The following is a 57,671-nucleotide window of genomic DNA, read 5'->3' on the forward strand; positions in this document are numbered from 1 at the left end:
GGGCAGTCCGGTGATCGCCGCCAATTGGGGATCATGGGTCTGTGGTTGGCGCCGAGCAGGTGTCGGGCGGCGGCTATGATGTCGCCTGGAAGTACGCACCGGACGGACATTTCTCGATCTGGAGCACGGACAGCAACGGCAACTTTGTGGCCACGCTCGCCGCTGCGCCGGAGGTGTCAGCCACCGACGCGTCGCTGAAGGCGCTGGAGACGACATTCCATCAGGATCTCAACGGCGACGGCACGATCGGTATCCCGGTCGCTGTGACCAGCGACGTCACGATCGAGTCGGTCGGATCGACCAGCCTGGTGCTGTCCGGTGGCAATTATCACCTGAACAGCATCAGCACGGGCACTGGACCTGTTCTGAAGTATCTGGGCAATCCGGTGATCGCCGCCAATTGGGGATCATGGTCTGTGGTTGGCGCCGAGCAGGTGTCGGGCGGCGGCTATGATGTCGCCTGGAAGTACGGACCGGACGGACATTTTTCGATCTGGAGCACGGACAGCAACGGCAACTTTGTGGCCACACTCGCCGCTGCGCCGGAGGTGTCAGCCACCGACCCGTCGCTGAAGGCGCTGGAGACGACGTTCCACCAGGATCTCAACGGCGACGGCACGATCGGTCTTCCGGTCGCTGTGACCGGCGACGTCACGATCGAGTCGGCCGGATCGACCAGCCTGGTGCTGTCCGGGGACAATTATCACCTGAACAGCATCAGCACGGGCACCGGACCTGTTCTGAAGTATCTGGGCAATCCGGTGATCGCCGCCAATTGGGGGTCATGGTCTGTGGTTGGCGCCGAGCAGGTGTCGGGCGGCGGCTATGATGTCGCCTGGAAGTACGGACCGGACGGACATTTTTCGATCTGGAGCACGGACAGCAACGGCAACTTCCTGACCACACTCGCCGCTGCGCCGGAGGTGTCAGCCACCGACGCGTCGCTGAAGGCGCTGGAGACGACATTCCATCAGGATCTCAACGGCGACGGCGCCGTCGGCGCGAACCACGACACGGCCGTGACCGACGGTCTGGCTGAGTTTCTACACAACCTGCACGGTGCCGGCTTCTTGCTGGCCTGACGGTACTGCCTCGTCGCGTCGAATCGACGCAGCACGGACGATCATCGCCGTCACAGCTTGCGTGCAGTGTCGTGAATTGCGGGACATGCATGAAGCGCCTGCAATCCGCCTGCCGCGACGGCCTCCGTGGAATATATTCTGGGACGTCGGGGAGGTTTTCATACACAAAAAATGCACGTTAAATTGAACCTTGCCTGATCCTGCGCGACCACTAGAAGGCCCGCAGCCAATCGCGCAACAGTTGCGCGATTTGAAATGCCAAAGAAGCCTGTTTCCATTTTCCCTGTAGCCTTGCGTATCCAAGAATTTCAACACTAAGGCCATATTTGCGAGCGCCGAAAGCGGCGGGGAATCTTCAACGAAATGTGGAGAGTGATGCCGTAGTGCCGCGCGCCGCGCTGGCTACGGCAGCGAATACTTGTGCATGGCAACAAGCTGGGAATCTCAGCTTCATCTCGGGAGGAAGAAATGCGTCGAATTGCACTTTGGACCCTGGTTGCGGGATTGTTCGTCCCATTGATTGCCTCGCAGCCGGCTCACGCCCAAGCGACGAGAACCTGGGTTTCGGGCGTCGGCGACGATGCCAACCCGTGTAGTCGCACTGCGCCGTGCAAGACCTTCCCCGGCGCGATCTCGAAGACGGCGGCTGGCGGCGAGATCAACTGTCTCGACTCCGCGGGATTCGGCGCCGTGACCATCACCAAGGCGATCTCGATCTACTGCGAAGGTGTCGTTGGCGGGATACTGGCGTCCCTGACCACGGGAGTCATCATCAATGCAGCCGCGACCGATCACATCGTGCTGCGCGGTCTGGACATCGACGGCGCCGGCACCGGGATCAAGGGGATCAACGTTTTGCAGGCGGCCTCGGTGGTCATCGAGCATTGCTTCATCAGGAACTTCAACAGCGCGGGCGGCGTCGGCATTTTCGTCAACCCGTCGAACTTCAACTCGATGCTCATGATCCGCGACAGCGTGATCTCGCATAACGGCACCGCGGCCGATGGCGCCGGGATTCAGATCAACACCAACGGCGGGAGTTCGCGGAGCCTGATCAACAACACCGCCATCCACAAGAACTTCATCGGCTTGAACGTGCTGGGATCGTCCAACGTCCAAGTCAACAACAGCAGCATCTCGGAGAACCTGAGCACGGGCTTCGCGCTCAGCGGCACTGCGGGGGCGCGGATCGGCCGCTCGATGATCGTCAACAATCTGGGATCGGCGACCACCGGCAGCGTGCTGTCGTATCTGGACAACCAGATCAACGGCAACAACCCGGACACCACGCCGGGAACAGCTGGCGGGTATCACTAGTCCTGTGCGTCTCGAGAAGCTTCTGACATGACAACAGCTTGAAATTTTTCAGTTCAATTTAGGAGGTTCAAAATGCGTCGCATTGCTCTATGGGCTCTCATGGCGGGATTGCTCTTACCGTTCGTCACGTCGCAATCGGCTCACGCCCAGGCCACCCGAACCTGGGTTTCAGGTGTGGGCGATGACGTCAACCCGTGCAGCCGCACGGCGCCGTGCAAGACCTTTGCCGGCGCGATCTCGAAGACCGCGGCTGGCGGCGAGATCAATTGCCTCGATTCCGCGGGCTTCGGCACCCTGACCATCACCAAGGCGATCTCGGTCTACTGCGAGGGTGTCGTGGGTGGTGTGCTGGCGGCCGGAACCAATGGCATCAACGTCAATGCAGCTGCGACCGACCACATCGTGCTGCGCGGTCTGGACATCGACGGCGCCGGAACCGGGCTCAAGGGCGTCAACGTCCTGCAGGCGGCCTCGGTGCTCATCGAGCATTGCTTCATCAGGAACTTCAACAGTGCGGCCGGCGTCGGCGTCTTCGTCAACCCGTCGAACTTCAACTCGATGCTGATGATCCGCGACAGCGTGATCTCGCACAACGGCACCGCGGCTGACGGCGCCGGGGTTAGCATCAACACGAACGGTGGCAGTTCGCGGAGCCTGATCAACAACACGGCCATCCACAAGAACTTCGTCGGTCTGAGCGTGCAGGGATCGTCTAACGCTCAGGTCAACAACAGCAGCATCTCGGAGAATTTGAGCACGGGCTTCTTCCTCGGCGGCACTGCTGGGGCGCGGATCGGACGCTCGATGATCGTCAACAATCTGGGCGCGGCGACCGTCGGCAGCGTGCTGTCGTATCTGGACAACCAGATCAACGGCAACAACCCGGACACGACGCCGGGTACCGCCGGCGGATATCACTAGGCCTGGTCCAATTGATGAGCTCCGGGCGCGGTGCGCCCGGAGCTTTTTTGTGGCCGGCGTGCACTATGGATTTCGAGCTACCCACGGACTAATCTGGCTGCGCAAGCAAGGGGAGCGGGTGGGATGGTGACCCTCGACAGCCACGATCCGGGGTTTTGCCGTGTAGCCCCGCAGGGATGGGTGCGCGGCTTTTCGCGACGGGCGGGATGGGGCTGCGCCGCCATTCTCCTGATGCTCGCGCTGGTGATCCCGGCCCATGCCCAGTCCCTCCGCCAGGGCGTCTCCGCCTTTCATCGTCAGGACTATGTGACGGCCTCCCGCGTCTTCATTCCGCTGGCCGAGCGGGGCAATGCGGCGGCGCAGTCCTATCTCGGCTTCCTGTTCGAGACCGGGCGCGGCGTGCCGCAGAACTACACGGAAGCCGCGATGTGGTACCGGCGGGCGGCGGAGCAGGGCGACAGCCTCGCCCAGTATTCGCTGGGGCTGCTCTACGACCGCGGCTTTGGCGTGCCGCAGGACATCGTCGAAGCCTCCAAATGGCTCAATCTGTCGACGGCCGCCGCGCCGCCGCGGTCGCGCGAGGCAAGGGCCCGGATCCGCGATGCCGTCACCACCAAGATGACGCGCGGGGAGATCGCCCAGGCCCGCCTGCGGGCGCTGGAATGGGCGCCGAGCCGCGAGCACTGATCGCCGGCCCGAGAAAAATACAGTCGCCGCCGTTGCGGCGGCTGCCACCTTGGGCTGTTGGGACCGCATTTCCGCGCAAACGCGTTCCGCGTTTGTCGCGAGGGAAAACCGCTGCGCACTTTGCGCTAACGCGGCCCTGCGGGTCCGGATCATGCTTTGGTTTAGCCCGGCCAGCCGCTCAGCCAGTTCGCGTACCAGGTCTCGCCCAGCCAGCCGATCCAGATCGCCGGCGCCAGGAACAGCCCGAACGGCAGGAAGGCCGTGGGGCGCAGCCGCTGTCTTCGCAGGGCAGCATGGATGAGATAGGCCCCGATCGCGAGCAGCGCCGCAAGCTCGATCACCGCGGCCACGGTTGTGAGATCGAGCCATGCGCCGCAGACCGCGGCGAGCTTGACGTCGCCAAGCCCGAGCCCGTCGCGGCCGCGCCAGCGCCGGTACAGAGCCATCAGAACCAGGAGCGGGAGCGCCACAGCGGCCGCGCGGGCCACCGGCCAGAGCAGCGCCTCGACGCCGATGTCGGGCACGTACGCACCGGCGCGGATCAGGGCGAGCGCGAAGGCCGCGCCTGTCAGCTCATTCGGAATGAGATAGTGGCGCGCGTCGTTCGCCGCGATGGCGAGCATCAGGGCGGCCAGGAACGCGCCATACAGGCCTTCGGCGCCCGGCGCCGTGACGAGGCTCGCAAAGACGCCCACCAGCAGCGCGAGGCTCAGCACCAGCGGCAGGCCGATGTCGTCCTCAGCCTGATCCGTCACGCCCTTAGCGCGCCGCCCCGGGCGGGCTCACGGTGACCACGGGATTGCTGGTGCCGACCAGGCGGCTGTTCATCTTGCTGCGCATTTCCTCGGCAATGACATGTGCATCGACGCCGTCCTTGATGACGGTCGGGCGGATGAACAGGATCAACTCGGTGCGGGCGCGCGCGGTGGTCTGGTGCGAGAAGGCATCGCCCATGCCGGGAATGGAATCGAGGATCGGAATGCCCTGGCGCTGCCTGTTCTCGGTCTCGCTGATCAGGCCGGCGAGCAGCACGGTCTGCCCGCTCGTCACCGCGATCGAGCTCTTGACCCGGCGCTGCGAGATCGTCGGCGTCAGCGAGTTGGCGCTGCCGGCGGCCACGCTCGATATCTCCTGCTCGATGTCGAGCACGACATTGCCGTTGGCGTTGGCGCGCGGCAGCACGCGCAGGATGATGCCAGTGTTCTTGTAGTCGATGGTGTTGACGACGGTGTTGTTGGCGGTCAGCACCGTCGCGGTGCCGGTTGAGAACGGCACCTGGTCGCCGACCTGCAGGGTCGCCGCCTGGTTGTCCAGCACCACCAGCGACGGGTTCGACAGCACCTTGACGTTGGTGACGCCGTGCAGCGCGTCGAGAATGACGCGCGGCGAGTTTTCGGAGCCAATCAGGAAGTTGAAGCCCGGCAGCACGCGTCCGAGCAGCGCGCCGGCCGCGGCGTTTACCGCGGTGCTTGTTCCCTCGATATTGCTGCCGATCGTGGCCGAATTGCTGACGCCCGAGATGGTGTTGGAGATCGAGCCCTGCCTGCTGGCGAGGAAGAATTGCACGCCGTAGTTCAACTGGTCGTTCAGCGTGACCTCGGCGATCGTCGCCTCGATCCCGATCTGGCGCTGCGGCCGGTCGATCTGCCGGATCGTCTGCTCGACGACGCGTTGCGATTCCGCGTTGGCATAGACCAGCACTGCATTGTTGGTGACGTCGGCGGTGATCCGCACGTTCTGTAGGATCGCAGCGTTGGCGGGTTTCGAGCCCGAGCCAAGCAGCGAGCCGGCGCCGTTGTCCTGGCCGGGCGTGCCGGTGGCGGCCGGAGGCGCCGGACGCGCACCGAACGAAGAGCCGGGAGCACCGGTGACCGGAGTAGCGGCGCCCGCGGCCGCGGTCGGAAGCGCGCTGAGCGAGGCCACGGGGTTGGTTCCGGACGAGGACGTCGCGACGCCCGAGCCCGGTGAAATCTGGCTCGAGGCATTGTCGGGCGAGGACGTGCCGGTCGCGCTCTGGCTGAACAGGATCTCGTTCAACAGCGCCACCACCGATTTGGAATTGCCGTAGCGCAGCGGATAGGATTTCAGGTTCACGCCATCGGTGTCGGAGCGGTCGAGCCGCGCGATCCACACCTGCGCGCGCTTGAGGTATTCCGGCTTCTGGCTGACGACCATGATCGAGTTGAGGCGGCCGATCGGCTGGAACTTGACCACGCCCTGGCCCAGGCCGCCTTCGCCTGAATCCATGATCTTTTCCATCTCGGCGATGAGCGGCTCGGGCGTGGAGTTGCGCACCGGGAAGATGCCGACCGATTGCCCGCGCATCCAGTCCGCGTCGAACGACAGGATGGTGTCGATCGCGGTCGCCCGGTCGGTACCGCTGCCGCTGACGATCAGCGTGTTGCGGGCACCGTCGGGACGCATGGTCGAGGCCTTCACCCCGAAGGCATCGAGCAGCTTGAAGATGTTCTGGGCCGAGACATAGCGCAGCGGCACCACCGTGATGCCCTGGCCCGCCGCGGCGTTCGCCGAACGGTCGATGCCGCCGGGACCGGCTTCCGGTGCCGGCAGCAGGCGATAGCCGGTGCGGTCGCGCACCACCGCCACGCCGGACATGCGCAGCGCATTCTCCAGCACGTAGAGCGCGTCCGCCTTGGGCACCGGGCGCACGGAGGCAAGCGTCACGGTCCCCTGCACGCGCGGGTCGATCGTGTAGCCGACGTTGAGTACGTCACCAAGGATGACCTTTGCGACGGTCGCGACCGGCGCGTTCTCGAAATTGAGGTCGTAGCCGCTGCCGCCGGCATCGTCGCGTTCGGCGAGCGCGCCACCTTGCGGCGCTGCACCATCGCTGAGATAGATCGCGGGTTTCGACGATTTCGACTGGGCGATGCCGCTGGCCCCCGCATCCGCAGGTTGCCGTGGCTGAAGATCGATGGAGCGGACCTTGTCGGCGATGTCCTGCGCGCGGGGATCCCTGGGGTCCGCCTCCACCGATTGGTCGGCGGTGACGATGCAGGCCGTGAGCAGGAAGGCGGACGACAACAGAACGAGCGTTCCAGTCAACGCTGAGCGGCGGCGCAAAAGCGGCTGGACCACTTCAAACAAAATACGCCTGCCAACGCTGAGAGTGACTGAAGAATGCATCCGATCCCCCTTGGCTCGGACGCGCAATAATTTGCGCCACGATTATGTTTTTGCTAAGAAATAAGTCAAGGGCAAAGACTTTCCGTCACCCGTAGAAGCTGTTGCATTCAAGTAACAAGGTCAACGCTGTGAATGCGATGCGAGACCGCTCCGCAGATAGCTTCCGACAGCATCTCCTGGAAAAGTATGCACTGCCGCCACGGGCGCATGTCCGCGTGGAAAAGCCGGCCAATCCGGCGCTGACCCGACCTTTGCGCGAATTCTGGGAGGCCACCGATCTCTCCGCGGCCGACTTCGCCGACGAAGTGGCCGATTATTTTGCTCTGCTCCGGCTGAGCCTGCCGCAACTGCTCGCGACCACGCCTCGCCTCGACGGCTTTTCGCGCCGTTTCCTGCGCGAGTCCACGATCTTTCCCTTCAGCGCGCAAAATGGCGATTTTCGGTTGGCTGTCGCCGACCCCTCCGACACGGCTGCCATTCGCGCCGCCGAAATCGTGTTCGGTGCGCCGGTCGATGTCGTCGTGGCGTCATATGAGGACATTACGACGGTGCTCGACCAGAGGGCCGACGTCGGTGATGCGAAGACCGACGACGGCGTGCGGAGCGGTGCCCAATCCGACGACGACATCGAGAGCCTGCGCGATCTCGCCAGCGGCGCGCCGGTGGTGCGCGCGCTGAACGATCTTTTGGAGCGCGCGGTCGATCTGCGCGCCAGCGATATTCACGTCGAGCCGTTCCGCGCCGGTCTCGTGGTGCGCATGCGTGTCGACGGCCTTCTGCGCGCGCTGCCGTCGCCGCACGGCATCCCGCCGCAGGCGCTGATCTCGCGCATCAAGATTCTCGCCAGCCTCAATATCGCCGAGCGGCGCCTGCCGCAGGACGGCGCGGCGCGCGTGCGGGTCGGGCGCAGCGAGCTCGACGTCCGCGTCGCGACCATGCCGACGCAGCATGGCGAGAGCGCCGTCATCCGCCTGCTGCCGCGCGACCGCGGCCTGCTCGAGATGAGCAAGCTCGGACTCGGCGCGCGCGACGAGGGCGCGATGACGCGGCTGCTCGCAATGCCGCATGGCATGATCGTGATCACCGGCCCCACCGGCAGCGGCAAGACCACGACGCTTGCGACCATGCTGTCGATCCTGAACGAGCCGACGCGAAAGATCCTCACCATCGAGGATCCCGTCGAGTACGAGATCCCCGGCATCAACCAGTCCCAGGTCAAGCCGTCGATCGGGCTGACGTTTGCCTCCGCCATGCGCGCCTTCGTGCGTCAGGACCCCGATGTGATCATGGTCGGCGAGGTCCGCGACGCCGAGACCGCGCACATCGCGATCCACGCCGCACTCACCGGCCACCTCGTGCTGACGACGCTGCATACCGAGACCGCGGCCGCCGCCGTGCCGCGCCTGATCGATCTCGGCATCGAGGGTTTCCTGCTCAAGTCGACGCTGCGTGCGGTGGTCGCACAGCGCCTGGTGCGCATGCTCTGCGACCGCTGCAAGGTGCCGCACACGCTGACCGAGGCCGATCTCGCCAAGGATCCGCGCTTTGCGGTGATTGGCTTCAAGGCCGGCGAGGTCGTGCACGAGGCCGGCGGCTGCGAGCGCTGCGGCGGCACCGGCTATCGCGGCCGCAACGGCGTGTTCGAGATCCTCGAAATGTCCGACGAGGTGCGCGCGCTGATCGGGCCCCAGACCGACTCTCACAGCATCGATGCCGCCGCGATGCACGGTGGCATGACGACGATGCTGGAGGATGCGGTCGCAAAATGCCGGGGCGGGATGACGACGGTGCCCGAGGTCTTCCGCGTCACGACGGTGCGCTAGAAACCCAGGTGCGCTAGATATCATGCCGAACTATCGCTACCGCGCGCTCAATGCCAACGGCGAACTGGTCTCCGGCGCCATCGCCGCGCCCGGGCCCGGCGACGTCGCGCAGCGGATCGAGCGGCTCGGCCTCGTGCTGGTCGACAACGTCACGCCGGAGGAGGGCGGTGCGGACGGCAGTGTGTTCAGCCTGTTCAACAGGCCAAAGCCCGAAGACGTGACCATCCTGACCCGCGATCTCGCGCTCCTGCTGCGTGCCGGCGCCCGCATCAATGACGGCCTGGAACTGCTCGCGGCCGATCCTGATCTCGGCAGGTTACGCCCGGTCGTTGCCGACATTCGTTCGCGCGTCGTTTCGGGCGAGAGTTTTGCCGAGGCGCTGGCGCGCCATGAGGGACTGTTTCCGCCGATGTATATCGCGCTGGTGCGGGTCGGCGAGGCGTCGGGATCGCTGGATCAGGTGCTGGAAGTGCTGGCCGGCGAGCGCACGCGCAGCGAGGCCTTGAGGCGCCGGCTGTCGGATGCGATCCGCTATCCGCTGTTCGTGCTGGGCGCGGCGGGTTGTGTGCTGTTGTTCTTCCTCACCTTCGTGCTGCCACAGTTTGCCAGCGTCTTGCAGGACTTCGGCGCCAAGGTCGATCCGATCGTCGGCGTCTTCCTGAACATCTCGACCTTCCTGCGCGGCAATTCCGACGCGGTGCTGGCCGGACTTGCCGCCACGATCGCGGCGGTCTGGCTGTTGCTGCGGCAAGAGCGCGTCCGCCGCGGCCTTACCAATGCGATCACGCGGCTGCCGGCGATCCGCAACCTGATGAGCTCATACCGCACGGCGCTGTTCTGCCGCAATCTCGGCCTGCTGCTCGGCAGCGGCGTCAACCTCACAACCACGCTGCGGATCCTGATCGACATGATGGCGACGACCGGTCCGTCCGCGGTCTGGAGCGATGCCGCCGATCGCGTTCGCCACGGCTCGAAGCTTTCCGACGCGTTGGCCGAGACCCAAGCGCTGCCGGCGATGGCGGTGCGCATGCTGAGACTCGGCGACGAGACCGGGCAGTTGCCGATGTTGTCCGGCCGGATCGCCGAATTCTACGAGGCCAAGCTGCAACGCATGCTCGACCGCGCGGTCGGCATTGCGGGGCCTGCGGCGATCATCGCGATCTCCCTGGTCGTCGGCGGCCTGATCACGTCGGTGATGACGGCGCTGATGTCGGTCAGTCAGATTGTCGGCTAGATTTGGCAATAGGAAGGGACTCATGTGACCAAACATCGATCCATAAGGCGCGGCCGGCGGCGCGCAGGGCGAGGGGAGGCGGGCTTCACCCTCGTCGAGATGCTCGTCGTCATCACCATCATCGGGATGATCATGGCGCTGGTTGGCCCGCGGGTGCTGAACTATCTTAGCGAGTCCAAGGCGAAGGCGGCGAAGATCCAGATCGAGAGCTTTTCCAGCGCGCTCGATCTGTTTTATCTCGACCTCGGCCGCTATCCGACGTCCAATGAAGGCCTCGCGTCGCTGACGCGCAGCAACAATCAGGCCGGCTGGAACGGGCCTTATTTGCGCGGCGGTGTCGTCCCCAACGATCCCTGGGGCCACATCTATGTCTATCGCTCACCGGGCACGAACGCACCGTTTGAGATCATCTCGCTCGGATCCGACGGTCAGGAAGGCGGCAGTGGAACGGCGGCAGACATTGTCAGCGGCGCGCGCTGAGGCAATCTGCGATGCGCGCGGCTTCGCGCTGATTGAGATCCTGTGCGTGCTCGCGATCATCGGCCTGCTCGCGGCGATCGTTCTGCCGGCGATCCCGCGCTCGACGACGCGGGCGAAGCTGGAAAGCTACGCGGTCGAGACCGCGGCGCTGCTGAAGGCCGACCGCAACTCGGCGCTGCGCCGGCAAGTCAGAGTGACGACGCAGGTGGATGCCGAGGCGCGCGCGATCCGCTCCGGCGTCACCGGGCGGATCATCCGCCTGCCGAACGACGTGACCGTGCAGGCGACGCTGGCCTCGCGCTGCGCCGATCGCGCGGCGGGACGGTCGATCGATTTCTTTCCGTCGGGCATGTCGTGCGGCGGGGTGATCGCGCTGGCGCGGCCGGGCATGGGCTACGAGGTGCGCGTCAACTGGTTGACCGGAGGCGTCGAGATTGTCGCGAACAAGCTGCTCTAACAGCGCCGCCGGCTTCACCCTGATCGAGGCGCTGGTCGCGCTTGCGATCATCGCGATCGTGCTCGGAACCATCGGCTCGGTCATCGCCACCACGGCGAAGGGCACGCGCTCGATCGACCAGCGTCTGGTGCTGGCCGGCACGGCGGAGACGCTGCTTGCGGACCTGCCAGCGCGCAGATTGCTGAAGCCCGGCCGGCAGAGCGGCGGGCTGGCCGGCAGCCGCTGGCGCGTCGACGTCGCGCCGATGAATGTGCCCGGCGGCAATCCTGACACCGATCGCTTCGTGCCGTTGGCGGTCAATCTGCGCCTCCAGCGCGCCGACGGCAGCGCGCTCCAGATCACGACGGTGAAGCTGGTGCCGAGGGCCGTGCAATGAAACGCCTGCGCCGCGCGATCGCCTCCGAAGCGGGCTTCACCCTGCTCGAGGTGCTGCTGGCGACGTTGTTGATGACGGTCATCCTGGCGGCGCTGGCGACGGTGACGGCGCAGTGGCTGCCGAACTGGAATCGCGGCATCGCCCGTGTGCAGCGCGCCGAACGTCTTGCCACCGGGCTCGACCGTATCGTCGCCGATCTGTCCGTCGCCGAGCAGATGGCCGTGAACAGCGACGCCAGGGTGCCGCTGTTCGACGGCGGCGAATTGTCGGTGACCTTCGTGCGGACCGCAATCGGCCCGAGCGCGCGTCCGGGGCTCGAATTCATCCGCCTGATCGAGAAGGCCGACGCCCAGGGGCTCGCGCTGGTGCGCGAGCGCGCGCCGTTCCAGCCGATGCCGACCGACGGACAGATCCGCTTCGTCGACCAGGTCGTGCTGATCCGCGCGCCGTTCCGCGTGAGCTTCTCCTATGCCGGGTCGGACGGGCAATGGCAGCCGGTCTGGCGCGGCCAGGCGCAACTGCCGGAGCGCATTCGCATCCGGGTGCGCGACGGCGCCACAGGCCAGGTGCTGGCGGTCTCGGCAGCGGCGATGCCGCATATCACCGCGCCGGCCGAATGCGCGCGGGCCAAGAATCCGGCGACCTGCGTGACGGCGCGTGAGCGGCCGCAACAGCCGGAGAAACAGGAGCAGCAGCTTTGAGCGGCACGCCGGACGATCGTGGGACGCTTCGCGAAAGCCGTGGCTTCATCGTCATCGCGGTGCTCTGGATGCTGGCTGCGCTGGCGGCGCTCGCGCTGATCTATCTGAGCTATGTCACCAACACCGCGGTCACGGTCGCGGTCAACACCGACCGGTTGCAGGCCGACGCACTGGTGAATGCCGGCCTCGAGCTTGCGGCCTACCGGCTGACGGCGCAGAACGAGGCGACGCGTCCGACCAGCGGCACCTTCAATGCCCGCGTCGGGGCGGGCCGGGTGACCGTGACGTTCCGTTCGGAAGCCGCCCGCATCGATCTCAACATGGCGCCGAAACCGGTCCTCACAGGCCTGATGACGACGCTCGGCGTCTCCGCGACGGATGCACCCACCTATGCCGATCGGATCCTGGCCTGGCGATCGTCGACGGAGCCCGGCCAGGACAATCCCGAGGATTCCTTTTACCGCACGCTCGGCGCGTCCTATCTGCCGCGTCATGCGCCGTTTCCGCACAGCGACGAGCTGTGGCTGGTGCGCGGCATTCCGCCCGCGGTGGTCGAGCGCGTGCTGCCCTTCGTCACCGTGTTCAGCAACATGCGGACGGTGAACGTGCTCGACGCCGCGCCGCAGGTGGTGGCGGCGCTGCCCGGCATGACGCCGCAGACGCTGCAACAGGTGCTGCGCGACCGCGCCGATCCCAATGTCGATCCGCGATCCCTGATCGGGCTCGCCGGCAACACCAATGCGACGATCGAAGGCTCGAAGGCCTACCGGCTGACGGTCGCCGTCGAGGCGCCCTCGCGCCGCCAGAGCTCGACAGAGATCGTCATCCTGCTTCTCGAAAGCGGCGATGAGCCCTATCGTGTATTGTCGTGGCATAATGCCTTCGACGGCTCCGCCGGAAAGCCTTTGTGAGATGAGCTCGCTCAATTCCCTTCGCGCCATTGTCGATGCCTGGACCGGCACCGTGGCGGCGGCAGTCGTCTCCGGGCTGGAGCGGATGGTGTCGCCGCGCGTGGTGCGGCTGGTCGAGGACGAGAAGGGCGCGTTCGCGCTGGAAGCTGCAAAATCGGAGAATACGCCCAAGGAGATCGCGTTCGTGGACGGCGCGTTCGCCAGCGCCAATCTCGCGCAGATCGTTCGCGGCAGCCGTGTCGAGATCGTGCTGCGGCCGGCGCGCTTCCTGTTCCGTCCGCTCGAGCTGCCCGCCCGTGCGGCCGATTTTCTCGACGGCATCGTGCGGGCACAGATCGACCGCCTGACGCCGTGGAGCGCGAGCGAAGCCGTGTTCGGCTGCAGCGCGCCGGCCGCGCATGGCAGCGAGAGCATCACGACATTGATCGCGGCGGCACCGCGCAAGCTGGCCATGGGCTATGTCGAGGCGGTGTCCGGCTTCCATCCCTCCGCGATCGCGGTCGCGGCGGAGACCGCCGAGGGCGTGCGCATCAAGGTGTTCGAGCAGAAATCGCGCGGCGCGGTCGACCCGGCGCGGCTGAGCCGGACGCTGCAAGCCGTGCTGGCTGTCGTTGCCGCCGCCGCGGTCGTCGGATCGATTGCCGCGGGCTATCTGGCCGACAGTCTCAGCGCGCAGGAGAGCGAGCTCGACCGGCAGATCACCCAGCGCCGCGCCGCGATCCGCTCCGGCGGCGACGGCGGTGACCGCTCGCCGCTGGCGCTTCTCGAGCGGCGGAAATACGAGACGCCGGCGAGCGTGATCGTGCTGGAGTCGCTGAGCCGCCTGTTGCCGGACCACACCTATGTCACCGAGCTGCATCTGGCCGGCAACAAGGTCCAGATCGCCGGCATCACGCGCGACGCGCCTTCGCTGATTCCGCTGATCGAGCAGTCCCGGCATTTCACCCGCGCGACCTTCTACGCCCCGACCACGCGGGCCTCCTCCGACCCCGGCGAGCGCTTCCACATCGAGGCGCAGATCGAACCGAGGAACGCACCATGAGCAGCGTCGGGATTGGAAGCGGAAACGCGGTTGCGCGGGCGCTCGCTGGATCGCGGCTGATCTCGGTCACGCTCTATTTTGCGATTGCCGGCGGGCTGTTGCTGATGGCGGGCCTGTCGGTCGCCGACGTCATCGCCCACCGCCAGGCCCTGGCGCAGACCTCGGACCTGCTCGACCAGTTGCGCGGCCGCAAGGCAGGTCCCGGCAATGCCGCATCCTCGGCGGCGGAGCATCCCGGCACGCCGTTCCTGGAAGGACCGACGGTGACGGTCGCCGGCGCCAACCTGTTGCAGCGGGTTGCGGCCGCGGTCGGCAATGTCGGCGGCTCGGTGCAGTCTTCGCAGGTCGACGTCTCCGGTGCGCAGACCAAGGACGGTTTCGTCGGTCTCGTCGTGAGCTGCGAGCTGGAGCAGTCCGCGCTCCAGAAGCTGCTCTACGATCTCGAGGCCGGCATGCCGTTCCTGTTCGTCGATCAGCTCGACGTCCAGGTGCCGCAGACCACCGCGCTGAACGAGGCCGGCACCGGCCGCGTCAGGGTTATCCTGGGCGTCTCCGGCCAGTGGCAGGCGGGGAAGTAGGAGCGTGCACGGCGCTCACCAGCTGTATTTGAACACGCCCTTGCCGGAATAGCTCGTCACGTTGCCGGAGAACTCGCCGTCGAACGTACCGGCGACCGAGAAGCCGCTCAGCCACTTCATCTCGGCGCTGCCGCTGACCAGCGCGGAATCGGCGTCGACCCTGGCGCCGTTGACGACGAAGCTGCTGCCCGGCAGGGTTTGGAACAACGCGGTGACGGCGCGGCTCGGATTGTAATCATGCGCCCAGGCGGCGCGGCCGCGCAGCGTCAGCACGCCGTTCTGCATCGCGTAGGATTTGTCGGTGCGCAGGCCGAGCTCGGAGCGGGTGTCGGTCAGGGATTGCGCGGCATAGTTCAACGCGAACAGCCCGCCGCCATTGAGGCTGACTTCGGAATAATTGGGCAGGTTGAAGTTTGTCACCTGGGCCGCCGCATAGGGCGTGATGCCGACCATCGGCGTCGCGAAACGGTAGCCGCCCTCGAAGCGGGCCGAGAATGTGTCGGCCTTGAAGCGGCCCTGGAGCTGGTCGGCGCCTGCGAGCGCGACGGTGCGGTTGGTGGTGACGTCGTGCCAGCCATAGGCGAGGGCGGCTGAGACATAGGCCGGCCCGAAATTGTGCCGGCCATAGACGCCGGCCTGGAACAAATCGGCGGAGCCCGAGCCCATCGCATTGGCGAGCGAATAATTCAGCCCGCCGCCGCCGAGCGCAAAGCCGACAAGCGTGTCCAGCGAGATCCTGTAGTCGGCACCGGCCGCGCCGCCCCAGACCCGTGCGGTCAGGTCCTGCGAGCCGACCAGCGCATTGCCGCCGACCTCGGCTGCGCCGCCATAGCCGGCGGCCCAGACGCTCCAGCGGTTGGCCGGCCGCGACGAGAGCAGCGGCGCCTTGGTCGCCATCGCATAGGCCTCGCGCTCGCGCGCGTTGGCCGGACGCATCGACGCATAGGCGGCCGCGTCATCGCTTTCGGCGAATTGCGCGACGCTGCCTGCCTTGGCAAAGCCGCCGCTGCGGCCGATGACGGTCGGGTCGAGCATCAGGTTCAGGAACTGGCCGTCGGCGTTGATCGCGGACTGGATGATGCCGGTGCCCAGCTCGCCCGAAGCGGTCGTCAGCCCCGCCGGCGCCAGCGCAGCGAAGGCCGCGGGGATGCCGCCGGTCGAGTTGAAGAAATTGGTCAGCGTGCTCGCGACGTTCTGCTGGTTGACATTGAGGCCGCCAGCCTGCGCGAAGTTGACGTTGACGTTGAGGAACACGTTGCTGGTGTCGTAGCTCAGTGTCGCGTTGAGCGTCGGCATGTTGGAGACGACGTTCGAATTGAAGCTGGTGCCGGCGAGGGTGAAGGCCGCGTTCAGGATCGTGTACTGCTTCTTGACCGTACCCGAGGTGAAGTTGACTCTCACCGTCGCGCCGCCGAGGTCGGCTGCGCCCGTGACGTTGGTGAGGCTGGCATTGGTCGAGGAGACCTGCACCAGATAGGTTGAGGCCGCCGTGAAGATGAGCGATCCGTTCACCGTCAGCGGGCCGAACGGGCTCGCCGCGCTGCCCGGGGCGAGCGTGCCGCCGTTGACCTGGACGCCTGCGACCGTGCCGCTGCCGGCGAGCGTGCCGCCGGTGTTGACGGTGGTTGCGCTGTTCAGGATCGAGCCGTCCACCACCAGCGTGCCGCCATTCACGGTGGTGGCGCCGGTATAGGTGTTGTTGCCGGACAGCGTCTGCGTGCCGCCCGCCACCGTCAGGCCGCCGCCGGCGCCGGCATCGTCGATGATCCCGGCGAAGGTGCTGTTACCGTTCGTGATCGTCAGCGTATTAGCGCCGAGATTGACCGCGCCCGAACCCGACAGCGACTTGATCGAGGTGCCGCCGCTCAGGCTCGCAATGTCGAGGATGCCGTTGGCGATGACGCTGCTCGAGGTCGCGATGCTGCCGTCGCTACCGCCGAAATTGATGAGATCGAGCTCGCCACCGCTCGCGATGGTGGTGGTGCCGGTATAGGTGTTGGTGCCGTAGAGCTGCTGCGTCGCTCCGTTTGCAATCGCAAGATTGCCGCCGGTGCCGCCGCCGATGCCGCCGTCCTGGATCACGCCGCCGAAGAACGATCCATTCGTGATCGTCAGCGTCTTCGATCCCAGCGCGACGGTGCCCACCGGGCTCAACGAGAAGAGCCCGCCAATCGAAGCGCCTGACGTGGTCTGCGAAATATCGAGCGTGGCGCCTGCGCCCGAGAATGCGACATAGAGTGAGCTTGCGATCGAGCCGCTGCCCTTGAGTGCCAGCGTGCCGCCGCTATCGATCTGGGTCACATTGGAATAAGTGTTCACGCCAGTGAGCGTTTGCGTTCCGCCGCCGATCTCGAGCCCGCCCGTGCCCTGGATCACGCCGGCGAATTCGGTCGAACCATTGGTAATGAACAGCCCGTTGCCGCCCATGTTGACGATACCGCTGGAATTGCCGGCGAGCGTCGTGATGGCGTTGAACGGGAATGAGGACGCGGAGATATCGAACGTCGCATTCACCGTCACGACACTGGACGATGAAATGCTGCCGAAGCCCGACAGCGCCAGCGTTCCGGCCGAGATCGTGGTTGCGCCCGTATAGGTGTTGGTGCCGGTCAGCGTCAGCGTGCCGGTGCCGACCTTGGTCAACCCGCCGCCGGTGCCGGAGATCACGCCGTCGACCTGGGTCGAGCTGTTGAGGCTGCCGGTGGTGAGCGTGTTCGCGCCGAGCACGTAGTTGCCGGCGCCGGCGATCGAGCCCGCCGTCATGCCGCCGCTGGTCAGGCCCGAAATGTCGACCGTGCCGCCCAGATTGGTGATGAACTGCGCGCTGCCGCCCGTGCTCGAGCCCGTGAAGTTCGTCGTTGCGCCGTTGTTGGTGGTGATCGTGGCGCTGCCGGCGCTGGCGGAGCCGTCGAAGGTTACCGTTCCGTCGTTGTTGATGGTCGATGTGGCGGCGGTGGTGGTGTTGTGGAAGTTCAGCGTGGCCGATGCGAGGTTGTTGATCGTGGCGCTGCCCGCCGAAGCGCTGGTGAAGAAATCGATCTGGCCGTTGGCGTTGTTGGTGATCGTAGCGCTGCCGGCGGAGCTCGAATCGTCGAACGTAACAAAGCCGCTATTGACGAGGGTCACCGTCCCCGCGGTGCTGTTCTGGATGAAGTTGACGGTGCCGCCGATATCGTTCGTGATGGTCACGTCCCCGATACCGCTGCGCGCGGTGCTGCTGTTCTGGAACACCAGATTGTTGCCGGAGGTGACTTCGAAATTCTGCGTCGTGCCGGAATCGTTGACGATGCCCGTTCCATTGATGATGAACGGGTTGCCGACCGTGATCGAGTAGGCCTGCGCGATGGGCGTGAACTGGATGGTGCCGATGACGACGACGCCGTTGTTGTTGTCGACGCCCGTGCTTCCGGTGTTGGTGAACGTCGCAGTTGCGTCCGGCACGCTCGGGTTGGATGACCAGTTGGTGGGATCCGTCCAGTCGCTGCTGGCGCCGTTCCAGTCGCCGTCCACGGCGTGGGCGGCGACGACGCCGAGCGCCGTGGTCGCGAGCAGGGTCGCCAGCGAATGGCGCGCGACGGACCGCAGCCCGTATCCGATCTGCCCACGCGTCCTTGTCGGTCCCGCCATCCCGCCTTCTCAAATCAGCAAAGAAATCATCGTCAGCGTGCAGCTGGGCCGCAGGGCGAGGCCCTTCACCCATGCCATAATCCCATGGCGTTGCAGCGGCCGGCAATGAACGGACATCTATTTGGGCCGGGTTCCTGGCCGTTCCGCTTGCAATTTCAACGATCGTGGCCGTTGGGCAACATGTTCAAGCCTTGCAACAAATGCAGAAGAGAACGTGGGTGCGCGTTGACTCGGGCAGGACAGGCGTGGGTTGATGACGGTACCGATCGGAACTAGTTTGGCGCTGGCGGCTCGCCGTCGTCGTGGCGCGGCCGGTGGTCGCAGGGGATGTCGATGTCCGGGTGGCTGAGACCGACAGGATTGGCCGTGTTGTTCATGGTTCTGGGCGCCGCCGAGACCTGGGCTGCCACCTCATCGCGCATGGATGTTCTACCCGACGACGCCGCGGGCAGCCCCGCCGACAGCGTCGATGTCGGAACGATGAGGCCGATCGCGCGGCCCGCGCAGCAGGCTGTGGCGAGGCCAATTCCCCGCGGCAATCCGCTGTGGTCGGTGCCGCTCTCGGCGCTGACCGTAACCCAGGAGCGCCCGATCTTCTCGGCCATGCGCCGGCCGCCGCCGCGCGCTGTCGCCGCATCGCCGGTCGAAGAGATCTCTGCACCGCCGCCCCAAGCGGTCGAGGCGCCGCTGCCGCTGCTGTTGGTCGGGGCCGTGGTGGGCGAGGGCGACGCCATTGCGATTCTCGTGAACCGCAGCGATCAGAAGGTCGTGCGCTTGCGGCAGGGCGAATCGCTCGGCGGCTGGTCGCTGACCTCGGTTCAGCCGCGCGAGGTGACGTTCAAACAGGGCGATCGCAGCGAGGTGCTGGCGCTGCAGCGGCCGGACCCGGCGGCCGCCCCCACGGGCCCGCCTGCGGATGCCGGCGGCAGGCTGACGATGCCAGGCACGACCGATACAGCGTTCTCCCCCTCCGTGCCGCGCGCCACGCCGAAGAACGGCGAGTCGGACGGGCTCTGAGCGCCGGCGCCCGGGTTCGGATGCCATTGCCTAAGCTCTCCAATCGCCTTAAGACGCGGCCTTAACGCCTTGATCCGATGGCACAGCGTGTGCGGCTGCCGTCGTTGGGAATCAGTCGGCGATCGGGCGCGCCGGGCCGATCGCTTGCCGGGAAGGATGCGGCTTGACCGACACGCAGATTGACGCGCCCGGCAAGGCCGACGGCCCGAGCGGATCCGGCGGTGTCGGCCGCGCCCGTCGGCTCATTCAGGGCTGGTCGGCGAACCTGGTCCAGATGGTGCTGGGACTGACCCAGCAGCTGCTGTTGATCCCGGCCTTCCTGCACGTCTGGACCGGCGACATGCTTGCGGCGTGGCTCGCGATCTATGCGGCCGGCAGCCTCGTCGTCGTGGCGGATGCCGGATTGCAGCTTCGGGCGGTCAACCGGTTTCTCGCCTTCAAGTCCAGCGCCGACAGCGACGGGCGGACCGCGAACTTCTATCGCGCCATGCTGCGGATCTATCTCGCGGTCGTCGCGGTGCTGGGTGTCCTGCTGTGCGCGGCCGTGTATCTCGCGCGGCCGTCGGCAGTGCTCGGTTTTCACGCGGCGCCGACATTCGATGTCGCGATGCTGGTGATGACGCTGGGCATGCTCCTCACCTTGCCCGCCAATCTCGCCTCCGGCCTGTATCGCGTGCGCGGCCAGTACGGCCGGACGGTCTGGCTGCAAAACGCCGCACTGCTGCTCGGACAGATCGCGCAGCTCGCCGCGCTGGCGGTGTATGGCAGCCTGCTGGCGGTGGCGATTGCCTTCGTGTCGATGCAGCTGCTGTTCGCGATCTTCATCGCCGCGTTCGACGCGCCGCGCCTGTTTCCGTTTCTGCGCCGTGCCGGCCGATCGCCGTTCGCACCGCCATCCTGGCGCTGGAGCATCGGGCAGTTCGGCCGCGCGCTGCCTTTTGCGGTCGCCAACGTCACCGAGCTCGCGCTCGTCAACGTTCCGGTGCTGCTCGTCTCCGCGCTGGTCACGAACCGCGTCGCAGTTGCGCAATGGGGCCTGACGCGCGTGATCGCGAGCCTGGTGCGCGGGCTCTGCCTCCAGGTCACTCTGCCGCTCGGCGCCGAGCTCGGCCACGACCATGCAATCGGCGACAGGGAGCGGCTGCGCCGGCTCTATGCCCATGGCTCGGTGTTCGTGACGGGGCTCGCCAGCCTGATCGTCGCGGGGCTCCTGCCGTTCTGGCCCGACTTCTTCGCGCTGTGGACCCATGGCAGCATTCCCTATGACGGGCCGCTCGCGGTGACGCTGCTGCTCGGCTCGGCGGTCGTCGCCCCTTCGCTGCTGGCGCTGGTCTTTGCCAATCACAGCAATCGCGGCGAGCTCCTGATCCGGACCAAGGGACTCCAGCTCGTCGTCTTCCTGGTGCTGTCAATTGTCCTGATCCCGCGGCTCGGACCGCTGGGCGCCGCGCTCGCGGTGGTCGCGAGCGACATCCTGGTCCAGTTCGGACTGCTCGGGCTGGTGATCATGCGGCAGACCCTGCATCACCCGTTCAGGCACATCGCCTTCCTGTTGCTCATGGCCATCGGCATCGTGGCGTCGGGCTGGCTGATCGGCCTCGCGATCACCGCGCTGGTGCCGGGCAGCGGGCTCGTGCATTTCCTCGCCGAATGCGCAATCTGGCTGATCGTGGTCGCCGTGCTCGCAAGCCCGCTGTTGAGCGGCGCGTTGCGCGAGCGGCTGCGCGCGCGGATTCCGGCTTAGCTCGCCTTAACGCGGCGTCAGCGCCAGCCGGTGCTTCAGCCGTTCCAAATGGCGGGCGAATTGCTGGTGGCCGGCCTCGGTCTCCTCGGCAAATTGCGCCAGCCGACGATGGCCGGCTGCGCGCAAACGCTCGGGCGTGCCGTCGGTGCGCAGAGCGACGATCGCATCCGCGAGAGAGCGCGGGTCGTCGTAGTCGAACAGGATCGCGGCATCACCCGCCTGCGCCTTGAACGCCTCTGGATAGATCACCGGCGTGCCGACCGCCCAGGCTTCCAGCGGCGGCAGATTGGTCGGGCCGAAATAGCTCGGCATCACCAGCGCCGAGGCGCCGCGATAGAGCGCGCCGAGCTCGGCGGACTCGACGAAGCCGATGATGGAGATCTGGTCCGACAGGCCGTAAGTGCGGATCGCCGCGTCGATCTTGTCGCGGCCGCCGCGGTCCGAGCCGCACAGCACCAGCCGTTCGGTGATGCCCCGCTCGCGCAAGCTTGCGAGCGCGGCGAGCAGCGTCATGTGGTTCTTGTGCGGCCAGAACTGCGCCGGATAGAACAGATAGCCCGGTTCGAGCCGATATTTCGCCAGCACCGCCGCGTCGGCAGCGGCATCGGGCGCGGATCGGCTGACATAGGTGGAGGGCGAGAACGGGATACAGACCGCGCGCTCTCTTTCCATGGCGTAGCGCCGGCAGAGATCGTCGGTCAGCTCGGGCGCGTTGACGATCACGACCGCCGCCTTGATGCTGGCGAGGCCGAACAGGATCTCGCGGCGCTCGAATTCGCCGAAGGTCCGGACCTCCGGAAATTCCGGCGCGTCGCGATGGCAGCCGTCGAAGATCGTGATGATGAAGGGCAGCTCATAGAGCAGCAAGTGCCGCTTCGAGGTCGAGGTGAAATGCACGACGTCGATGCCGTCGCGGATCAGCGCGCGCTCGAACGACGACTTCAGCTTCAGTGCGATCTGGACCAGATCGAACGGTCCGCAATATTTCAGGAACAGGAAGACATAGTCGAGCACGCCGAACTTGCGCAGCCGGGCCGCGACGCCGAACTCCTTCAGGATCTCCAGCGTCTTCGGATAGGGCGAGTACACCACGATCTCGTTGCCCGACTTGGCCGCCCAGTCACGCAGCCAGAGCAGGTCGCTCAGCGGCTGCTGGAAGCCGCCGCCGACTTCGAGGGCCTGTTCCAGCATGACGGCGAGCCGCAGCGGTCTCACGGCGTGACGCTCTTTCTGGCGACCGCGTAGGCCGCCCAGTTCTTCGAATGTGGTGCGTCCTGCGTCAGCCATGCGGCGTGGCCGGCCGGCTGGAGGCCGCTTGCCTGCAATGCCGCGTCGATCTCGAACGGAAACCAGTAGCGCATCCGGTGCGCTTCATCGACGCGCCGGATCGTGGCGCGGTCCGTGTCCTCGCAGAACAGCGTGTAGTTCACCGTGACGGTCGCGGCCTGTTCGTCATGATCGGATTGCGCGATGCGGGTGAGGCGCAGCGGCTTCTGCTCGATCACCTTGACCCGGGTCTCGACGCCCTGCGCGAGCACGGCGCCGCCGTACCAGTAGTCGAAAAAGAAAACGCCGCCCGGCTTCAGCGCGGCGTGCGCGGTGCGGAACATGGCCATCAGGGCATCGCGGCTGGTCTGGTAGCTGGCGACGTGGAACAGCGACACGACCGCATCGAAATCGCGTTCGGGGCCCGCGACACAGGCATCGCCCTGCCGGAACGGAATCGCAAGTCCCGCCTGCTGGGCGCGTGCCTTGGCACTCGCGATCATCTCGTGGCTGAGATCGATGCCGGCAACGTTCCACCCCTGGCGCGCGAAGGCGAGCGCGTGCAGGCCGGTGCCGCAGCCGAGATCGAGCAGCCTGCCCGAGGAAACGCGGTGGTCGCGCAGCCGCGCTTCGACGAACGCCGTCTCCGCCGCGTAATCCTTGTCCTGATACAAGAGGTCGTACCAAGGCGCGTAGTCGGCGAACACCGTCACGCCAGAATCTCCTTCAGCGCCTGCGCAGAGCGAGCGATCTCGTCGTCGGTCAAGGCAAGGCCGCTCGGCAAATAAAAACCGCGGCGGGCGATGTATTCCGCGTTCGGATGGGACTCACCGAGCATCAGGCCCATCCGGCGCAGCACCGGCTGTTCGTGCATGCACCAGAAGAACGGCCGCGTGCCGATGCCCTTTTCGCCGAGGCGGCGCATTGCTTCCTTGGCGTCGAACGGCACGTCGTCGCCGAGCACGATGCCGTAGACCCAGTAGATGTTGTCCGCATAGCCGGTGCGGGCGACCGGGCGGCGGACGCTGTTGAGGCCACCGAGATGCTCGTCATAGAGCCGGCCGATCCGGCGCTTGAGCTCGACCGTGCGCGGCAGGCGCTCGACCTGGGCGACGCCGAGCGCGGCCTGGAGGTTGGTCATGCGGGCGTTCCAGCCGAGCTCCTCATGGACGAAACGCTGCTGCGGCTGGAAGCAGAGATTGCGATAGCCTTGCAGGCGATCGGCAAGCGCGTCGTCGTCGGTGAGGATCATACCGCCTTCACCGGTGGTGACGTGCTTGTTGGGGTAGAAGCTGAAGGTCGAGACGTCGCCAAAGCTGCCGCAGGGCGCACCGCGATAGGTCTGGCCGTGCATCTCGGCGGCGTCCTCGATCAGCTTCAGATCGTGCTTGTGCGCGAGCGCCATGATCGGATCGAGATCGACCGGGAGGCCATAGATGTGGACCAGCATGATCGCGCGCGTGCGCGGCGTGATCGCGGCCTCGACACCCTCGACCGTCATGTTCCAGGTCGCGGGATCGCAGTCGACGCCGACGGGGACGAGGCCGGCCCGCACAATAGCGGCGGCGCAGCTGATGATCGTGAAGGTCGGGATGATGACCTCGGAGCCTTGCTCGAGCCCGAGCGCATGAACGGCGATGTCGAGTGCGACCGAGCCGTTGGTCACGGCGATGCCGTGGCGCCGCCCGGCAATTTCGGCCATCGCCTGCTCGAAGCGCTTGATGAACGGTCCCTCCGACGAGATCCAGCCGGTCCGGATGCACTCGGCGAGATAGTCGGCCTCGTTGCCGTCGAGCAGCGGCGTGTTGACGGGAATGAACGGCGCGGTCACAGGCCCGGACCCTTGATCCGGATTTCGGACGGCGCGACCTCGGCAAACCGGGTCTTGTCGTTCTCGCCGGAATAGGGACCCTGCTTGATCTCGAACATTTCGAGCGGCTCGAGCACGTGGAAGCCGTGGGCGCCGCTGCACAGCAGGATGATGTCGCCGGCACCGAGCACGCGGCTTTCGAGATATTTTTCCTCGACCGTGTAGAAGTCGACCTGGAGCTTGCCCTTCTGGATCAGCAGGACTTCCTGGGTGTAGTGCACCTCCCGCGTCACCTTGTTGTGGCGGTGCGGCTCGATGCTCTTGCCTTGCGGATGGCTCATATAGGCGAGCTGCTGCGACAGTTCCGGCGACGAAAAGAAATGGATGCCCGGTTCGCGGAACGAGGCGCGCACGATGATCGCGTAAAGCTGGTCGCCGAATCGAACATGTTCGACGTGTTCCATCTGGGCCTCGACAAAAAGCGCTGCAATTAGAGTGAGATAGCTGTCCCGTCGTGCACTTTGGCCATTTTGGCCGGGACCGTCAAGGGCGGACCGATTATGACAATCGGCGTGCCGTCGGCGTGGGTTTAGCCCACGAAAGCCAGGATATCCTCGACGCGCCTGCGGAACGTGTGGGCGGCAAATGTCCGGGCTTGTCCCGCCTTTGCAATGGACAGGCGTGCCGCATCGTCGGAGAGATACCGCTCGATCATCGCAAGGCAGTCCTCGACCGTGCGCCACGCTGCGACCTCACGCTCGGGCGCGAACAGCGTGTCGAGATTGTCCTTGAAGTCGGTGAGCAGGAACGCGCCGACCCCGGTGGCCTCAAACAGCCGCGCATTGCCGGCCTCGCGGCCGGCCATGTCGATGTGCGAGTTGAGCGTGACGCGCGAGGCGCGAAGCGCCTGGTACATTTCCACGCCCCACACCTCGCCCTGATAGCAGCGATGCAGCGGCGAGGAGGCGGGAAGCGTATGCAGGCCGCTGCCGAACAGTTTGAGATCGTAGCGCCGTGCCACCGCCTCGAGCTGCGCGACACGGAGCTGGTGATCCGCCGACACCGCGCCGACGAAGGTGACGTCGAAGTTTTGCGACGGCAGCGGAGGCAGGATGTCGAGGATCGCAGGCTCGAAGGCGAGATGGACCACCTCGGCGCGCGCGCCGTGGGAACGGAAGAAATCGACGACGGCAGCCATCTGGGAGATCATGAGGTCGTAGACCGACCAGTCCTCGCCGCGCGAAGGCGAGATGCCGATCTGGCCGATCAGGATCGGGCGGCCGATCTGCTTGATCCGGCGCGCCAGGCGCGTGTCGACATGAAACAGATCCTGGTTGAGGACGAGATCGGGTTGGAACTCCTCGATCTGCGCCAGCAGGATCTGTTCCGCTTCCGCGTCGAGACGCGGGCTGAGCCCGACCTTGCGCGCGAGCGGCCGCAGCACCGGCTTGAATGGCGCGATGGCGCGTTGCAGCCAGCCGGGAACGGCATCGCGCGCGGCCGGCGCGCCCGGCGGTGCCGGCTCGGTGACGGCGAGGCCGTGCTCGCGCGCCCACGCCGCCCGCATCCAGGGATTATTGACATGGATGTCGGCGGCGACGTGTCCGAGACCGGTAAAGTTGCGGGAGTAGAAATCGGCGACGCCGAACAGGCTGGCGTTTCGCGCCGCCATCTGCGCCGCGTAGGGCTCGTTCTCGAGGCCCGGCCTGCGCCGGTAGAGCCAGGAGAGGAAGCGCGGATAGTCGGCGTTGAGGATCAGGATGCGCACGGCGTCACGGTTTCCGTTCGAACAGGCTGCGGGGCATCACGTACCAGAGCATGAACAGGATGGCGGTGCCGTGGGTGAGCATGGCGACCGAGAGCGGCACGTTGAGCAGGACGTGCGGCAGCACGCCGGCGGACATCAGGACGAAGCGGGGCGGAAGTCCCGCGGAGGCACGGTTGCCAAGCGCCAGCACGAAGCCGGATGCGAGCGCCGTCAAAGGCGCGAGGTAGAGGCCGACGGATGCGATCCCTTCGGTCGCAAACAGCGACGCATTCAGATTGCCGATGTCGTAGGCCTCCTGCATCACGACCGCCAGCGGCGCCTGGTAGGGACAATGCGTCAGCGGCTTGAGGATGGATATCTGGCAGAACCAGGTCAGCGGATGGCTCGCGAAGAAATTGTTGTAGATGTCGAGGGCGCTGGATGCGGTCGCGATCATCCGGATGTTGACGAGGTCGAAATATCTGCCGGGAATGCTGTTGAGGGGGGCGCCCGTCAGAACGATCACGATGAGGCCAAGGAGCATCGGGACGAAGATCGATGCGATGGCTGAAGTCCTCGCTTCCAGCAAGCGCGAGAGCACGGCCAGTGCGATCAGCCAGGCGGGCGTGAAGAAAGCGAACTTGGTCAGCGTGATCGGGTAGAAGAACAGCAGCAGGATCAGGACCAGGCCAGCGCGCCAGCGATGGCCGAGCAGCCAGTAGCAGGCGAAGGCGAACGGCAACAACGTGCTGGAGACCCAGCCCGTGAGATATCGCACCGCTGCCGGAAATTCGAGCGCGTTGCGATAGTCGTAGATGTGCGCGACCGTGATCAGCCGGAAATTGTAGGTAGAGGCCACGGCGATGGTGACCACCGAGACCGCCAGGATCAGCGTCAGCAGATGCTCGAAATGAGCATGCGACAACGCAACGAGCTGTCGCAGCGGCGCCCTGACGAACAGCACGGGCAACAGGAAGAGCACCAGCGCCAACGCCGCCGAGATGCCTGCGGGCAATTGCGGGTAGCTGTAATAGGAGAACACGTCGATCCACAGGAAGCCGAGGATCATCGTGTAGAAATAGAACCCGACGAAATAACCGAAGCTGAAGCGGGCGACGGCGAACAGCAGCGAAACGACGGAGAAGCCGAGCGCAACGATGATCGCGATCCAGAGGCGCTCCCCGCTGAAGCTGATATAGTACTGGAAGGTCGCGACCTTGATCAGCGACAGGCAAGTGACGAGGCTGTGCAGCAGCACCAGGATCGTCAGCGCGGCCTTCGAGTCCAGCCGCAATCGGAGATCCCTGACGATACCGGATGGTGCGTTCATTGCGGGCAGGCTCGCTGCGGACGAGGGGAGTTGCGAGCGGGATCAGGCCAGCTCAAGCGAGTGCTTGAAATAGGCGATCGTCTCCTTCAGCCCGTCCTCGAGCGCAACCTTCGGCTCCCAGTTCAGGACCGCCTTCGCTTTGGCGAGGTCGGGCTGGCGCTGCCGCGGGTCGTCCTGCGGCAGCGGCTTGAACACCAGCTTGGAGCGCGAGCCCGTGAGCTTGATGACCTTCTCGGCGAGCTCGCGGATCGTGAACTCGGAATTGTTGCCGAGGTTGATCGGGCCGGTGATGTCTTCCGCCGTCACCATCAGCCGCACGATGGCCTCGACGAGGTCGTCGACATAGCAGAACGAGCGGGTCTGCCCGCCGTCGCCGAACACGGTGATCGGCTCGCCCTTGAGCGCCTGGACGATGAAGGACGACACCACGCGTCCGTCATTGGGCTGCATGCGCGGCCCATAGGTGTTGAAGATGCGCGCGACCTTGATCGGCAGGCCATGCTGGCGCCAATAGTCGAAGAACAGCGTCTCGGCGCAGCGCTTGCCTTCGTCGTAGCAGGAGCGGATGCCGATCGGGTTGACGTTGCCCCAATAATCCTCGGTCTGCGGATGGATCAGCGGATCGCCATAGACCTCGCTGGTCGAGGCCTGGAAGATGCGGGCCTTGAGCCGCTTGGCGAGGCCCAGCATGTTGATGGCGCCGTGCACGGAGGTCTTGGTGGTCTGCACGGGGTCGCGCTGGTAGTGGATCGGCGAGGCCGGGCAGGCCAGGTTGAAGATCGCGTCGACCTCGATGTAGAGCGGGAAGGTGACGTCGTGCCTGACCGCCTCGAACAGCGGATTTGCGATCAGATGGGCGATGTTGCGCCGGCTGCCGGTGAAATAATTGTCGGCGGACACCACCTCGGCGCCCGCATCGAGCAGTCGCTCGCAGAGATGCGATCCGATGAACCCGGCGCCTCCGGTCACGAGGATGCGGCTGTTCTTGTAGCTTTCAAACGGCATGATCGGTTCCAGCAGGATCTCGGGCAGGATCTTGGGACGGTCTCGTCCGGTGCGGCCGGCAGAGTGGTATCGGCTACGCAAGGAAACGCCAATAGGCTTGAGTTAGGTATTTAAATACCTCTAAAGTCCGAACGGTTCGCGCCGCGGACGATTTTTCAGGCGCCGCCAGTTCGTATAGAAGCCGTCTGGAGTGCGAGGGGAACGAGTCTTCCCGTTCGGAGCAGGTCAATGAAAGTCGTAATTCTTGCCGGGGGGCTGGGCACCCGAATCGCCGAGGAGACCAGCACGCGGCCGAAGCCGATGGTCGAGATCGGCGGCCGGCCGATCCTCTGGCACATCATGAAGATCTACAGCCATTACGGCTTCCATGATTTCGTGATCTGCCTTGGCTACAAGGGCTACATGATCAAGGAGTATTTCGCGAACTACTTCCTGCACATGTCCGACGTCACCTTCCACCTCGCCGAGAACCGGATGGAGGTGCATCGCGAGACCGCCGAGCCGTGGCGGGTCACGCTGGTCGATACCGGCGAGGAGACGCAGACCGGCGGCCGGCTGAAGAGGGTGCTGCCCTACGTCGCGAACGAGCCCTTCTTCGCATTGACCTATGGCGACGGCGTCGCCGATATCGACCTGGCCGCCGAGATCGCTTTCCACAAGGCGCATGGGCGCCGGGCCACCGTCTCGGTGGTGCGGCCGGCCAAACGGTTCGGCGCGGTCTCGATCGAGGGCGACAGGGTGGTCAATTTCGAGGAGAAGCCGAACGACGACGGCGGCTGGATCAATGGCGGCTTCTTCCTGCTGTCGCCATCGGTCGGCGAGTTGATCGCCGGCGACAAGACGATCTGGGAGCGCGAGCCGATGGAGCAACTCGTGCGCGGCGACGATCTGCGAGCCTATGTGCACCACGGCTTCTGGCACCCGATGGATTCGCTGCGCGATCGCAACTTCCTCGAGGGCGAGTGGGCGGGCAACCGCGCCAAATGGAGGGTCTGGTGACGGATCCGGCATTCTGGCGCGGCAAGAGGGTCTTTCTCACCGGACATACCGGCTTCAAGGGCGCATGGGCCTCGCTGCTGCTGCGTCGGCTGGGTGCCAGCGTCTACGGCTATGCGCTGCCGCCGACGCATCAATCCGCACTGTTCGTGACGGCGCGCATCGCCGACGACATCAAGCATCGTATCGCCGATGTCCGCGATCTCGCGACCTTGCGCGCCGCAATGGCGGAGGCCGAACCCGACATCGTCATCCACATGGCCGCTCAAGCGCTGGTGCGCCCGTCCTATGAGGAGCCGGTCGAGACCTTCGCGACCAACGTGATGGGCACGGTGCATGTGCTGGAGGCCGCTCGGCAACTGCGCTCGGTGCAGGTGATCCTGAATGTCACCAGCGACAAGTGCTACGAGAACAATGGCGCCGGCACGGCCTTCCGCGAGGACGACCGTCTCGGCGGCAATGATCCCTACAGCAACAGCAAGGCCTGCGCCGAGCTCGTGACGCAGTCCTATCGCCACAGCTTCTTCAATACGCAGGGCGCCGCGCGCGTCGCGACCGCGCGGGCCGGCAACGTCTTCGGCGGCGGCGACTGGGCGCGCGACCGCCTGGTGCCCGATGCGATGCAGGCCTTCCTCGACGGCGAGGCGCTGCGCATCCGCAACCCCAATTCGGTGCGACCCTGGCAGCATGCGCTCGATCCCGTGCTCGGCTATCTGACGCTGGTCGAACGGTTGGCGGGCGACGAGCGCTTCGTCGGCGGCTGGAATTTCGGGCCCGACGCTGCAAGCGAGGTCCCGGTCGGGACGGTGGTCGATCATCTGATCGCGCTATGGGGCGACGGGGCGCGGTGGACGGCAGATGCCGGTCCGCACCCGCACGAAGCCGCCTATCTCAGGCTCGACTGCGCGAAGGCGCGCAACGAACTCGGCTGGAGTCCACGGCTCGATCTGGGGCAGGGCCTTCGTCTCACCGTCGACTGGTACAAGGCGCTGCGCGATGGCCGCGACCTGCGCAAGTTCTCGCTCGATCAGCTCGATCAGGTCGTCGGCGCCGCGCAGGCGGCATGATCAGCGCGGCAGATCGAGAATCTCGGCGATGCGGGCCTGGGCGGACACCGCGTGCTTCAGATGCGCGCCCGACAACACCGCCAGGTAGGATTTGAGCAGGACGACGAGCGCGAGGATGGCGCGCTCGACGTCCGGGGCGAGGCCGGTTCGGCCGAAGGCGGCGGTTTGCAGGGACGGCCGGTTCTCCATGAAGGTCAGCCAGTAGAGGTAGTCGTAGCCGGCGATGCCGCGGAACGCGTCTTCCCAGTCGATGACGCGCGGCTCGGTTCCCTGGAGCATGATGTTCTTCGGTCCGAAATCGCCGTGGCAGAGCGCTTCGGGCAAATCCGCGAGACGATCCCCGAGCAGCGCGATCAGCCGGCGCACCTCGGCCGCGCTGGCCTCCTCCAGCAGGCCACGGTCGGACAGCGTCTTCAGGGCCTGAGCGGCGGATGCCAGACAGCGCTCGAACGAGGCAAGATGATCCGGCCGCCAGTCTTCGAGCCGTTTGCTGCATTCGTGCGCCATCGCGGCAGCGTCCGCGGGCCGCATCGGGGCGGCCAGCGGTACGAGCACGGGCATCAGGATGCAGAGCCGGAGCGTTCCGTCCGCGAGCGGGACTTCGAAATGGTCGAGCACGATCGACTTGCCATAGAGCCGCGCGAGGATCTCGGCTTCCTTGGCGAGGCTGGCGCGCGCGGTGGCGCCTGGAAGATGCGTCTTCACAAAGCGCTTTTCGCCGGAGACATCCGCCTTGAGGCAGACGCCGAGCGTGCCGTCGGGCACCGGCGTGACGGTGACGTCGCGGCCGGAGGATTGCAGATGCCGCTGAAGTGCGGGCAGAAGGCGCGCGCGATCGGCGGCGATGTCGGGGCGGTCGTCGGTTTCGAAGAACGCGATCTTACTCAGCACGATAGAGCGGGCTCAGATAGTCGATCCGGTCGTAGCCGAAATGACGGGCCAGCGCCGCGGTGCCCTGCGCGATCTGCCTGCGCTCCTGGTCCGAGAGCTCCTCGATGACCGCCTGGTTGTAGTCCCTGGTGCTCTTGAGCACGGTTCCCCAGGGCGCGATGGAGTCCTTGATCTCGACGCCGTTCCAGCTCGGATAGAGCATGGCATCGGCGAAGGGCACGCCGATAAAGCCGGCTGCCTCGGTCATGAACTTGCGCTTGTCCTCGACGAGGTCTTCGTAGCGGAAGATCCGCACGTTCTGCGGATACATCTTCGCGAACATCTCGACCGTCGAGTGATAGATGTTCCAGGTGATCAGGTATTTCGTCAGCGGCTGCGGGAAGGGGCGGCGCTTGGTGTCGCGATAGGCCGAGAACGGATTGCGCACGATGTGCAGGATGCGGATGTTGGGGAAGTCGCGCACCATGCGGTCGGCGTCGATGCCGATGGCGGGCGAATAGCCGACATGGACCATGCCCGGGCGCGGCTTGGCGTAATAGTTCTCCCAGGCCGCGAAGGTCGAGCGGAAGAAGGCCTCGATCACCTGGCGGCGGAAGACCGGAGGCTCGCCGACCAGCCGGGCAAATTCGGCGACGCGCTTTTTCTCGTCCATCACGCAGTCCGCATCGCGGAACTTGGAGCCGTTGCGCTTGCGCAGGAACGTCTTCAGCTCCTCGTCGATCATCTGCTCGTAGAGCTCGATCGCGCTCAGCCCTTCCGGAAATTCGGGATAGCGGTATTGAACGCGCTCGACGGAAGCGAGGAAGTCGTTGAAGTTGCGGTTGCCGAGCTGCGACTCGAAGGGATAGACGAGCAGGTCGGGATGGCCGTCGAAGTGACGATGGGTGACGTTTCCGCCGTGCTCGAAGCCCGCGGAAACCATGGCCAGCCTGAAGTCACTCATGCGTCTACCCCTGCGTCGTCGAACCTCGATCCTGGCCCCCCGTTTAGCCGCATCGGCCGGATAATCAAGGTCGGATCGGGCTCCAACCGTGCCGGGAACGCGGCTCCGGGCCGGGGCGCTTGCCGAACCGGGACATTGACGGGCCCGGGGTAGCTGATCTACCCGGGGCCATGCGTGTTTTTGTCACCGGCGCAAGCGGCTTTCTGGGCTCCTATCTCGTTGCGGACCTCGTGGCGCGGGGGCACGAGGTGGCGGTCCTGTTGCGGCCGGCAAGCTCCCATTGGCGTCTCGGGGAGGTCCATGACCGGTTGCACGTGATCCCGGGCAGCCTGGAGCATCTGGACGGGCTGCGCGGCGCGCTGGGGGCCTTTGCGCCGGAGGCGGTCGTGCACATGGCCTGGCGCGGCGTCGCAGGGGCCGACCGCAACAGCCCGGTTCAGGCGGTCAACGTCGCCGACACGGTGCGGCTCGCCGAGCTCGCAGCCGAGGCCGGTGCCGGGATCTTCGTCGGCGCCGGATCGCAGGCGGAGTACGGGCCCTACGATCGCGCGATTCGCGAGGAGGATGCGCCGCGGCCGACGACGTTGTACGGCATGGCCAAGCTCGCGGCCGGATCGATGGCGATGCGCCTGTGCGAGGAGCGGGGGCTGCGTGCGGCCTGGCTCAGGATCTTCTCGACCTACGGGCCGAAGGATGCCGACCACTGGCTGATCCCGGGCATGATCCGGAACTTGCGCTCCGGACAGCACATGGCGCTGACGGCCTGCGAGCAGCGCTGGGGATTTCTGCACGCGCGCGATGCCGCGGCCGCCTTCCGGCTGGCGATCACGCATGAAGCTGCGGGCGGCATCTTCAACGTCGGCAGTGCGGATGCGCCGCCGCTGCGCGAGACGGTGACGCGGCTGCGCGATCTCGTCGACCCCGGCGCAGTGCTCGGCTTCGGCGAGTTGGCGTACCGGCCCGATCAGGTTATGGTCCTGGCCGCGGACGTTTCGCGCATGCTCGCATTGGGCTGGAAGCCCGAAGTGCCGTTGGATCAGGGACTACGCGAAACGGTAAACTGGCATGACGCGACCAAGTCTTCCCGCAAATCGTCCTGAGCCGAGGGAGTTCGCCCGGCGGATCCGTGCGCACGCGTTGCGCATGGTGCATGCCGCCAAGGCCTCGCATATCGGCGGCTGCCTCTCGATGGCGGACATCCTGGCGGTGCTGTACACGCAAATCCTGCGCGTCGACCCCGCCGATCCGCAAGCCGCCAGTCGCGACCGCTTCGTGCTCAGCAAGGGCCACGCCACGGCGATCATGTACGCAACGCTCGCCGAATGCGGTTTCTTTTCGCTCGCCGAGCTCGACACCTACTGCCGCGACGGATCGATCTTCACCGGACACGTCAGCCACGCCGTGCCCGGCGTCGAGGTCTCCACCGGTTCCCTCGGCCACGGCCTGCCGATTGCGATCGGCATGGCGCTTGCCGCGCGCTCGGCAGGCGGTGGCAGCCGCGTCTTCTGCCTGCTCAGCGACGGGGAATGCGACGAGGGCTCGAACTGGGAAGGCATCCTGTTTGCGCCCCATCACAAGCTCGGCAATCTCTGCGTCATCGTCGACTTCAACAAGATCCAGAGCTTTGGCTCGGTCGCCGAGGTTCTCAACCTCGATCCCTTCGCCGAGAAGTGGCGGTCGTTCGGCTGGCACGTCGAGGAGATCGACGGTCACGACACGGCCGCGCTCGAGCGTGTGCTGAGCGCGGTGCCGGCGGCCTCGGGCCGGCCGACCGTCGTGATCGCACACACGATCAAGGGCAAGGGCGTGAGCTTCATGGAGAACAAGCTCGAATGGCACTATCGCTCGCCCTCGGATGAACTGCTCGCGCAGGCGTTGGCCGAGGTCGGTGCATGAGGACGACGTTCATCGAGAGCCTGTCGCAGGCCGCGAGCGAGAATCCCGATATCTGGCTGCTCTGCGGCGATCTCGGTTATTCCGTGCTTGAGCCCTTTGCGGCGAAGTTTCCCGAGCGCTACTTCAATGTCGGCGTCGCCGAACAGAACATGGCGGGGATCGCCGCCGGCATCGCGCTGTCGGGCAAGACGGTCTTCATCTACTCGATCGGCAACTTCCCGACGTTGCGCTGCCTCGAGCAGCTCCGCAACGACGTCTGCTACCACGGTGCCGACGTCAAGGTCGTGGCCGTGGGCGCCGGCTATGCCTATGGCAGTCAGGGCTACACCCACCACGCGCTGGAGGATGCAGGCATCATGTCGATGCTGCCGGGCATCGAGGTGTTCGTGCCCTGCGATCCCATGGAGGTGCGCGCCGCGACGCGTCTGATCGCAACAAGCGGCAAGCCGTCCTATTTGCGGCTGAGCCGTGCCGGCGAGCCGAATCTGGGTGCCACCGCGGTGACCGACATCCGCAGGCCGCGCGTCCTGCGCGAGGGGCGGGAGATCGTCATCCTCGCGTCTGGACCGGTCGCCTCACGCGCGCTGGAGGCTGCCGACGAGCTGGCCAGGCGCGGCAAGGACGCCGGTGTCGTCAGCGTCTCCTGCCTGAAGCCATTCGACGAGGCCGCGATCCGCGAGGCCGTGCGCGATGCCGCGCTCGTCGTGACGCTCGAAGAGCACATCCTGCGCGGCGGCCTGTTCAGCCTGGTGGCGGGCGCATTCGCCGGCGACGTGGTCAGGCCGCCGATCGCGGGCATCGGCATTCCCGAGCAGGGAGGCAAGACCTCGCAGGCGGGATCGCGCGAGGCGCTGCTCGATGCCGCCGGCCTCTCGGTTCAGGCGATCATCGCGCGGATCGAGCAATCGCTGGCGAAGCGCTGAGACGGCCCGTACGTCACGTGCCGGGCGGCGGTGCGGGGTCGAAATTGACGCGTTCGCGCTCGAACACCACGGGCTTCTCGCGAACCTGGCCGTAGATCGCGAGAACGTATTCGCCGATCATGCCCATGAAGAACAGCTGCACGCCGCCGAAGAAGAACATGGCGACGATTAGCGTGATGATGCCGGGCTCGGCGAGCTGCCTGTACAGGATCAGGCCGACGACGAAATTGACGATCGCATAGCCGATGCTCAGGGCCGAGATCAGGAAGCCCGCGAACAGCCCGAAGCGCACCGGCGCCGTGGTGAACGACACCAGCCCGTTGAGGCCCTGGTCGATCAGCGCGCCGGCGCGGTTCTTGGAAAAACCCTTTTTGCGCTGGCGCCAGGTGTAGGGAACGCCGACGGCGCGGCCGCCGCATTCGAACGTCATCATCCGCATGAACGGATAGGTGTCGCGGACGCTCCGCATCGCCTCGACGACGCGCCGGTCGACGAGCTGGAAGTCGCCGACGCCGGGCGGAACGTTGACCTCGGAGAAACGGGTCAGAACGCGGTAATAGGCATTGCGGATGCCGCGCATCAGCCGCCCTTCCTCGCGGACCGCGCGGATGCCGTAGACGATCTCGTAGCCGGCCTCCCACAGCTTGACGAATTCGGGAAGCAGTTCGGGCGGATCCTGGAGATCGGCCGGCATGAACAGGAGAACGGCGTCGCCGCGCGAGGCCATCACGCCGTTGAAGGTGTTGCGCAGCGGTCCGAAGTTGCGTGCGTTGACGATGATCTTCACCGCGGGATCCTGTGCGGCGATTTCGCGCAGGATCTCCACGGTGCGATCGTCGGAGGCGTTGTCGCAGAAGATGTGCTCGCGCCGATAGCCCTTGAGCTCGCCGTCGAAGATCTTCCGGATCGCCTCATAGCAATCCCTGACGTTCAGCTCTTCATTGTAGCAGGGCGTGATGACGCTGATTGTTTTCACGTTGGTGTCTCTGAAGCGGGGCAAGGGATCACCGCGGCGTGCCGGCGGCGTAGATGGCGGACTTGCGGTAATATCTGGCGATGCAGTCGTTCGGCAATCTGCCGGCATCGGCCGTCACGTCGGCGGTCATCAGCAGGGACGGCGTCCATTCGTGCCGGGGAACGGCGACAACCGGCTCGGGGCTCGTTGTCAGGAGGGCGTGCCGTGCGGCGCTCTCCCGCCAGTACGGGTACAGGCTCTGCCACTGCGAGCGCAGCTGGAGCGCCGTCGAGCTCAGGCCAAGCGAGGCGATCATGAGGAGCGTCAGGCTCGCGGGCATCCCGACCGGACCGAGCAGGCCGCGACCCGCGCCCGCCGCAAGACGTTCGCGCAATTGCGGGCGGTAGGCGCGAACGAGCAGCCTGACGCTGAGCGTCGATCCGAACAGCAGCAGGATCAACGCCTGGTTCTGCGCCCGCTCGACAAGCCGCATCCCCGTCGCATATCGATGAGCGAAATATTCGAAATAGCAGCACGCCAGGCAGACCGCGATCGTGCCGAGGGCCAACAGCCTGCTCTTTTGCGGCGCTGTGGGCGCGGGATCGGGCCCGTCCAATGCAATGAGGCCGACAGCGGCGAGCCAGGCGACGATGGCGGGCTCTCGAAGGAAGCGGCCGAGTCCGGCGAGCGAATCGAGAAGCGCTTGGAAAACCGACCAGATCACACGCCCCCCGTTCGGGAGTTGTTCCATGCGCGTGCCGTTGCCGTCGGCCGATACGACGATCATCCATCCGATGGCGATCGCCGTTGCGATCAGGATGTGATGCACGATCTGGCGCTGCTGGCCGAAGACATGGCGCGCACTCAGTGACGCCGAGACCATCAGCAGGAGCCAGACGCCGGTGAATTCGTTGCACAGCGCAGCCGCGAACCCGCCCACGGCCATGGCAAGGCTGAGCGGCCATGAAAAGCCGGCTTGCCCGTCCAGCGCCCGAATGCACTCCCCGAGGATCAGGATGGTGACCAGGGCGGGCGGGACGTAACAGGTCACGGCCGACAGCCAATAGAGCAGATCCCGCACGCTCGGCGCCGCGCTAACCGCGGCGCTTGCGAATGCGAAGGTGAGGAAGGTCAATTGAAGCGCGCCGGTGCGAGGCCAGGCACGGACCATGGCGAGGGCCGTCGCGGCTATGAACAGCCCCGCGCTCGCAGCCATCGTCAGTGCATAGGCCGACAGTAAGCTGACATTGGCCGCAGCGGAGATTGCCGGCGGGATCTGGGTCAGCCAGAGGGCCAGGATCCGGCCCGACTGCGAATGATAGAAGATCGACACGGTCTGGACGAAGCCGTGGCGCATGTACAGTTCCGCGAAGCAGAAGTCGTCATGTTCGGGCGCGCTGAGCGAAGTCAGCGCAAACAGAGACAGCAGAAAAATTGCGGGAAACAGGCTGCACAGCACCCAGCCTATCCTGGCCCGGCGATCGGCGAGGGGACGCGCTGCCAGTGGAATAACACCTTGATTGTACACGCAAAGCCCCCTCCGATCCGGGGCAGACTAGAGACAACCGATCCAGGTCGCAATGTTCATTTCCCGCCGTCGCAGGTGGCTGTGCGGCGCTTGCCGCGCAGGGTCGCGAGCGTCGCTAGAATTCCCGCCGCTTCAACCAGGCTCGCGCCCCCCAATGGGCAAAGCACCATGCCGATCTGACCAGGGAGAGTTGCTCGACGTCCCGATAGATCTGCCAGACCCATTTGGCGGAGCGCATCGGGCGGCTGGAGACCGAAGAGCCCCTGACGCGGTAGCGTGCAAGGTCCTCGTTGAGGCCGAATGCGGTCTGGCCGGGCTTGAGGATCGAGAGCCACAGGCAGAAATCGTCGTAGCCCTCGTTCTTCATCGCGATGGGACCGGCGATCTCGCGGTCCACCATCGCGGTCAGCGTTGCGATCGCGGTGTTCTTCAGCAGCTGCTCGTAGCTCAGCGAAGCCGGCACCTCGATCAGGCGTCCGGTGACCGTGTTGGTTTCGTCGATGCGGCGGAAAGCGGTGTAGCTGAGTGCCGCCCGCTTTTCGCGGGCAAACGCGAGCTGGCGCTCGAGCTTGCCGGGCAGCCACAGATCGTCGCTGTCGAGGAAAGCGAGATAGCGGCCCTGCGCAGCATCGATCGAGGCCTGGCGCGCGAGCGCCGGACCACCATTTTTGGCCTGCCGGATCAGCTTGACGCGAGGATCGCGTTCGCCGATCGCCGCAATGATCTCCGGCGTCCTGTCGGTCGAGCAGTCGTCGGCGATCAGGAGTTCCCAATCGGCGAAAGTCTGGTTCTGCACCGAGCGGATCGTCTCCTCGATCAGGCCTTCGACGTTCCAGGACGGTGTGATGATCGAGACGAGCGGCATGATGGGTCCGTTCAGTTCACACCGGCGGGTTCGGCGATGGCCGTGTGCAAGGAGGCGGAAAACGTGTCGAGCAGCTTGGGATCGCTGATATAGAGCTCGCCCGGATAAGACCGGCGCCAGGCAAACTCGAAATAGGGCGCGCCTCTGGCCGGATCGAACGGCCCGGCGCGCAATGCTTCGCGGAGCCGCGCGGGCACGTCGGCCAGGCGATCGACCGCATAGACCAGCGGGCAGGAGCGGTAGAAGGCATCGCCCATCACCACGACCGGCTTGCCGAGCAGCAGCGCCTCGGCACCCGACTTGCTGTTGACGGAGATGACGGCGTCGGCGCGATTGAGCACGGTGTAATTGTTGGTCTGCGGCGGCAGCAGCACGAAATTGTCGAACCGGCGCGCGAGTTCGTACAGGCGATCGGCCGAGATCGCGCCGATCTGGGCGGGATGTTCCTTCACCACCAGCACATGTGAATCCGGGATCGTGCGCAACAGGAAATCGACGGTCGCGACCTGGTCGAGATAGTCCGGCGAGCGCAGCGTCAGCGCCATGTCGGCGGGAACGTGGAACGGGTAGTAGACGAAGGGCGTTTCCGGGATCGGCTTGTAGAGCTTGCGCAGCCGCGTCGCGTTGAGGGCCATCGCGGCGTGCACGCGCGCATGCCTGAGATTGTGTCCGAACTCCTGGTGCTTGCCGAGCGCGAACTGGTCCCAGAGCTTTTCGACAAGACGATGGGCATTGCGCAGGTTGGCGACCTTCTTGAATGCCGCCGAATAATGATGCTGGTCCTTCTTGGGGATGACGATCGCGCGCTGCGCCAGCGTATCGTCGAGATAGGCGCGCACCTCGGGGGACACGGCATCGGCTGGCTTCGCCATCATGTCGGGTGCGGCAAAGCTGTCCGGCGTGAAATACATCCGGCCGCGAAAGAACGACGGCTCCATGAACCAGTTGCGGATGCCCCGGCGCCTGGCGGCGTAGAAGCTCGCGATGACGGAGAGGAAGCCGCCGAGCTCCTGGACCAGCTCGGCACGTCGCCCCTGTGCCTCCAGCCGGTCGAGCACCGCCTCCATGGCGTTGGCATAGATCATGAACCGCCGGCGCAACGCGGCCGTATCACTGATGCCGAAGGTGAAACGCTCGTGGCTGAACAGGAAATTGGTCCCGTCGAGTCCATAGCCGGCGACACGGGCATCGAACGCCTTGCGGTCGTCGGGCGGTGAGGCGGCCTTGAGGCCCTCGCGATACATGTTCGTGACCGGCACGCCTGCAGCGGCCGATATCTCGGCGCTGCGATCGTCGAAGGCAAGCAATTCGACATCATTGCCCGCGGCGCGCAGCCGCTGCGCGACCGGAATCCAGAACCGGGTCTGGTATTCGGCAAGCGTGGTGATGAGTATGGTCTTTGCGGATGTGGTCATGACTCTATCGGGCGGGTTCGATCGCGATGCTCGCGAGCGGCAAGCCCGTCGTCGCGCAATGCGCGCGTCTTGCCGTAAATTGCGACGGGCTCGCGCGATCATGAGCTGCGATACGCTGAAGCAGGATCTTGACGAAGCTCGGCTCGATCCGCTTGTCGCGCCGGGCCGGATTGACCTGGCTGCGCAGCCGCTCGGTGACGGCCGATCCGAGCACGGCGCTCGCGGCGCCCTTGACGATTTGGCCGACGCTCGGCTTGTCGCGCGTGCCCTTCACGGTCGCCAGCAGCGAGACGTAAGGCCGGGGCGTACCTCGTGCGCGCGTCAGGACATCGGCGACCCGGTCGGCGGCCTGTCCGTCATTGAGATGGAAGAAGGCCTCGATATCGGCGGCGTGAACGCCTGCGAAATCGAAGGTCTCGGTCTCGCTGTCGATGTGATCGATCGCGCCGAGCAATTCGTCGAACGAGGTGACCGACCGGCTGACGCGCGCGGGCAGCGCGGCATGCCCGGCGGTCGTCGGCGTGTTCAGGTATTCGAGCTGGAGCGGCAGCTTTCCCAGCAAGACCGATTCGACGGCCGTACCGCAGTTGAGATGAACGACGGCGGCCGCATTGCGGATGCGATCGAGCACGCTGCCGGTGCCGTCGACCAGGACGTTGGCGTGGCGCGCGAGCGCGTTGCGATAGACGTCCTCGCTCTCGAAGGGATGCGGGCGGACGAGAATGCTGCGGTCGGGCCGCGCTGCGGCGAGCCGGTCGATCTCGGCGAGATAGTTGGCGAAGACCTGCTTCAGGTCCGCGATGAAGCGATCGACATAGGCGCCATCCCAGCCGGCCCGCACCATCGCCTCGCGCTCGCCGCCGGGCTTGCCGGTGAAGCGTGAATTGACCAGCGGAAAGTTGGCGTTGACGAGCAGATAGCCGCGCGGCTCGCCGTCGAGCAGCGCGCGCCAGCGCGGCGCTGCAAAATCGAAGCGCGGACAACCGGTGAGGTGGAGCTGCTCCGGCTTCATGGTTCCCTCCGCCAGGAAGGCGTCGTGGAGCCGGTTGCCCCAGAAGAAATAGCCCGCCAGGATCTCGGCGTAGCCGCTGCCCTTGATGTGCGCGGCCATCGCCGGCGGCGAGTTGCCGCCTTTCTCCGCGAGCACGCCGCCTTCGGTATCGAGCACGTACAGCGCGAGGCCGGCCTTGGCAAAGCTGCGCATCAGGTCGAGATTGACCGGGCGCGCATAGTTGGCCACGAGCGCATCGAGCCCGAGCCGCGGGACGTCGACCGCCTGCTCGTACATCGGCACCAGCATCACGGAGACGCCGCGCCGCGCGAGTTGATAACCGAGCATGACTGCCCCCGGCAGGTCACGCTTGGGGTGATCGACCACCAGGCCTATGCGCAAGATATCAGCTCCCGGAGGTCCGCGTCAGAGCCGCATCACGGTGCGCTCGAGGTCCGTCAGGGCACCGACCGCGCGGAAGCGCGCCGGCGGTTCGGGATAGATGCGCGGCTGCTGGATATAGGTTGCCGTGTAGAGCAGGCGGCTGTGATCCGACTGGATCCGGCTTCCCATGTGCAGGCAGCGGGCGGTGTTGACGATGAAGCACGACAGCCGGGGCGCGATCATTTCCTTGACCGCGTCGGGCCCGGTCTTGGCGAACACCTGCGCGTCGCTCATGTGGCTCTTGAGAGTGTTGCGAAATGCCTTCGACGGCCCGGCCGGGATGAAAGTGAACGGACCGTCGGCGGTGTTTTGCACGTCGGTCAGATAGATGAAGAGCTTGCAGACGCGCTTGTCGTCGTGGTCGAGATGCCACAACTGGGAGAAGCTCAGCGCCTGGTTGGGCGTCGGTTGCGACAACGTCAGCACCACGTCCGACAATTGCGGCAGGTCGTGCATGAAGTCGCCGATGATGCGCAGCGCAGCCGGCTGGAGCGCGTTTCGAACGAAGGGGTGGTCGGTCGCAAAGGCGCCGTTGACGAGGTCTTCGTCGAGCAGGCTGACCCAGAACGATTTGTGCCCTTCCTTCTGACGGCCGACGAGCTCGTTGAGCCGGCTGACCTTGCCGTCGGCGAACGATGCGACGGCTTCCGCGAGACTGCGATCGACGAGCGCAGATACGTCGACATAACCGTCCTGGTCGAGCTTGCGGCTCGCCGCGGCCCATTCGGGCTTTGCGGGAAGCTGCTTCAGGAGCGCGACGCGTTTGGCGCGGGCCGGCAATTGCAGCCCGGTCAGAGCCGCCTTGAGCACCCATCCGAGGTCGGTGCGGTTAACATGCCACAGCAGGCGGCGGAACTGGCTCACCTTCGCCTTCTTGGGGGCAGGTCGATCGGCCGTCGTGTTGATGGTCGTCATGTGGGCTCCCAGCAATACAAAAAACCATCATTGTGGATCGTCGGGGCGAACGGCATCCGTTCACGGGCCAAGATGCGGACGCGGCCCTGTCGCTCGTAATCGTCCAGGGTCGAGAACAGCTGCGTCTGGTAGTCGACCGAACGGATGTAGAGGAAGCTGACGATATCCCGCGGATTTGCCAGGTTCAGGAGCTCTGTCGTCGGCTCGATGTTGATGACGCGCTTCGGCCCCGCCGCGATGATGTTGTCCACCACCTTGCGCACGTCATAAGGAATCTGCTCGATGCAGAAATAGGTGAAGACGACCTGGTCCCTGATCGCGGAATAGCTTGGATCGGCACCGTCGGTGAGGTCGATCCTGTCGAGCGAGATCCGGTCGGACAGGCCAAAGTGCGCGGCGATCTCGCGGCCCGCGGCGATCCCGTTCGGCGCGATGTCGAAGCCGCGCAGCTTCCAGTCAGGATGATTGAGGTGAAGCGACAGCAGGTTGACGCCGCAGCCTGTGCCGAGCTCGACGATCTCCGTGGCGCCGCCCGTGTGGCGCGCCAGCAGTTCGCCGAGGGCTCGAGCGCGATAGCTGTAATAGTCGTCCGCCGGGACCCTGCAGATCCGATTGTCGACCTTGCGAAGCTGTTGCGCGGAATTCTTCGGGACCAGGAATTCGCCGATGCTCGCGGCTTTCGTCCAGGGCTTTTCCGAGAGCATTCGCTGCCAGTGCGTCAGATTGTATTCGGAATCGACGACGTCAGCGGTGCGCACACGGCGCATTGCGAGACGGCCGATGCTCCTGGCCGCATCCAGTGCATACGCCGTTGCCTTGTCCGACAACGATGCCGGAGCGAAATCTGTGACGGCTTTCGTGTCTGTCGCGTGGATGTTCATTCAACTGCTTTTGGATGTCAGTCCCATCAGTTGTCCGACCGCGGGGAATACAGTCCGGTGCCGCTTCTCGAGCACCATAAAGTATTGAAGCACCCAGGTGATTAGACAGAAAACCATGGAACCGAGCGCGAGCTTTAGCACGCTGTCGAACCGAATGTAACCTGCAATTGCTGCTAGAAAAATGCTTGCCAGGACCAGGATTGCGAGCTGGGTTCCGATCGCCCGCGCGAAGCGATTGCGATCGAGATCGAGTGCGCTGCGCAGCTCTCCAAGCTGCCAGGGCAGGACGGCAATGCTGCCGATGACCTGGCCGAGAATCAGGGCGCGTTCTGCGAACAGATGCAATGTCGCGGCGGAGACGAGCGCCCAGATCAGCAGCTGGATCGCCATCAGCGTGTTGAGCCGGGCCTGCACCTCGGGCCGCGTCAGGAAGATCAGGCTGCCGATCGCCACATATTGCGCGCAGATCGGAACCAGGAAGCTCAGGCCCATCCAGAACGCGTAGGGCGCAAGAAGAGGACCGATCCAGATGTTCATGATCTCGGGCGAAAGGATCGCGGTTGCGGCAAGCGGCGGCACCACAAACATCGGCATCATGATGAGGCCGAGGTCGCCGAGGCGCTGGAACGAGGTAGTGCTGCCGCGCTCATCGAGGCGGCTGGCGACAGGCAGCAGGGCGGATGTCAGCAGGCTGACCACGACCTTGGAAACGCGCGACAATCGCACCAGCGCGTCGTAGGTGCCGACGGCCTTGGGTCCGAACAGCAGTCCGATCAGAAACGGTTGAAGCGGCCCGGAAATGCCGCCCATCAGCTTGCCCTGCAAGAGCAGCAGGCAGCGATGCAGGAGATCCCGCCGGACATCAGGGGTCCACGGCAGCAATCGCACGTGCTTGTGCCGCAGGCCGACAAACGCGGCGATCCCGATGACGATCGCGCGGGCTGCAAGCGTGCCGAGATAGACGTAGGCGACCATCTCGAAGCCTGCCGCATTCCACGATGCCGCGAATGTCAGGCCGACATAGGCCGCCGTTGACGTGACCTCCGCCACGCGGAGCAGGTTGTAGCGCTCGAAGCCTTTGACGGTCCCTTCCCACACCAGCGCCGGAACGAAGAGCAGATTCGCGAGCGCCGTGTAGTGCATGATCCGCGTGAACGTCTCCAGATGCGCGGCGTCGACCTTCATCGCACTCACGAGCAGTGGCGTCGTGAGCCAGATGACGGCGCTCAGGATCAAGGCGAGGGCAATGGAGACGATCCCCAGAAAGGTGATCTGGTGGCTCGCCTGCGTCCAGTTGCGATGCTCGCGCGCGCGCGCGACGACCTGGGTGGCGACCTCGGACAGGCCAAGGTCCAGCACCGCCATCATGCCGCCGGGCAGCAGCAGCCGCGAGATGACGATGAGGCCGAACTCGGTCACGCCCCAGGTCCGGATGATCAGCGGGATAACGAGGAGGCCCAGCAACGCGGCCACGCCGAAGGCCAGCGCCGAAATCACCGTATTTTGGACCAGGCGCTTGATCATTGGTATTTTGCTACCAGGCGCTCAGGCCGCCGTCGACGGCGATGTTCTGGCCGGTCACGTAGGACGCAGCATCCGACACCAGGAACAGCATCGTCCCCACCATCTCGTCCGCGCGGGCCATGCGGCCGAGCGGAATGCGGGCGCCGTAGCGCGCCTTGAAGGTCTCGTTCTGCCCGCTCTCCACCCCGCCCGGGGTGAGGGTATTGACGCGAACGCCTTTCGCCGCCCAGTAGGTGGCGAGGTGCTTCGTCAGTCCGATCACGCCAGCCTTCGAGGCCGTGTAGACCGCAGGCGTATTGATGGCGCGGCCGAGATATTCGGAGCCTTCGTAGATGCGCTGGTCGGGGGCCATCAGGCCGTAGATCGAGGCGGTCTGCACAATGGCGCCGTAGCCGCGCTCGGCCATTCGGCCGCCGAACACCTGCGCGACGTTGAACATGCCGTCGAGGTTGACCGCCATGATCTCCCGCCAGGTGTCCAGCGAGAACGTCTCGACCGGCGCAAAGAACGCATCGACATCGCGGGTCTTGCTCGCGGCATTGTTGAGCAGGATGGAGACCGGTCCCAGGTCGGCTTCGATCGCATCGGCCGTGTTGCGCACGGAGCTGGGCTCGGTGATGTCGCAGCCATAACCTCTGGCGCGGACGGCATGGCGTGACGTCACGTCGACTGCCGCCGCATCGGTCGAGGCCTGCTCGAGATCGACGATCGCGACATTGGCGCCGAACTCGGCGAGGCCCTCGGCGAAGCGTCGCCCGAGAATGCCGCAGCCGCCGGTGACGACGGCGGTGCGGCCGGTCAGATCGAACAGAGCCTTGAAGCTCGTGGTCATCGCTTAAGCCCCCTCAGGCCGCCTGTCGCTGGCGCAGCAGCAGCTCCACCAACGCAAAATCGAGATCCGAATCAATATCGATCGACCGCTCTTCCGGCATCTCGAACAGGCGAGTGTCCGGATAGAATACCGCGGGCTGCGCCAGGAACGGCGCGACGCGCCAGACATAGATCGACGCGTTCATGTCGAAGCAGCGCGGCGCATCCTGCCGGCGGGTGATCGGAGGCTCCGCAGGTTTGGAGAGGCCGACGCTGCCGTCGGTGCGCTGCTCGACCAGGTTGAAATAGGGCGAGCGGCGCGCCGGCGCGCCGGTAATGACATTGCGCGCGCCGCTGTCTTGCAACAACGCCACCGCGCCGGTGATATCGGAGGCGAGCCTGAGCGGCGAGGTGACGTCGAGATCGACGAAGATCTCCGGCGTCACGCCCGTTCGCGCGATGGCCTGTTCGAGACAATGGCGGATCGCCGGCAGCTTCGGCGCGGTATCGGTCGCCATCTCGTCCGGACGCTTGACCGCGATGTCGGCGCCGGCCTGCAGCGCCGCGTCGAGCAGGGCGTCCGAATCGCTGCTGAAGGCGATCGCCTGGAACAGGCCGGTTTCGCGCGCCTGCTCGATGCTCCACGCGAGCACCGGCTTGCCGAGGAGATCGCGCGCATTTTTGCCGACGACCCCCTTCGAGCCACCCCGCGCGCAGATCGTGCAGACGAGACTCATGGCGAGATCCACGTCTTGGTGCGCAACGCGCGCTCGCTGGCGTCGATCAGATGCACGACCCCGAGCGCCTCGGGCAGCGAGCAGACCGGCCTCGCGCCACGCATGGCCGCGACATGCATGTCGCGATAGCTTTGGTCGCGCTCGCTGGCGATGTCCGTCGCCTTGCCGTTGACCGCGAGGCGGCTGCCGACGAGATCGGCCTCGATGGTGTCGTCGTCGACATTGACGCGAATGCGGCGGATGCCCTGGCGGTCGAGATAGTCCATGTGGACGTGGACGGATGGCGCCCGCTGCATATCGAGCAGCAGGTCGAGATGGTCGTCGACGTCGATGTCGCGCGCGCCGGAGGCGCCGCCCAGCGCTGCGACGCGATGCCACGGCCCGAACAGCCACAAGAGATAATCCAGTTCGTGGCTGAGATCCCTCAGCACGCCGCCGCCGGCGTCGGCCGTGGCGGAGGCGGTCGCACGATGATCGCGGCCGGGCCGCCAGTCCCTGATGTCCTGGCCGACATAGGCGGCGACGGTGATCACCTCGCGCCCGCGCAATCTCTCGGCAAGTGCCGTCATCACCGGGTGGAAGCGCAGATTGTATCCGACGCTGACATGGGCGAACGGATATTTCGGTGGCGGCGCCGGTGATGCGAACAGCGGCTTCTCGACCAGGACCGTGCCGTGGAATCCGGCCTGGGCGAGCTCTTGCAGATTGTCCGCATGGCGCGCGGTCTCGGTGGCGATCACCGCGTAGTCGGGATGCGCGTCCGCGACAGCCTGTGCGATCGAACCGTAGTCGCCGCCGTCGCGGCGGCTGACGGTCGCGACCTCAAGACCGAGCTCGCGCAGGATCCGCGCATGCCGCGTTCCGATCGAGCCGAGGCCGATCACGACGGCTTTTGTCGAGGTCACAGGAAGACCTCATGAAACTCCGCGTGCGCTTGCTCGAAATCCTCCATGCGGCCGATGTCGAGCCAGTATTCGCGGATCGGGTAGACCGCGACGCGCCCGTCGCTGGCGATCACGCGCTCCAGCACGGTCGGCATGTCGATCCTGACGCCGGGCGGGACATGGCCGAACACGGAGCTGCCGATCACATAGATGCCGGCACTGACGAACCAGCTCTCGGTCGGCTTCTCGCGAATGGTCTGGAGAAACCCGTCCGAGGTGGAAACCACGCCATACGGGACATGCACCTTGTGCTCGCGCACGGCCATCGTCGCTTCCGCCGCTGTCCCGTTGTGGAAGTCGAGAAGCGAGGCGTAATTGATCGTGGTGAGGATGTCGCCGTTGGTGACGATCATCGGCAGGTCCGGCAGCGTCGGAAAGAGTCCGAGCGCGCCGGCGGTCCCGAGGCGCTCGGTTTCGTGCACATACGCGATGTTGGCGCCGAAGGCGGCACCATCGGCAAAGTGGTCCTTGATGATGTCGGCCTTGTAATTGACCGAGATGAAGATGTTGCCGAAGCCCTGCTGCACGACGTTGCGGACGATGGTTTCGAGCAGCGGCCGGCCGCCGACATTGAGCATCGGCTTCGGCACCTCGCGCGTCAGCGCGCCCAGGCGCTCGCCGAGCCCGCCCGCCATGATCAGGACTGGATTCGGATAATGGCGCGGTTCGAGCAGCTCATCGAGCGTCTCGACCACGATCAGATGGCCGCCCTCGTCGACGAGCGGGAGCTGCTTGATCGATTTCTGCCGCATCAGGTGCAGGCGGTCGTCGCGCGGCAGCGTCGCGGGCGCCGACACCGGCGTGCGGTTCATGATGTCGGTTGCAAGTCCGGCGAGCGGAATGCCGCGCAGCAGGCCCCGTCTGACGTCGCCGTCGGTGACGACGCCGAGCAGGCGATTCTGGTCGTCGAGAACGAGCGCAATCTGGATGCTGCCGCTCTCGATCGCGGCAATGGCCTCGCCCACGGTCGCCTGCGCTCCGACGATGGCCTTACGCCAGGATTTCATGGCAATCTGCCTCGTATACGCCAGATATCGGGGGCGGCCCACGGCTGAGTCTGCTATATCGCGGCTGCGAGAGGCGGCGTCAACCCCGGCCGGCCTCCCCGGGCGGGCCCGTTAACCTCAGCGTTTCGCGGCACGAATCGGTGGTTTGAAGACCCGCGGTCCGGCCGTTAGGATCGCCCGGCGCAGGGGAATCGCGATGGACGATCTCATCATCATAGGCGGCGGCGAGCATGCCTTCATGGTCTACGAGGCGGCGCTGTTGTCCGGCCAGTTCAAGCTCGTCGGCTTCCTCGATCGCCAGCCGGGAACGCTCGGCGACATCAGCTATCTCGGAACCGACGCCGCCGCGCCGAACTATCCGAATGCGGCCTTCGTCGTCGGAGTCGGAACGCTTCAGGCGGGGCCTGCGCGACGGCGGATGATCGCCCGAATGCAAGTCAACCGCTGGGCGTCGGTCATTCACCCGCATGCGTTCGTCTCTCCATCGGCGAGGATCGGTGCGGGCGTCGTCATCATGCCGGGTGCGATCGTCAATGCGCGAAGCTGGGTCGGCGATCACTGCATCGTCAACTCGGGCGTCGTCGTCGAGCATGATGTGCGGATTGGAGACTACACGCATCTGTCGCCGGGAACCGTGGTCGGCGGCGGCGCGCAGATCGGCGACGATTGCTTTATTGGTCTCGGTAGCCGGATCAGGGATCATATTTCCATCGGCAGCGAGACGCTCGTCGCGATGGGCTCCGTCGTCACCGCCTCATGCCCGCAAGGGTCCATGCTGCGCGGAATTCCGGCACGGCCACAGAGCTAGAGTGGATCGTCCGGTTCGAGCGCCCGTGGCGCCGCCGTTCCGATCAGCGACCAGTAGTCGATCGGCGGCCGGCCCGCGCCGGGCCGCTTGGCGGTGATGTCGGCCGGGCCGATGGTCTCGCCGGCCTTCAGCGCCCGCGCCGCCACGATGCTCTTGCGCGCGACCGGCACGTTCCTGATCTCGGATTCTTTCGGCGCCTTCACGCCGTCGCCGAGCGCACGTTCCACGTTGCGGATGGCCGCAACCATCTGCTTGAAGTCGTCCGGCTCGAGCGAGGCGGCGTGGTCGGGACCGGGCGCTTTGCGGTCGAGCGTCAGGTGCTTTTCGATTGTCGTGGCGCCGAGCGCAACCGCGGCCACCGAAATCTCGAAACCGTCAGTGTGATCGGAATAGCCGACTGGAAGCTGGAACGCGGATCGCATGGTCGCCATTGCGGCGAGGTTCACGTCGCCGGTCGGACAGGGATATTCGGTGGTGCAATGGAGCAGGCTGACGTGCCGCGTCAGCGCCGCGCGTGCCTCCGGATCGCGCCATGCCGCGCGGAAGGAGGCAATGCTGGCCGGATCGTTGCGCTGGCCGTAGCCATGAGCCAGTACGCCAAGCGCTTCCTCGATCTCGCCGAGCGTCGCCATGCCGGTCGACAGGATCAGCGTGGCGCCGGACCGCGCCGCCGCATGCAGCAACGGCGCATTGGTAAGGTCCCCCGATCCGATCTTGACGCGCGCCAGCTTCAGCGACCGCAGAAAGGCGAGCGAGGCGTCGTCAAACGGTGTCGACAGGAACTCGATGCCCCGCTGCTCGGCGCGCGCAATCAGGGTGTGATGCGCGGCTTGCGGCAGTTCGAGCCGTTCCAGCATGGCAAGCTGGCTCTCGGCGGCGTCCGTGGTGCGTTGCTGGTAGTCTGCCTTCTTCGCCGCGCCGCCCGCCAGCGCCTTCGCATTGAAGGTCTGGAACTTGACGATGTCGGCGCCCGCCTCGGCGGCCGCATCGACCAGCGCCAGCGCCTTCTCCAGGCTGCCGTCATGATTGACGCCGGCTTCCGCGATGATCAGCGTATTCGTCGTCATGTCAGCGCTCCACTTGCCGGAAGCTCGTAAAAGCCCTTTGCGAGAAGCGGCCTGAAATCGGGGATGCCGGCGATGATGTCGGCAAATCGCCGGCTGGATTCGCCGTCGCCGTAAGGGTTGACGGTGGCCTGCCGGCCGCGCTGGAGCGCTTGCGACATGGCGGCGGTGATCGCGCCGCGCTCGGGCGCCGCGTGAAACACCGAGGCCGCGCGCTCGCGTCCCTTCTGACGATCGCCGATGTCGACCGTGGGAACGCCGAATGACGGCGCTTCGAGGATGCCGCTCGAGGAGTTGCCGATCACCACATCGACCTGGCTCATCAGGCTGAGATAGCGGAGCTGGCCGAGCGAGGCGACTGCGATCGTGTTCGGCCGGGTCGCCGCAAAGGCTTCGATCCGGCCGTTCAGCGCACGGCCCTCGGCATCGGCATTGGCGAGCGTGAAGACCAGACCGAAGGCCGGATCGAGCGCCGACAGGGCCGCGAACAGCTCGTCCAGCTCGGCCATCGAGCGGCCGGCCTCGACCGTGACCGGGTGGAAGGTGACGAGCGCATTGCGTTCGCCGAGCGGCATCCCAACCGCGCGGCCAAGGCTGTCGCGGTCCATCAGATCGAGATGCTTGATGGCGTCGATGCCGACCGAGCCGATGGTGTGAATGCGGGACGGATGCTCGCCGAGCTGGGTCAGGCGCTGCGTCGAGCCCTGATTGCTGGTGAAATGCAGATGCGACATCTTGCTGATGGCGTGGCGCGTGGATTCGTCGACCGCGCCCTCGGTCACGTCGCCACCGAACAGATGCGCCATCGGCAGTCGCATGAACATCGCGGCCTGGGCTGCCGCAAACATCTCGAAGCGGTCGCCGAGCACGACCACGAGATCCGGTTGCAGCCGCGCGAAGGCATCGGCAAAGCCGATCACGCCGAGCCCGACCGATTTCGCGACGCCGACGCCGGTGTCGCTGCTGAGCAGCGTCTCGACGCACTCGTCGACCTCAAAACCCTCGTCGCGGATGGCGTCGAAAGTGTAGCCGAACTCCGGCGCGAAATGCATGCCGGTGGCGACGAGCTGAAGCTTCAGGCCAGGCGTCTGGCGGATCGCGCGCATCGGCCAGACCAGCAGGCCGAAGTCGGCGCGGCTGCCGGTAACAAAGCAAATCTTGCGCGCGGCATTATTCATCGCTGACCCTGATGCTGGCGCTGCTGGGCAGGTTGATCAGCCGCCGCTCGATCGATTCGGCGGTCGCAAGGTCGCCGCGCGGGCTTTGGGCGAACATCGGCAGCTTGTGCATCAAGGTCCAGACCGGACGCGCGCCGAAGCCGGCGTCGTTGAGCGCGGCGAGCAAGTCGTCGCGCCGGTCGGCATGGGTTTCGTCGAGCAGGATCGCGTTCAGCCAGTAATTGCTCGTCGTGTCCTTCGGCTCGCGCGCGAAATGGACGCCGGGAATGTCCGCAAAGGCGCGCTGATAGGCCGCAGCGACCTTGCGCTTGCTTGTGAGGAACCCGTCGAGCTGTTCGAGCTGCGCGCAACCGAGCGCGGCGTTCAGGTTCGGCAAGCGATAGTTGAAGCCGACCTCGTCGTGGATGAAGGCCCATTTGTGCGGCAGCTTCGCCGTCGTGGTCAGGTGCTTGGCGCGGCGTCCGAGCTCTTCGTCATTGGTAAGGATCGCGCCACCGCCCCCTGTGGTGACGATCTTGTTGCCATTGAAGCTGAGCGCGGCAAGGCGCGCCCGGGACCCGACCGCATGGCCCTTGTAGGTCGAGCCGAGCGATTCCGCTGCGTCTTCGACCAGCGCGATGTCCCATTCGTCGGCAAGTGCGGCGATCGCGTCCAGATCTACGGGGTGGCCGAACGTGTGCATCGGGGCGATCGCGGCGATGCGCCGGCCGGTTTCGCGGTTGATGGTGCCCGTTGCCGTCTTCTCCGCGATCGCATCGAGCCGCACCGCGAGCGCGCGCGCGTCCATGCCGAGCGTTTCGAGCGAGCTGTCAACGAAATGCGGCGTCGCGCCGCAATAGGCGATCGCGTTCGTCGTCGCGATGAAGGTCAGGGCCGGCGAAATCACCTCGTCGCCCGGCTCGACGCCGGCGAGGCGGAAGCAGGCATGCAGCGCTGCCGTGCCGTTGACGACCGCGACCGCGCGTTTGGCTCCAGTGACCTCCTCCAGCATGCGCTCGAACCGGTCGACGAACGGGCCGACCGAGGAGACGAAGGTGCTCTTGATGCATTCCTCGAGGTAGGCGATCTCGTTGCCGGCAAACACCGGTTCGTGCAGGCCGAGGATTCCGTTCGGCGTTCCCACCGCGCGCCGCACGGCATCGACGATCGTCTTCGGCTCGAAGTCTGATCTGGTCACGGGATTGTCCACCATCTCCTCAGACATTGTAGACATCAGCCTTGTAGCGGCTGAGGTTTGTGGGATTGGTGAACCAGTTCACGGTCTCGACCATGCCACGCCGCATGCCTTCGACGCCGCCGAACTCCGGGCTCCAGCCGAGCTGCTGGCGAGCCTTCGAGTTATCGGCCCAGAGCCGCTCGACCTCGCTGTTGGCGGGACGCAAGCGCGCTTCGTCGGTCTCGATCTCAATCGCCGTCCCCATGACATCGGCGATCATCTGCGCGGTCGCGCCGACCGAGATCTCAAAGCCGCTGCCGAGATTGATGGTCTGGCCGACGACCTGCTCCGCGGGCGCGGTGAGGCCCGCGATCAGGCCACGTGCGGTGTCGGTGACGAACGAGAAATCGCGCGTCGGGCTGACGGCGCCAAGGCGGATCGTCCGCTTGCCGGTTGCGATCTGGCTGATGATCGTCGGGATCACCGCGCGCGCCGACTGCCGCGGGCCGTAGGTGTTGAACGGCCTGATGACGACGACAGGCATGTCGAACGATGCGTGGAACGACAGCGCCATCTGGTCGGAGGCGATCTTCGAGGCCGAGTAGGGGGACTGTCCGACCAGCGGATGGCTCTCCTTGATCGGAACTGTCTGCGCCGTGCCGTAGACCTCGCTGGTCGAGGTCTGCACGAAGCGCCGCACGCCGGCCATGCGTGCCGCCTGAAGCACGTTCACCGTGCCGCGCACATTGGTCTCGACGTAGGAATCGGGCGCGACATAAGAGAAGGGAATCGCGATCAGCGCCGCCAGGTGCAGCACGTCGGTGCAGCCGTTGGCGGCCGCGATCATGAAATGCGGATCGCGGATGTCGCCGGCCACCACCTCCACCGACTTCATGATGTCGGCGGGTACCGTGTCCAGCCAGCCCCAGGAGTTGAAGGAGTTGTAGTAGACGACCGCCTTGACGCGAGCGCCGGCCTTCACCAGTTCCTCGACGACATGCGAGCCGATGAAGCCGTCGCTGCCGGTGACGAGGACGCGGGCGTCCTTCAGATCTTCCATGCCGGACCCCAGAAGGCGATTAAGCCAGTATTCGCAACAGGATGGCGCTATAGCACACTGGCGGTTGCGTGCAACAGAGCGGCCTCGGACATTGGCCAAATGCCGGGCGATTCAGCAGTTTTCGTGACGTGGGCCTAGACTTTTCCGGCCGGGCCCAGCCGTTGTTTCACGAATGCCTCCAGATTCCCGCCTTCGAACAAGTGGCCCGCAACGCCTGCGGCCTGCGCTGCCTCCATGTCGCTCGGCTTGTCTCCGATCACCATGCTGCGCGTCATGTCGACCGGAAAACGCTGCGCAAGGTCGGTGATCATACCCGGCGCCGGCTTGCGCCGGTCGCTCGTGCGGCAATAGCGCGCGACCGTGCCGTCGGGGTGGTCGGGGCAATATTCGAAGGCGTCGATATGCGCGCCGGTCCGTGCCATCTGGTCCGCCATCCAGCGGTGCAAGGCGACGACGTGATGCTCCTCGTAATAACCGCGCGCGACGCCGGACTGGTTGGTGATGACGAAAGCGAAATAGCCGGCGTCGTTGATCGCCTTCACGGCCTCGCGCGCGCCCTCGATCCATTCGAGCTTGTGCGTCTCGAAAGTGTATCCTGAATCATGATTGAGCACGCCGTCGCGGTCGAAAAACACGGCGGGACGCCGCAGCTTCTCCCGCAATTCGCGATCGGCGCGCGCGAAGTCATCGGGGATGCCGATGTCGATGAAATAGCCGCGATAGGCTGTGCCGCGCAGCGCGCCACTGCTGGCGAGGCCGGGGAATACGTCCTGCTCCAGCGAAGCAGGAAGCCGGCTGATGCTGGCGATGACGGACTTGTCGACAACGTACACACCGGCATTCACCGGTCCCGTCGCGCCCGCACCAGGGGCGACGAATGCGTGCACCACGTCTCCATCCATGACGACACGCCCGTAGCGGTCGCCTTCGACCCCGGCGCGCAGCGCCATGTGGACGCCGCCGGCGCCTGCACGCGCGATCAGGTCGAGCAGGTTGAAGTCGAACAGGGAATCGCCGTTGAGCAGCAGGAAACGCTCGTGCAGGAGATGGGCTGCGTGAACCAGCGCACCGCCGGTGCCGAGCGGCTCCGTCTCACGGGACACCACGATCTTCGCCCGGCCCCTGGTCACACCGGCATAATGCGCCTCGACCAGTTCGGCCTTGTGGCCGGCAAGCATCAGAATCTCGTCGAAGACGTCATAGCGGATGAGTTCATCAATCAGCGTGTCGAGAAACGGCCGCCCGCCGATGTCCAGCATCGGCTTCGGAACCAGCTTGGTGCGATCGCCGAGCCGCGTGCCGAGGCCTCCGACGAGGATGACAGCCTGTCTCAGCATGAGGTGCCAGTTTCACAGCTTGGACCGGGGATCCTAACCCCGATCCGGAACAATGCGAGCGTCAATTTCCGTCCCCTTTTCTTGTCAGCGCGTACAGGGAATGCGAACCACCACCGTTTGCTTGTTGGCAAACAGCACCGGAAACGGGCTCGCGCGAAGCGCGTCGACGGTGGCGGGCTCCATCGGCTCCATCGGAGGGAAATAGCTGAGACGCTGGTCGGCCGCCAGATGTGTCCACTCGATCGTCCGGGGCGTGATGATCGCGACCAGGTTCCAGGCATTCTCACCCGTCTCCAGAATGTTCTCGATCGTGGACCTGGCTTCCTCATTCGTCACTTCCGGGATTGCAGCCCCAGTCGCGTCGGAGGGCTCCCCGGCCGATTCCTGCGACGTTGGGCTGCGGACGGCTCGCATGAATCCGCTCAACGCATCGGTCCTTCGCATCTGGAAGTAGGTCTCCGAATTGATCGCCCCCACCAGGGGCATGATCAAGCCGCAAGCGCTTTCAAGCCTGCTGCCTGCCTCGGCCGGCTGGAGGATTGCGTGCAGGACCGATTTTGACCGCTTCGCGACCGCTCCGTTCACAGTATCCAGATTGGAGAACAGATAGGCGGCCGGAGCGCCGGTGATCGCCTGGATCATGCCCAACGTATACGGGTCGGAGAGAATGATCCCTTTTCGCAGATTGTCGTGGAGCCAGCGGGCGACTTCAAGATCGTCGGCGTTGTAGTGGGAAACGACCGTCGCGCTGTCCGGAAGCGCGCCGTAGCTGTAGCTCCTGGTCATGCCGGACAGGCCGGCCCTGTCGACGGCAACGCCCAACCCCATGACGCCCACGAGAGCGCAAATGTRGATCGGTCTCGATCCGGCCAAGGTCAACAACGCGAGGGCCATCAACAGCACGACGCCCGCGAATTCCGTCGGCCGGAGGAACGCCTGGTAACCAGCAAAGGGCAGGTCGGTCCGCCAGGCAAACGCGTAGATCGTAACCACGAGAATGGCCGCAAGCAGGGCAACCGCGGTCGCGACCAGGGCCCGCCGACGCGGGGAGGAAGGAAAGGGATCGATGAGCAACTGACAGAATGTCTCGGTCGCCGTGATCGTGAACAGCGCCAGGATGATTGCGCTGGCGCGGTAGAGGAACGGGAAGCCTGACAGTACGGCCAGGCTCAGACCGCAGCCGGCAATCCAGGACCACACGAGTACCAGGAAGCTTTCGGTCGGAGTTTTGATTGCACCCGATGGATCGCGAAAGACCGGTCGGGTCATCCACCACCATGCAACGCCCAGCGCGATGCAGATGGAGAAAAGTGGGCCGATTGCCCGGCCAAGCTCGATCACGGCGACCTGTGGTCCGGCGCCCAGGAATAGCTCCTCGCCGCCCTCGATCTTTCTGTCCAGGATCAGTCCGGTGATCGAGGAGAACGTCTCGTTGGCGCTCATGGATGGGATGTAGCCGAAGCGCATTCCTGCGACGCAGACGACAATTCCGGCAATGACCGAGGGCAATGCCAAGGACAGAAGTCGCAGGGTCGCGATGCTGCGCGACGGCCACACGGATACCATCTGCATGATGGCGAGGTAGAGAAGCCAGCCCGCCATTACCGTTGGAACGAACAGATAGGATCCGCGGTGTGCAAGCAGCAGCGTCGCCGGCCAGATGCAACCAAGAAAGGAGATCCCTGCATATCTATCGGGGATGCTCGGAATCCTGAGGACCAATAGCCCGGCCATAAGCAACGCAAGCGTGAACGTATTGTTGTTGACGGCGAAAACGAGCAGGAGCGTTGCGCCAGCGCCCGCGGTCAGCAGCACAGCCGATCCCATCGACAGACCGTTCGCTTTCCGGTCCGCATTGCCCATCAGCACGCCGAGAAAGACGACACTGCTGACGACGGCCAGGCTGCCGTTCGTCATCAAGACGACGGCATTGCCGGTCGCGGCGAAGAAGAAGGCAATCCACTTCCGAAGCGAATCGACAAAAATGCCCTGCACGAAGGCGTAGAAAGCCAACAGGAAGAACAGGACCGAGAAGAAGCGATACGTCCAGCTGAATCTCAGGAGGTCCAGGCCGAGCGTTCCGGCGAGAGCGCCTGCGAGCGCCGAACGAAGATCGACATAGGATTGAGCCGCATAGGGATTGATGACGCCGCTATCGGCGTACTCTTGCGCCGTCTTCATCCAGTGAACGTCGGCGCCGATGTCCCCGTAGGGAAAGCTGGAAAATGCGCCGAAAGTCCACCACCAGGTCATGAGCGCAATCGGCAGCGACAGGATGCACCAGGCGGCTGCTGCACGCCTCTCACCGACGTCCGGGCGCCAGTTGGGCCACGACCAGGCAAATCCGRAGCAGGATACGGCTACCATAATTGCGAATTGAAGCCATATGCCGCTTATGAAGAGCGATAGCAGTCCGAGCAGAATGCCAGTTGCGGAGGCGCCGACGGTAAATCCGAGAACGATGAACTGGCTCTTTGTGAGCCGCCACATGTCGACCAGCTTCGCCGGCGCAATGGCCAGAATCGAAAACCCGGTGCCGAGCTGGATCAGGAAGAACAGGAACGTCAGGACAAATGTGGTCGTCCACATTGCGCGATCTCTATCGGGGGCGTCGGCCAAGCAGCCGGGAACTGGCGATCTTCAATTTCCTTTTGACAGGTCGGCCGGGCGGCCAACGATCAGGGAGCCGAGCGTGAACAGATCCTCTTCGGAGAAGCCTCTGAAGCATGGTGCCAGTCGTTCCAGGATATGCTGCTCCGGTGTCCGGCGGTCGGGTTGATCGCTGAGTAGCTCAAACCCGGCCTCTCTAAAGAGCTGCAGATACTCGCTGTGACGCAAACGATTGACGTATTGGAAGCGCGACTGGAAAGGCGCCCAATCCTCCTCGGAATAAGTCAGGAAGTTGAACGAACTGATGGAGGGATCGAAGCCCTTGAAGTGGTCGCCATAGTCGATTTGCATGAGAACCAGTCCGTCAGGACGCATGATCCGTCGCAGTTCCTTCAAGATCGCCGCGATGTCGCCCTTGGGAATG

General features: G+C 65.4%; 52 protein-coding genes (1 of these 52 running past the window's edge). 21 read left to right on the top strand and 31 right to left on the bottom strand.

Annotated features, from left to right (window positions below):
• Window positions 1-41: 41 nt before the first annotated feature.
• The 4 genes from ACXJMY_RS19070 to ACXJMY_RS19085 all read left to right on the top strand — a co-directional run bounded on the left by ACXJMY_RS19070 (window position 42) and on the right by ACXJMY_RS19085 (window position 4,007).
• Entirely contained in the window at window positions 42-1,082 is a 1,041-nt protein-coding gene (locus ACXJMY_RS19070; RefSeq protein WP_456620881.1) for a hypothetical protein, read from the top strand.
• A gap of 468 nt (window positions 1,083-1,550) precedes the next feature.
• On the top strand, window positions 1,551-2,399 hold the full coding sequence (locus tag ACXJMY_RS19075) for a right-handed parallel beta-helix repeat-containing protein (protein WP_456620882.1): 849 nt from the start codon (window positions 1,551-1,553) through the stop codon (window positions 2,397-2,399).
• Window positions 2,400-2,471: 72 nt separating this feature from the next.
• Window positions 2,472-3,320, top strand: coding sequence for a right-handed parallel beta-helix repeat-containing protein (locus ACXJMY_RS19080; RefSeq protein ID WP_456620883.1), 849 nt, complete (start codon window positions 2,472-2,474; stop codon window positions 3,318-3,320).
• A gap of 123 nt (window positions 3,321-3,443) precedes the next feature.
• On the top strand, window positions 3,444-4,007 hold the full coding sequence (locus ACXJMY_RS19085; protein WP_456620884.1) for a tetratricopeptide repeat protein: 564 nt from the start codon (window positions 3,444-3,446) through the stop codon (window positions 4,005-4,007).
• Window positions 4,008-4,168: 161 nt separating this feature from the next.
• Here the strand turns inward: ACXJMY_RS19085 and ACXJMY_RS19090 are convergent, their stop codons facing one another.
• Both ACXJMY_RS19090 and gspD read right to left on the bottom strand, forming a co-directional pair.
• Window positions 4,169-4,762 (bottom strand): prepilin peptidase, encoded by a 594-nt coding sequence (locus tag ACXJMY_RS19090; protein WP_456620885.1) that lies wholly within the window; start codon window positions 4,760-4,762, stop codon window positions 4,169-4,171.
• A gap of 4 nt (window positions 4,763-4,766) precedes the next feature.
• Window positions 4,767-7,154, bottom strand: a complete 2,388-nt coding sequence (gene gspD / locus ACXJMY_RS19095; protein WP_456620886.1) for a type II secretion system secretin GspD — start codon at window positions 7,152-7,154, stop codon at window positions 4,767-4,769.
• A 137-nt stretch (window positions 7,155-7,291) separates the two neighbouring features.
• Here gspD and ACXJMY_RS19100 point away from each other — a divergent pair, with 137 nt between their 5' ends.
• The 9 genes from ACXJMY_RS19100 to gspM are packed head-to-tail and all read left to right on the top strand — an operon-like array spanning window position 7,292 to window position 14,756.
• The gene (locus ACXJMY_RS19100) at window positions 7,292-8,977 is read left to right on the top strand and encodes a GspE/PulE family protein (protein WP_456620887.1); all 1,686 of its coding nucleotides are present in this window, start codon (window positions 7,292-7,294) and stop codon (window positions 8,975-8,977) included.
• Window positions 8,978-8,999: 22 nt separating this feature from the next.
• Window positions 9,000-10,211 carry a type II secretion system F family protein gene (locus tag ACXJMY_RS19105; protein WP_456620888.1) on the top strand — a complete coding sequence of 404 codons (1,212 nt, stop codon included), beginning with the start codon at window positions 9,000-9,002 and terminating at the stop codon, window positions 10,209-10,211.
• Between the two features lie 24 nt (window positions 10,212-10,235).
• Window positions 10,236-10,691 carry a type II secretion system major pseudopilin GspG gene (gene gspG, locus ACXJMY_RS19110; protein WP_456620889.1) on the top strand — a complete coding sequence of 152 codons (456 nt, stop codon included), beginning with the start codon at window positions 10,236-10,238 and terminating at the stop codon, window positions 10,689-10,691.
• A complete protein-coding gene (locus tag ACXJMY_RS19115; RefSeq protein ID WP_456620890.1) occupies window positions 10,654-11,148 on the top strand; it encodes a pilus assembly FimT family protein in 495 nt (164 codons plus the stop codon). Before gspG ends, ACXJMY_RS19115 begins: the two co-directional genes overlap by 38 nt.
• Window positions 11,126-11,524, top strand: coding sequence for a type IV pilus modification PilV family protein (locus tag ACXJMY_RS19120; RefSeq protein ID WP_456620891.1), 399 nt, complete (start codon window positions 11,126-11,128; stop codon window positions 11,522-11,524). The genes ACXJMY_RS19115 and ACXJMY_RS19120 overlap by 23 nt, the downstream gene beginning before the upstream one ends.
• Window positions 11,521-12,225, top strand: a complete 705-nt coding sequence (locus ACXJMY_RS19125; RefSeq protein WP_456620892.1) for a hypothetical protein — start codon at window positions 11,521-11,523, stop codon at window positions 12,223-12,225. Before ACXJMY_RS19120 ends, ACXJMY_RS19125 begins: the two co-directional genes overlap by 4 nt.
• Window positions 12,222-13,136, top strand: a complete 915-nt coding sequence (locus ACXJMY_RS19130) for a general secretion pathway protein GspK (RefSeq protein ID WP_456620893.1) — start codon at window positions 12,222-12,224, stop codon at window positions 13,134-13,136. Before ACXJMY_RS19125 ends, ACXJMY_RS19130 begins: the two co-directional genes overlap by 4 nt.
• A 1-nt stretch (window position 13,137) precedes the next feature.
• Window positions 13,138-14,178, top strand: coding sequence for a PilN domain-containing protein (locus ACXJMY_RS19135; RefSeq protein WP_456620894.1), 1,041 nt, complete (start codon window positions 13,138-13,140; stop codon window positions 14,176-14,178).
• Window positions 14,175-14,756 carry a type II secretion system protein GspM gene (gene gspM / locus ACXJMY_RS19140; RefSeq protein WP_456620895.1) on the top strand — a complete coding sequence of 194 codons (582 nt, stop codon included), beginning with the start codon at window positions 14,175-14,177 and terminating at the stop codon, window positions 14,754-14,756. Before ACXJMY_RS19135 ends, gspM begins: the two co-directional genes overlap by 4 nt.
• Window positions 14,757-14,771: 15 nt before the next feature.
• Here gspM and ACXJMY_RS19145 read toward each other — a convergent pair whose 3' ends face one another.
• Complete coding sequence (locus tag ACXJMY_RS19145) at window positions 14,772-18,383, bottom strand: autotransporter domain-containing protein (protein WP_456620896.1); 3,612 nt, start codon at window positions 18,381-18,383, stop codon at window positions 14,772-14,774.
• A 375-nt stretch (window positions 18,384-18,758) separates the two neighbouring features.
• On the opposite strand from ACXJMY_RS19145, the gene ACXJMY_RS19150 reads away from it, so the two are divergent.
• Together ACXJMY_RS19150 and ACXJMY_RS19155 are read left to right on the top strand one after the other, a co-directional pair.
• Window positions 18,759-19,400 carry a hypothetical protein gene (locus tag ACXJMY_RS19150; RefSeq protein WP_456620992.1) on the top strand — a complete coding sequence of 214 codons (642 nt, stop codon included), beginning with the start codon at window positions 18,759-18,761 and terminating at the stop codon, window positions 19,398-19,400.
• 163 nt (window positions 19,401-19,563) lie between these two features.
• A complete protein-coding gene (locus tag ACXJMY_RS19155; RefSeq protein ID WP_456620897.1) occupies window positions 19,564-21,144 on the top strand; it encodes a lipopolysaccharide biosynthesis protein in 1,581 nt (526 codons plus the stop codon).
• A gap of 6 nt (window positions 21,145-21,150) precedes the next feature.
• Here the strand turns inward: ACXJMY_RS19155 and ACXJMY_RS19160 are convergent, their stop codons facing one another.
• The 7 genes from ACXJMY_RS19160 to ACXJMY_RS19190 form a co-directional block, all read right to left on the bottom strand.
• Window positions 21,151-22,359 (bottom strand): glycosyltransferase, encoded by a 1,209-nt coding sequence (locus tag ACXJMY_RS19160; protein WP_456620898.1) that lies wholly within the window; start codon window positions 22,357-22,359, stop codon window positions 21,151-21,153.
• Complete coding sequence (locus ACXJMY_RS19165; protein ID WP_456620899.1) at window positions 22,356-23,123, bottom strand: class I SAM-dependent DNA methyltransferase; 768 nt, start codon at window positions 23,121-23,123, stop codon at window positions 22,356-22,358. The genes ACXJMY_RS19160 and ACXJMY_RS19165 overlap by 4 nt, the downstream gene beginning before the upstream one ends.
• Window positions 23,120-24,241 carry a DegT/DnrJ/EryC1/StrS family aminotransferase gene (locus ACXJMY_RS19170; RefSeq protein ID WP_456620900.1) on the bottom strand — a complete coding sequence of 374 codons (1,122 nt, stop codon included), beginning with the start codon at window positions 24,239-24,241 and terminating at the stop codon, window positions 23,120-23,122. Before ACXJMY_RS19170 ends, ACXJMY_RS19165 begins: the two co-directional genes overlap by 4 nt.
• Window positions 24,238-24,684 carry a hypothetical protein gene (locus ACXJMY_RS19175; protein ID WP_456620901.1) on the bottom strand — a complete coding sequence of 149 codons (447 nt, stop codon included), beginning with the start codon at window positions 24,682-24,684 and terminating at the stop codon, window positions 24,238-24,240. The genes ACXJMY_RS19170 and ACXJMY_RS19175 overlap by 4 nt, the downstream gene beginning before the upstream one ends.
• Window positions 24,685-24,809: 125 nt before the next feature.
• Window positions 24,810-25,988 (bottom strand): CgeB family protein, encoded by a 1,179-nt coding sequence (locus ACXJMY_RS19180; protein ID WP_456620902.1) that lies wholly within the window; start codon window positions 25,986-25,988, stop codon window positions 24,810-24,812.
• 4 nt (window positions 25,989-25,992) lie between these two features.
• Window positions 25,993-27,297: a hypothetical protein gene (locus tag ACXJMY_RS19185; RefSeq protein ID WP_456620903.1), complete on the bottom strand. Its 1,305-nt coding sequence runs from the start codon at window positions 27,295-27,297 to the stop codon at window positions 25,993-25,995.
• Between the two features lie 42 nt (window positions 27,298-27,339).
• Complete coding sequence (locus ACXJMY_RS19190) at window positions 27,340-28,302, bottom strand: UDP-glucuronic acid decarboxylase family protein (RefSeq protein WP_456620904.1); 963 nt, start codon at window positions 28,300-28,302, stop codon at window positions 27,340-27,342.
• Between the two features lie 228 nt (window positions 28,303-28,530).
• Between ACXJMY_RS19190 and rfbF the strand changes: the two genes are divergently transcribed.
• On the top strand, window positions 28,531-29,301 hold the full coding sequence (gene rfbF, locus ACXJMY_RS19195) for a glucose-1-phosphate cytidylyltransferase (protein ID WP_456620905.1): 771 nt from the start codon (window positions 28,531-28,533) through the stop codon (window positions 29,299-29,301).
• Window positions 29,298-30,365, top strand: coding sequence for a CDP-glucose 4,6-dehydratase (gene rfbG / locus ACXJMY_RS19200; protein WP_456620906.1), 1,068 nt, complete (start codon window positions 29,298-29,300; stop codon window positions 30,363-30,365). Before rfbF ends, rfbG begins: the two co-directional genes overlap by 4 nt.
• Here the strand turns inward: rfbG and ACXJMY_RS19205 are convergent, their stop codons facing one another.
• Window positions 30,366-31,256, bottom strand: coding sequence for a phosphotransferase family protein (locus ACXJMY_RS19205; protein ID WP_456620907.1), 891 nt, complete (start codon window positions 31,254-31,256; stop codon window positions 30,366-30,368).
• Window positions 31,246-32,199 carry a sulfotransferase family protein gene (locus tag ACXJMY_RS19210; protein ID WP_456620908.1) on the bottom strand — a complete coding sequence of 318 codons (954 nt, stop codon included), beginning with the start codon at window positions 32,197-32,199 and terminating at the stop codon, window positions 31,246-31,248. The genes ACXJMY_RS19205 and ACXJMY_RS19210 overlap by 11 nt, the downstream gene beginning before the upstream one ends.
• 170 nt (window positions 32,200-32,369) lie before the next feature.
• Between ACXJMY_RS19210 and ACXJMY_RS19215 the strand changes: the two genes are divergently transcribed.
• The 3 genes from ACXJMY_RS19215 to ACXJMY_RS19225 are packed head-to-tail and all read left to right on the top strand — an operon-like array spanning window position 32,370 to window position 35,018.
• Complete coding sequence (locus ACXJMY_RS19215; protein ID WP_456620909.1) at window positions 32,370-33,299, top strand: NAD-dependent epimerase/dehydratase family protein; 930 nt, start codon at window positions 32,370-32,372, stop codon at window positions 33,297-33,299.
• Window positions 33,265-34,095, top strand: coding sequence for a transketolase (locus ACXJMY_RS19220; RefSeq protein ID WP_456620910.1), 831 nt, complete (start codon window positions 33,265-33,267; stop codon window positions 34,093-34,095). Before ACXJMY_RS19215 ends, ACXJMY_RS19220 begins: the two co-directional genes overlap by 35 nt.
• Window positions 34,092-35,018, top strand: coding sequence for a transketolase family protein (locus ACXJMY_RS19225; RefSeq protein ID WP_456620911.1), 927 nt, complete (start codon window positions 34,092-34,094; stop codon window positions 35,016-35,018). The genes ACXJMY_RS19220 and ACXJMY_RS19225 overlap by 4 nt, the downstream gene beginning before the upstream one ends.
• A gap of 13 nt (window positions 35,019-35,031) precedes the next feature.
• Here ACXJMY_RS19225 and ACXJMY_RS19230 read toward each other — a convergent pair whose 3' ends face one another.
• The 12 genes from ACXJMY_RS19230 to ACXJMY_RS19285 all read right to left on the bottom strand — a co-directional run bounded on the left by ACXJMY_RS19230 (window position 35,032) and on the right by ACXJMY_RS19285 (window position 48,034).
• Window positions 35,032-35,994, bottom strand: a complete 963-nt coding sequence (locus tag ACXJMY_RS19230; protein ID WP_456620912.1) for a glycosyltransferase family 2 protein — start codon at window positions 35,992-35,994, stop codon at window positions 35,032-35,034.
• A gap of 28 nt (window positions 35,995-36,022) precedes the next feature.
• On the bottom strand, window positions 36,023-37,432 hold the full coding sequence (locus ACXJMY_RS19235; protein WP_456620913.1) for a DUF6056 family protein: 1,410 nt from the start codon (window positions 37,430-37,432) through the stop codon (window positions 36,023-36,025).
• Window positions 37,433-37,616: 184 nt separating this feature from the next.
• The gene (locus ACXJMY_RS19240) at window positions 37,617-38,366 is read right to left on the bottom strand and encodes a glycosyltransferase family 2 protein (protein WP_456620914.1); all 750 of its coding nucleotides are present in this window, start codon (window positions 38,364-38,366) and stop codon (window positions 37,617-37,619) included.
• A gap of 11 nt (window positions 38,367-38,377) precedes the next feature.
• Window positions 38,378-39,781, bottom strand: coding sequence for a capsular polysaccharide export protein, LipB/KpsS family (locus tag ACXJMY_RS19245; protein WP_456620915.1), 1,404 nt, complete (start codon window positions 39,779-39,781; stop codon window positions 38,378-38,380).
• A 4-nt stretch (window positions 39,782-39,785) separates the two neighbouring features.
• A complete protein-coding gene (locus tag ACXJMY_RS19250) occupies window positions 39,786-41,174 on the bottom strand; it encodes a surface carbohydrate biosynthesis protein (RefSeq protein ID WP_456620916.1) in 1,389 nt (462 codons plus the stop codon).
• A 24-nt stretch (window positions 41,175-41,198) separates the two neighbouring features.
• A complete protein-coding gene (locus tag ACXJMY_RS19255) occupies window positions 41,199-42,131 on the bottom strand; it encodes a hypothetical protein (protein ID WP_456620917.1) in 933 nt (310 codons plus the stop codon).
• Window positions 42,128-42,898, bottom strand: coding sequence for a class I SAM-dependent methyltransferase (locus ACXJMY_RS19260; RefSeq protein WP_456620993.1), 771 nt, complete (start codon window positions 42,896-42,898; stop codon window positions 42,128-42,130). Before ACXJMY_RS19260 ends, ACXJMY_RS19255 begins: the two co-directional genes overlap by 4 nt.
• A gap of 114 nt (window positions 42,899-43,012) precedes the next feature.
• Window positions 43,013-44,536, bottom strand: coding sequence for an oligosaccharide flippase family protein (locus ACXJMY_RS19265; protein ID WP_456620918.1), 1,524 nt, complete (start codon window positions 44,534-44,536; stop codon window positions 43,013-43,015).
• A gap of 10 nt (window positions 44,537-44,546) precedes the next feature.
• Window positions 44,547-45,368, bottom strand: a complete 822-nt coding sequence (locus tag ACXJMY_RS19270) for an SDR family oxidoreductase (RefSeq protein WP_456620919.1) — start codon at window positions 45,366-45,368, stop codon at window positions 44,547-44,549.
• Window positions 45,369-45,381: 13 nt separating this feature from the next.
• Entirely contained in the window at window positions 45,382-46,083 is a 702-nt protein-coding gene (locus ACXJMY_RS19275) for an acylneuraminate cytidylyltransferase family protein (RefSeq protein ID WP_456620920.1), read from the bottom strand.
• On the bottom strand, window positions 46,080-46,988 hold the full coding sequence (locus ACXJMY_RS19280) for a Gfo/Idh/MocA family protein (protein ID WP_456620921.1): 909 nt from the start codon (window positions 46,986-46,988) through the stop codon (window positions 46,080-46,082). The genes ACXJMY_RS19275 and ACXJMY_RS19280 overlap by 4 nt, the downstream gene beginning before the upstream one ends.
• A complete protein-coding gene (locus ACXJMY_RS19285; RefSeq protein WP_456620922.1) occupies window positions 46,985-48,034 on the bottom strand; it encodes a nucleotidyltransferase family protein in 1,050 nt (349 codons plus the stop codon). The genes ACXJMY_RS19280 and ACXJMY_RS19285 overlap by 4 nt, the downstream gene beginning before the upstream one ends.
• A 196-nt stretch (window positions 48,035-48,230) precedes the next feature.
• Between ACXJMY_RS19285 and ACXJMY_RS19290 the strand changes: the two genes are divergently transcribed.
• The gene (locus ACXJMY_RS19290; protein ID WP_456620923.1) at window positions 48,231-48,842 is read left to right on the top strand and encodes an acetyltransferase; all 612 of its coding nucleotides are present in this window, start codon (window positions 48,231-48,233) and stop codon (window positions 48,840-48,842) included.
• On the opposite strand, the gene neuB is transcribed toward ACXJMY_RS19290, so the two are convergent.
• From neuB to ACXJMY_RS19325, 7 genes are all read right to left on the bottom strand, one after another.
• Entirely contained in the window at window positions 48,839-49,909 is a 1,071-nt protein-coding gene (gene neuB, locus ACXJMY_RS19295) for an N-acetylneuraminate synthase (RefSeq protein ID WP_456620924.1), read from the bottom strand. The genes ACXJMY_RS19290 and neuB overlap by 4 nt on opposite strands.
• A complete protein-coding gene (gene neuC / locus ACXJMY_RS19300; RefSeq protein ID WP_456620925.1) occupies window positions 49,906-51,084 on the bottom strand; it encodes a UDP-N-acetylglucosamine 2-epimerase in 1,179 nt (392 codons plus the stop codon). The genes neuB and neuC overlap by 4 nt, the downstream gene beginning before the upstream one ends.
• Complete coding sequence (locus tag ACXJMY_RS19305; protein ID WP_456620926.1) at window positions 51,077-52,261, bottom strand: LegC family aminotransferase; 1,185 nt, start codon at window positions 52,259-52,261, stop codon at window positions 51,077-51,079. Before ACXJMY_RS19305 ends, neuC begins: the two co-directional genes overlap by 8 nt.
• 19 nt (window positions 52,262-52,280) lie before the next feature.
• Window positions 52,281-53,300: an NAD-dependent 4,6-dehydratase LegB gene (locus ACXJMY_RS19310; protein ID WP_456620927.1), complete on the bottom strand. Its 1,020-nt coding sequence runs from the start codon at window positions 53,298-53,300 to the stop codon at window positions 52,281-52,283.
• A gap of 134 nt (window positions 53,301-53,434) precedes the next feature.
• Complete coding sequence (locus ACXJMY_RS19315) at window positions 53,435-54,637, bottom strand: HAD-IIIA family hydrolase (RefSeq protein ID WP_456620928.1); 1,203 nt, start codon at window positions 54,635-54,637, stop codon at window positions 53,435-53,437.
• Window positions 54,638-54,721: 84 nt separating this feature from the next.
• On the bottom strand, window positions 54,722-57,226 hold the full coding sequence (locus ACXJMY_RS19320; RefSeq protein WP_456620929.1) for a hypothetical protein: 2,505 nt from the start codon (window positions 57,224-57,226) through the stop codon (window positions 54,722-54,724).
• Between the two features lie 51 nt (window positions 57,227-57,277).
• Window positions 57,278-57,671, bottom strand: the 3' end of a protein-coding gene (locus ACXJMY_RS19325; RefSeq protein ID WP_456620930.1) for a class I SAM-dependent methyltransferase. 491 nt of this gene lie beyond the right edge of the window; only the last 394 of its 885 coding nucleotides appear in the window; its start codon lies off the right edge, out of view — the gene reads right to left on this strand; its stop codon occupies window positions 57,278-57,280.

The sequence above is a fragment of the Bradyrhizobium sp. P5_C12 genome (genome assembly GCF_054049735.1).

Excerpts from the sequence above, each read along its gene's own strand:
- ACXJMY_RS19075 (WP_456620882.1), top strand. The coding sequence starts at position 1,551 with ATGCGTCGAATTGCACTTTGGACCCTGGTTGCGGGATTGTTCGTCCCA.
- ACXJMY_RS19080 (WP_456620883.1), top strand. The coding sequence starts at position 2,472 with ATGCGTCGCATTGCTCTATGGGCTCTCATGGCGGGATTGCTCTTACCG.
- ACXJMY_RS19085 (WP_456620884.1), top strand. The coding sequence starts at position 3,444 with ATGGTGACCCTCGACAGCCACGATCCGGGGTTTTGCCGTGTAGCCCCG.
- gspD (WP_456620886.1), bottom strand. The coding sequence starts at position 7,154 with ATGCATTCTTCAGTCACTCTCAGCGTTGGCAGGCGTATTTTGTTTGAA.
- ACXJMY_RS19100 (WP_456620887.1), top strand. The coding sequence starts at position 7,292 with ATGCGAGACCGCTCCGCAGATAGCTTCCGACAGCATCTCCTGGAAAAG.
- ACXJMY_RS19105 (WP_456620888.1), top strand. The coding sequence starts at position 9,000 with ATGCCGAACTATCGCTACCGCGCGCTCAATGCCAACGGCGAACTGGTC.
- ACXJMY_RS19125 (WP_456620892.1), top strand. The coding sequence starts at position 11,521 with ATGAAACGCCTGCGCCGCGCGATCGCCTCCGAAGCGGGCTTCACCCTG.
- ACXJMY_RS19135 (WP_456620894.1), top strand. The coding sequence starts at position 13,138 with ATGAGCTCGCTCAATTCCCTTCGCGCCATTGTCGATGCCTGGACCGGC.
- gspM (WP_456620895.1), top strand. The coding sequence starts at position 14,175 with ATGAGCAGCGTCGGGATTGGAAGCGGAAACGCGGTTGCGCGGGCGCTC.
- ACXJMY_RS19145 (WP_456620896.1), bottom strand. The coding sequence starts at position 18,383 with ATGGCGGGACCGACAAGGACGCGTGGGCAGATCGGATACGGGCTGCGG.
- ACXJMY_RS19150 (WP_456620992.1), top strand. The coding sequence starts at position 18,759 with ATGGTTCTGGGCGCCGCCGAGACCTGGGCTGCCACCTCATCGCGCATG.
- ACXJMY_RS19175 (WP_456620901.1), bottom strand. The coding sequence starts at position 24,684 with ATGGAACACGTCGAACATGTTCGATTCGGCGACCAGCTTTACGCGATC.
- ACXJMY_RS19185 (WP_456620903.1), bottom strand. The coding sequence starts at position 27,297 with ATGAACGCACCATCCGGTATCGTCAGGGATCTCCGATTGCGGCTGGAC.
- ACXJMY_RS19190 (WP_456620904.1), bottom strand. The coding sequence starts at position 28,302 with ATGCCGTTTGAAAGCTACAAGAACAGCCGCATCCTCGTGACCGGAGGC.
- rfbF (WP_456620905.1), top strand. The coding sequence starts at position 28,531 with ATGAAAGTCGTAATTCTTGCCGGGGGGCTGGGCACCCGAATCGCCGAG.
- ACXJMY_RS19210 (WP_456620908.1), bottom strand. The coding sequence starts at position 32,199 with ATGAGTGACTTCAGGCTGGCCATGGTTTCCGCGGGCTTCGAGCACGGC.
- ACXJMY_RS19215 (WP_456620909.1), top strand. The coding sequence starts at position 32,370 with ATGCGTGTTTTTGTCACCGGCGCAAGCGGCTTTCTGGGCTCCTATCTC.
- ACXJMY_RS19220 (WP_456620910.1), top strand. The coding sequence starts at position 33,265 with ATGACGCGACCAAGTCTTCCCGCAAATCGTCCTGAGCCGAGGGAGTTC.
- ACXJMY_RS19225 (WP_456620911.1), top strand. The coding sequence starts at position 34,092 with ATGAGGACGACGTTCATCGAGAGCCTGTCGCAGGCCGCGAGCGAGAAT.
- ACXJMY_RS19240 (WP_456620914.1), bottom strand. The coding sequence starts at position 38,366 with ATGCCGCTCGTCTCGATCATCACACCGTCCTGGAACGTCGAAGGCCTG.
- ACXJMY_RS19245 (WP_456620915.1), bottom strand. The coding sequence starts at position 39,781 with ATGACCACATCCGCAAAGACCATACTCATCACCACGCTTGCCGAATAC.
- ACXJMY_RS19255 (WP_456620917.1), bottom strand. The coding sequence starts at position 42,131 with ATGACGACCATCAACACGACGGCCGATCGACCTGCCCCCAAGAAGGCG.
- ACXJMY_RS19260 (WP_456620993.1), bottom strand. The coding sequence starts at position 42,898 with ATGCGCCGTGTGCGCACCGCTGACGTCGTCGATTCCGAATACAATCTG.
- ACXJMY_RS19265 (WP_456620918.1), bottom strand. The coding sequence starts at position 44,536 with ATGATCAAGCGCCTGGTCCAAAATACGGTGATTTCGGCGCTGGCCTTC.
- ACXJMY_RS19270 (WP_456620919.1), bottom strand. The coding sequence starts at position 45,368 with ATGACCACGAGCTTCAAGGCTCTGTTCGATCTGACCGGCCGCACCGCC.
- ACXJMY_RS19275 (WP_456620920.1), bottom strand. The coding sequence starts at position 46,083 with ATGAGTCTCGTCTGCACGATCTGCGCGCGGGGTGGCTCGAAGGGGGTC.
- ACXJMY_RS19285 (WP_456620922.1), bottom strand. The coding sequence starts at position 48,034 with ATGAAATCCTGGCGTAAGGCCATCGTCGGAGCGCAGGCGACCGTGGGC.
- ACXJMY_RS19290 (WP_456620923.1), top strand. The coding sequence starts at position 48,231 with ATGGACGATCTCATCATCATAGGCGGCGGCGAGCATGCCTTCATGGTC.
- neuB (WP_456620924.1), bottom strand. The coding sequence starts at position 49,909 with ATGACGACGAATACGCTGATCATCGCGGAAGCCGGCGTCAATCATGAC.
- neuC (WP_456620925.1), bottom strand. The coding sequence starts at position 51,084 with ATGAATAATGCCGCGCGCAAGATTTGCTTTGTTACCGGCAGCCGCGCC.
- ACXJMY_RS19310 (WP_456620927.1), bottom strand. The coding sequence starts at position 53,300 with ATGGAAGATCTGAAGGACGCCCGCGTCCTCGTCACCGGCAGCGACGGC.
- ACXJMY_RS19315 (WP_456620928.1), bottom strand. The coding sequence starts at position 54,637 with ATGCTGAGACAGGCTGTCATCCTCGTCGGAGGCCTCGGCACGCGGCTC.